Annotated in this window: 47 protein-coding genes and 2 pseudogenes; 25 read left to right on the forward strand and 24 right to left on the reverse strand. The window is 70.7% G+C overall.

From position 1 onward, the window contains the following. The 11 genes and pseudogenes from ACYVIP_RS30520 to ACYVIP_RS30570 form a co-directional block, all read right to left on the reverse strand. A pseudogene (locus ACYVIP_RS30520) lies at positions 1-273 on the reverse strand (HNH endonuclease); the annotation flags it as partial. 25 nt (positions 274-298) lie between these two features. Further along, a complete protein-coding gene (locus ACYVIP_RS30525) occupies positions 299-775 on the reverse strand; it encodes a DUF222 domain-containing protein (RefSeq protein WP_460402569.1) in 477 nt (158 codons plus the stop codon). Between the two features lie 141 nt (positions 776-916). After that, positions 917-2,086: an MFS transporter gene (locus ACYVIP_RS30530; protein WP_460402571.1), complete on the reverse strand. Its 1,170-nt coding sequence runs from the start codon at positions 2,084-2,086 to the stop codon at positions 917-919. After that, the gene (locus tag ACYVIP_RS30535; RefSeq protein WP_460402573.1) at positions 2,070-2,723 is read right to left on the reverse strand and encodes a UbiX family flavin prenyltransferase; all 654 of its coding nucleotides are present in this window, start codon (positions 2,721-2,723) and stop codon (positions 2,070-2,072) included. Before ACYVIP_RS30535 ends, ACYVIP_RS30530 begins: the two co-directional genes overlap by 17 nt. After that, complete coding sequence (locus tag ACYVIP_RS30540; RefSeq protein WP_460402575.1) at positions 2,720-3,487, reverse strand: IclR family transcriptional regulator; 768 nt, start codon at positions 3,485-3,487, stop codon at positions 2,720-2,722. Before ACYVIP_RS30540 ends, ACYVIP_RS30535 begins: the two co-directional genes overlap by 4 nt. A gap of 24 nt (positions 3,488-3,511) precedes the next feature. Continuing rightward, positions 3,512-4,951: a UbiD family decarboxylase gene (locus ACYVIP_RS30545; protein ID WP_460402577.1), complete on the reverse strand. Its 1,440-nt coding sequence runs from the start codon at positions 4,949-4,951 to the stop codon at positions 3,512-3,514. Then, positions 4,948-5,682 carry an alpha/beta fold hydrolase gene (locus ACYVIP_RS30550; RefSeq protein ID WP_460402579.1) on the reverse strand — a complete coding sequence of 245 codons (735 nt, stop codon included), beginning with the start codon at positions 5,680-5,682 and terminating at the stop codon, positions 4,948-4,950. The genes ACYVIP_RS30545 and ACYVIP_RS30550 overlap by 4 nt, the downstream gene beginning before the upstream one ends. Continuing rightward, positions 5,679-6,143 carry a (2Fe-2S)-binding protein gene (locus ACYVIP_RS30555; RefSeq protein ID WP_460402581.1) on the reverse strand — a complete coding sequence of 155 codons (465 nt, stop codon included), beginning with the start codon at positions 6,141-6,143 and terminating at the stop codon, positions 5,679-5,681. The genes ACYVIP_RS30550 and ACYVIP_RS30555 overlap by 4 nt, the downstream gene beginning before the upstream one ends. Continuing rightward, positions 6,140-8,443, reverse strand: a complete 2,304-nt coding sequence (locus tag ACYVIP_RS30560) for a xanthine dehydrogenase family protein molybdopterin-binding subunit (RefSeq protein ID WP_460402583.1) — start codon at positions 8,441-8,443, stop codon at positions 6,140-6,142. Before ACYVIP_RS30560 ends, ACYVIP_RS30555 begins: the two co-directional genes overlap by 4 nt. Next, complete coding sequence (locus ACYVIP_RS30565; RefSeq protein ID WP_460402585.1) at positions 8,436-9,263, reverse strand: FAD binding domain-containing protein; 828 nt, start codon at positions 9,261-9,263, stop codon at positions 8,436-8,438. Before ACYVIP_RS30565 ends, ACYVIP_RS30560 begins: the two co-directional genes overlap by 8 nt. Further along, a complete protein-coding gene (locus ACYVIP_RS30570) occupies positions 9,263-9,907 on the reverse strand; it encodes a CoxG family protein (protein WP_460402587.1) in 645 nt (214 codons plus the stop codon). Before ACYVIP_RS30570 ends, ACYVIP_RS30565 begins: the two co-directional genes overlap by 1 nt. Positions 9,908-10,079: 172 nt before the next feature. Here ACYVIP_RS30570 and ACYVIP_RS30575 point away from each other — a divergent pair, with 172 nt between their 5' ends. The 7 genes and pseudogenes from ACYVIP_RS30575 to ACYVIP_RS30605 form a co-directional block, all read left to right on the forward strand. Beyond that, positions 10,080-11,045 (forward strand): ABC transporter substrate-binding protein, encoded by a 966-nt coding sequence (locus ACYVIP_RS30575; protein WP_460402589.1) that lies wholly within the window; start codon positions 10,080-10,082, stop codon positions 11,043-11,045. A gap of 1 nt (position 11,046) precedes the next feature. Further along, complete coding sequence (locus tag ACYVIP_RS30580; protein ID WP_460402591.1) at positions 11,047-11,694, forward strand: isochorismatase family protein; 648 nt, start codon at positions 11,047-11,049, stop codon at positions 11,692-11,694. Beyond that, positions 11,694-12,479, forward strand: a complete 786-nt coding sequence (locus ACYVIP_RS30585) for an ABC transporter ATP-binding protein (protein ID WP_460402593.1) — start codon at positions 11,694-11,696, stop codon at positions 12,477-12,479. Before ACYVIP_RS30580 ends, ACYVIP_RS30585 begins: the two co-directional genes overlap by 1 nt. Then, positions 12,472-13,242 (forward strand): ABC transporter permease, encoded by a 771-nt coding sequence (locus ACYVIP_RS30590; RefSeq protein ID WP_460402595.1) that lies wholly within the window; start codon positions 12,472-12,474, stop codon positions 13,240-13,242. The genes ACYVIP_RS30585 and ACYVIP_RS30590 overlap by 8 nt, the downstream gene beginning before the upstream one ends. A 185-nt stretch (positions 13,243-13,427) precedes the next feature. Continuing rightward, positions 13,428-14,141: an ABC transporter permease gene (locus tag ACYVIP_RS30595; protein WP_460402597.1), complete on the forward strand. Its 714-nt coding sequence runs from the start codon at positions 13,428-13,430 to the stop codon at positions 14,139-14,141. Continuing rightward, on the forward strand, positions 14,142-15,455 hold the full coding sequence (locus ACYVIP_RS30600; RefSeq protein WP_460402599.1) for an MFS transporter: 1,314 nt from the start codon (positions 14,142-14,144) through the stop codon (positions 15,453-15,455). It begins immediately after the preceding gene. Positions 15,456-15,719: 264 nt separating this feature from the next. Further along, positions 15,720-15,893 (forward strand): annotated as a pseudogene (locus ACYVIP_RS30605) (sigma factor-like helix-turn-helix DNA-binding protein); the annotation flags it as partial. A 54-nt stretch (positions 15,894-15,947) separates the two neighbouring features. Here the strand turns inward: ACYVIP_RS30605 and ACYVIP_RS30610 are convergent. Together ACYVIP_RS30610 and ACYVIP_RS30615 are read right to left on the reverse strand one after the other, a co-directional pair. After that, a complete protein-coding gene (locus tag ACYVIP_RS30610) occupies positions 15,948-18,425 on the reverse strand; it encodes an ABC transporter permease (protein WP_460402601.1) in 2,478 nt (825 codons plus the stop codon). A gap of 208 nt (positions 18,426-18,633) precedes the next feature. Beyond that, on the reverse strand, positions 18,634-19,374 hold the full coding sequence (locus tag ACYVIP_RS30615; protein WP_460402603.1) for an ABC transporter ATP-binding protein: 741 nt from the start codon (positions 19,372-19,374) through the stop codon (positions 18,634-18,636). Positions 19,375-19,468: 94 nt separating this feature from the next. Here ACYVIP_RS30615 and ACYVIP_RS30620 point away from each other — a divergent pair, with 94 nt between their 5' ends. The 3 genes from ACYVIP_RS30620 to ACYVIP_RS30630 all read left to right on the forward strand — a co-directional run bounded on the left by ACYVIP_RS30620 (position 19,469) and on the right by ACYVIP_RS30630 (position 22,219). Next, entirely contained in the window at positions 19,469-20,644 is a 1,176-nt protein-coding gene (locus ACYVIP_RS30620; protein ID WP_460402605.1) for a sensor histidine kinase, read from the forward strand. Next, positions 20,632-21,282 (forward strand): response regulator, encoded by a 651-nt coding sequence (locus ACYVIP_RS30625; protein ID WP_460402607.1) that lies wholly within the window; start codon positions 20,632-20,634, stop codon positions 21,280-21,282. Before ACYVIP_RS30620 ends, ACYVIP_RS30625 begins: the two co-directional genes overlap by 13 nt. Positions 21,283-21,412: 130 nt before the next feature. Next, a complete protein-coding gene (locus tag ACYVIP_RS30630; RefSeq protein ID WP_460402609.1) occupies positions 21,413-22,219 on the forward strand; it encodes a class I SAM-dependent methyltransferase in 807 nt (268 codons plus the stop codon). Between the two features lie 47 nt (positions 22,220-22,266). Here ACYVIP_RS30630 and ACYVIP_RS30635 read toward each other — a convergent pair whose 3' ends face one another. Beyond that, positions 22,267-22,761: an SRPBCC family protein gene (locus tag ACYVIP_RS30635; protein WP_460402611.1), complete on the reverse strand. Its 495-nt coding sequence runs from the start codon at positions 22,759-22,761 to the stop codon at positions 22,267-22,269. Further along, positions 22,758-23,072 carry a metalloregulator ArsR/SmtB family transcription factor gene (locus ACYVIP_RS30640; RefSeq protein ID WP_460402613.1) on the reverse strand — a complete coding sequence of 105 codons (315 nt, stop codon included), beginning with the start codon at positions 23,070-23,072 and terminating at the stop codon, positions 22,758-22,760. Before ACYVIP_RS30640 ends, ACYVIP_RS30635 begins: the two co-directional genes overlap by 4 nt. A 113-nt stretch (positions 23,073-23,185) precedes the next feature. Between ACYVIP_RS30640 and ACYVIP_RS30645 the strand changes: the two genes are divergently transcribed. Next, positions 23,186-23,383, forward strand: a complete 198-nt coding sequence (locus ACYVIP_RS30645) for an antitoxin (RefSeq protein WP_460402615.1) — start codon at positions 23,186-23,188, stop codon at positions 23,381-23,383. A gap of 3 nt (positions 23,384-23,386) precedes the next feature. Here ACYVIP_RS30645 and ACYVIP_RS30650 read toward each other — a convergent pair whose 3' ends face one another. Continuing rightward, positions 23,387-23,827, reverse strand: coding sequence for a pyridoxamine 5'-phosphate oxidase family protein (locus tag ACYVIP_RS30650; RefSeq protein WP_460402617.1), 441 nt, complete (start codon positions 23,825-23,827; stop codon positions 23,387-23,389). A gap of 273 nt (positions 23,828-24,100) precedes the next feature. Here ACYVIP_RS30650 and ACYVIP_RS30655 point away from each other — a divergent pair, with 273 nt between their 5' ends. Together ACYVIP_RS30655 and ACYVIP_RS30660 are read left to right on the forward strand one after the other, a co-directional pair. Further along, complete coding sequence (locus tag ACYVIP_RS30655) at positions 24,101-25,489, forward strand: dicarboxylate/amino acid:cation symporter (protein WP_460402619.1); 1,389 nt, start codon at positions 24,101-24,103, stop codon at positions 25,487-25,489. Positions 25,490-25,556: 67 nt separating this feature from the next. Beyond that, positions 25,557-25,886: a plasmid stabilization protein gene (locus ACYVIP_RS30660; protein ID WP_460402621.1), complete on the forward strand. Its 330-nt coding sequence runs from the start codon at positions 25,557-25,559 to the stop codon at positions 25,884-25,886. A 116-nt stretch (positions 25,887-26,002) separates the two neighbouring features. Here ACYVIP_RS30660 and ACYVIP_RS30665 read toward each other — a convergent pair whose 3' ends face one another. After that, positions 26,003-26,296: an iron-sulfur cluster biosynthesis protein gene (locus ACYVIP_RS30665; RefSeq protein WP_460402623.1), complete on the reverse strand. Its 294-nt coding sequence runs from the start codon at positions 26,294-26,296 to the stop codon at positions 26,003-26,005. A gap of 154 nt (positions 26,297-26,450) precedes the next feature. Here ACYVIP_RS30665 and ACYVIP_RS30670 point away from each other — a divergent pair, with 154 nt between their 5' ends. Together ACYVIP_RS30670 and ACYVIP_RS30675 are read left to right on the forward strand one after the other, a co-directional pair. Continuing rightward, positions 26,451-26,879 carry an ATP-binding protein gene (locus ACYVIP_RS30670; RefSeq protein ID WP_460402625.1) on the forward strand — a complete coding sequence of 143 codons (429 nt, stop codon included), beginning with the start codon at positions 26,451-26,453 and terminating at the stop codon, positions 26,877-26,879. Then, positions 26,876-27,673 carry a SigB/SigF/SigG family RNA polymerase sigma factor gene (locus ACYVIP_RS30675; protein WP_460402627.1) on the forward strand — a complete coding sequence of 266 codons (798 nt, stop codon included), beginning with the start codon at positions 26,876-26,878 and terminating at the stop codon, positions 27,671-27,673. Before ACYVIP_RS30670 ends, ACYVIP_RS30675 begins: the two co-directional genes overlap by 4 nt. A gap of 313 nt (positions 27,674-27,986) precedes the next feature. Here the strand turns inward: ACYVIP_RS30675 and ku are convergent, their stop codons facing one another. Both ku and ACYVIP_RS30685 read right to left on the reverse strand, forming a co-directional pair. Continuing rightward, positions 27,987-28,868: a non-homologous end joining protein Ku gene (ku, locus tag ACYVIP_RS30680; RefSeq protein ID WP_460402629.1), complete on the reverse strand. Its 882-nt coding sequence runs from the start codon at positions 28,866-28,868 to the stop codon at positions 27,987-27,989. 70 nt (positions 28,869-28,938) lie between these two features. Continuing rightward, positions 28,939-29,196 carry a hypothetical protein gene (locus ACYVIP_RS30685; protein WP_460402631.1) on the reverse strand — a complete coding sequence of 86 codons (258 nt, stop codon included), beginning with the start codon at positions 29,194-29,196 and terminating at the stop codon, positions 28,939-28,941. 110 nt (positions 29,197-29,306) lie between these two features. On the opposite strand from ACYVIP_RS30685, the gene ACYVIP_RS30690 reads away from it, so the two are divergent. From ACYVIP_RS30690 to ACYVIP_RS30735, 10 genes are all read left to right on the forward strand, one after another. Then, positions 29,307-29,903, forward strand: a complete 597-nt coding sequence (locus ACYVIP_RS30690; protein WP_460402633.1) for a GNAT family N-acetyltransferase — start codon at positions 29,307-29,309, stop codon at positions 29,901-29,903. A gap of 10 nt (positions 29,904-29,913) precedes the next feature. Then, positions 29,914-30,936, forward strand: coding sequence for a LacI family DNA-binding transcriptional regulator (locus tag ACYVIP_RS30695; protein WP_460402635.1), 1,023 nt, complete (start codon positions 29,914-29,916; stop codon positions 30,934-30,936). Between the two features lie 178 nt (positions 30,937-31,114). Next, a complete protein-coding gene (locus tag ACYVIP_RS30700; RefSeq protein ID WP_460402637.1) occupies positions 31,115-32,491 on the forward strand; it encodes an ABC transporter substrate-binding protein in 1,377 nt (458 codons plus the stop codon). 73 nt (positions 32,492-32,564) lie between these two features. Continuing rightward, a complete protein-coding gene (locus ACYVIP_RS30705; RefSeq protein ID WP_460402659.1) occupies positions 32,565-33,491 on the forward strand; it encodes a carbohydrate ABC transporter permease in 927 nt (308 codons plus the stop codon). A 1-nt stretch (position 33,492) separates the two neighbouring features. Next, entirely contained in the window at positions 33,493-34,383 is an 891-nt protein-coding gene (locus tag ACYVIP_RS30710) for a carbohydrate ABC transporter permease (RefSeq protein WP_460402639.1), read from the forward strand. Between the two features lie 30 nt (positions 34,384-34,413). Then, complete coding sequence (locus tag ACYVIP_RS30715; protein ID WP_460402641.1) at positions 34,414-36,033, forward strand: glycoside hydrolase family 13 protein; 1,620 nt, start codon at positions 34,414-34,416, stop codon at positions 36,031-36,033. A gap of 61 nt (positions 36,034-36,094) precedes the next feature. After that, positions 36,095-36,523 carry an SRPBCC domain-containing protein gene (locus tag ACYVIP_RS30720; protein ID WP_460402643.1) on the forward strand — a complete coding sequence of 143 codons (429 nt, stop codon included), beginning with the start codon at positions 36,095-36,097 and terminating at the stop codon, positions 36,521-36,523. Further along, positions 36,513-36,854: a metalloregulator ArsR/SmtB family transcription factor gene (locus tag ACYVIP_RS30725; protein WP_460402645.1), complete on the forward strand. Its 342-nt coding sequence runs from the start codon at positions 36,513-36,515 to the stop codon at positions 36,852-36,854. Before ACYVIP_RS30720 ends, ACYVIP_RS30725 begins: the two co-directional genes overlap by 11 nt. Before the next feature lie 29 nt (positions 36,855-36,883). Then, the gene (locus ACYVIP_RS30730; RefSeq protein WP_460402647.1) at positions 36,884-37,609 is read left to right on the forward strand and encodes a DUF899 family protein; all 726 of its coding nucleotides are present in this window, start codon (positions 36,884-36,886) and stop codon (positions 37,607-37,609) included. Between the two features lie 104 nt (positions 37,610-37,713). Then, positions 37,714-38,664 (forward strand): LLM class F420-dependent oxidoreductase, encoded by a 951-nt coding sequence (locus ACYVIP_RS30735; RefSeq protein WP_460402649.1) that lies wholly within the window; start codon positions 37,714-37,716, stop codon positions 38,662-38,664. A 147-nt stretch (positions 38,665-38,811) separates the two neighbouring features. Here ACYVIP_RS30735 and ACYVIP_RS30740 read toward each other — a convergent pair whose 3' ends face one another. The 5 genes from ACYVIP_RS30740 to ACYVIP_RS30760 form a co-directional block, all read right to left on the reverse strand. Next, positions 38,812-40,311 carry a hypothetical protein gene (locus tag ACYVIP_RS30740; protein WP_460402651.1) on the reverse strand — a complete coding sequence of 500 codons (1,500 nt, stop codon included), beginning with the start codon at positions 40,309-40,311 and terminating at the stop codon, positions 38,812-38,814. Between the two features lie 116 nt (positions 40,312-40,427). Further along, a complete protein-coding gene (locus ACYVIP_RS30745; protein WP_460402653.1) occupies positions 40,428-41,390 on the reverse strand; it encodes a chitinase in 963 nt (320 codons plus the stop codon). 123 nt (positions 41,391-41,513) lie between these two features. Then, on the reverse strand, positions 41,514-43,214 hold the full coding sequence (gene gcl, locus ACYVIP_RS30750; protein ID WP_460402661.1) for a glyoxylate carboligase: 1,701 nt from the start codon (positions 43,212-43,214) through the stop codon (positions 41,514-41,516). 21 nt (positions 43,215-43,235) lie between these two features. Beyond that, positions 43,236-44,117, reverse strand: coding sequence for a 2-hydroxy-3-oxopropionate reductase (locus tag ACYVIP_RS30755; RefSeq protein WP_460402655.1), 882 nt, complete (start codon positions 44,115-44,117; stop codon positions 43,236-43,238). After that, on the reverse strand, positions 44,114-44,902 hold the full coding sequence (locus ACYVIP_RS30760) for a hydroxypyruvate isomerase family protein (RefSeq protein ID WP_460402657.1): 789 nt from the start codon (positions 44,900-44,902) through the stop codon (positions 44,114-44,116). Before ACYVIP_RS30760 ends, ACYVIP_RS30755 begins: the two co-directional genes overlap by 4 nt. Between the last annotated feature and the right edge of the window lie 101 nt (positions 44,903-45,003).

Raw genomic sequence — 45,003 nt, forward strand, 5'->3', positions numbered from 1 at the left:
TGGGTCAGTCAAGATCCGCCGCCACGTCGCGTCGGTCTGACCAGCGAGCACCAACGCCCGCCGCGCCGGCAGATCCCCATAACCAGCCAACTGAGCAGGCGCGGTAGAAACACCGAGAGCGGTAGCGGCGGACAGGGTGAGCTGCACCGTGACCTTCGCGTGTTCGAAATCCTTACCCGCCAACAAATCCAACGCCACATCCGCCCGCAACTGATCAAGCGTGCGGTCGCCCGCGGCGCCGGTCTCCTTCAGACGATGAGCGATCGCGTTCACCCGCTCATCAGCGAGATGAACACGATCAGCCGGNCACCCGCTGCTCATGCCGCCGCAAAATCGCCGCCGCATCAATGCGGCGGATCACCCTACCCAACAACCGATTCAACGACGCGGGTGCGAGATCCTCAACCTGAGGGACCACCTCCGCCTCGACAATGGCCGCGTCCTGATCAGACAGGACCGCGACCGCCTCCGCGACCCTGCCCGCCCGGTAACTATCGAACCGACCCTGCTTCACCGCCTCCAACGTCAACGGAAGACGAGTAACCAAGGTCACCGCCAGATCCAGCCGGCGTTGCGCGGCACGAAACGACATCCCCAACAACGCCGCCACCTCCAACGCAGCAAACCTCTCATCCGCGTTCGCGGCGAAGACAGCCAAGTGCTCCAAGGCGTGGCCCTCGGCCTGCCACGCCACCCGCTGCATTCCAAACGCCTTCGCCAGAGGCACCGCTTGCGCGACATCCCCTGGTGGCACCTCGAAGACAGGAGTGAACATGTGTTCGACTCTACCCTCGACCCGAACACTTGTCCTTGCCACAAAAGGGAATCACCTGATCGAGAACACCGTGACAGGACGTAAGGAAAGTCGCCCCGCTACGCGACCGGATCACCAGCGCCACCAACGCTGGGCGCTCGCTCAGTGGCCCCTGGTCGCATAACGGCGGCGGCCGATGGTGGCCACCACGGTCAGCGGCACGGCCACCACCAGCGTGCTCACGAACATCGGCTGGAAGCTGCCGGCGTCGACCAGCGGGCCGAACACCGCGGCACCGACCGCGCTGCCGGTGAACAACATGGTCGCGAACAACGACACCGCGGTGGCCCGCGACTCCGGCGCCATGTCGGTGGCCCAGGTCTGCAGCGTCGAGTGCATGAACGCCCAGCCGGCACCGAGCAGCACCGTGCCCGCCACCACCGGCGCGGCCGCGTGCGAGATCGTGAGCACCACGTAGGCCAGCACCGCGAGCGAGCCGCCGACCAGGATCAGCCACGCGGGCGCCAGCCTGCGTGTAGCCGACTTCACCACCCGCGCGAACACCAGCACCGCCGCGCCGTAGGCCGTGGTCAGCACGCCGGCCAGGGTCACCGACAATCCACTGGCGTGCAGCACCGCGGGGAAGAAGGTCAGCGGGCCGAGCAGCACCAGGCCCTCGGTGAGCGCCAGCGCCAGCACCAACAGCGCCGGCCGGTTCACCAGCACCGCCCGCAGCGAGGCCAGGATCGGCGGGCGATCACCGGTGCGCGCCGGCTCCGGCAGGCCGCGCATCACCACCGCCAGCACCGCCCCGGCCACCGCGGTCAGCGCGAAGGCCACCCGCCAGCTGGCGAAGTCGGCCAGCAGCCCGGCGCCGACGGTGGCCAGCGACATGCCGACCGCGGTGCTGGTCATCAGGTCGGTGAGCGGCGCCTGCCGGACCCGCACCGGCACGGTGTCCCCGATGTACACCAGCGCGCCGGGGATCGCCGCCGCGAAACACGCGCCGGTCAGCCCGCGCGCGACCACCAGCCAGCCGATCCCGGGCACCAGCGCCGAGGCCAGGCCGAACACCGCGGCCGCGGCCAGCGCGAGGCGCATGGTGCGTACCCGGCCGAGCCGGTCGGACACCATGGCCCAGCAGATCTGCGCGATGCCGTAGCACAGGAAGTACGCGGCGGCGGCCTGGCTGACCGCCTCGACCGAGCCGTCCAGCTCGGTGGCGATCACCACCAGCATCGGCGCGATCATCAACCGGTCGAAGGAGCTGGTGAACGCCGCCGCCCGCAACAGCCGCAGGGACCCGCCTGCGCCCTCAGTACTGGTCGACACGCTCCTCCAACTCCACATCGGACCGGGCCGCTCCCAAGGTACCCGCCCAGCGGAGATAGAGATCGTGTTCGACCTCACACAGGTCGAGCACCCGACCGGCCATGAAGTCCACCAGCGCGGCCACGTCGCGCGCCCCGGCGTAGAAGGCCGGGCTGGCCGGCATGATCACCGCGCCCTCGGCGGCCAGCGTCCGTAAGTTGTCCAATGTGGACAGTCGAAGCGGGGTCTCGCGCAGTACCACGACCAGCTTGCGTCGCTCCTTCAGCGTGACGTCGGCGGCCCGCTGCACGAGGTTGTGCGTCACGCCGGTGGCCACCGCGGCCACGGTGGCCGTGGTCGCCGGCGCGATGATCATCCCTTTGGTCCGGTACGAGCCGGACGACGGCCCGGCGGCGATGTCCCCGGCCGGCCAGTACCGCAGCGCCGAGACCTCCCGGCCGAGCCACGCCGACAGGTCCGCCTGCCAGTGCCGGTCGCGCACCGCCTGGCCGGTCTCGTCGAGCAGCGTCAGCCGCGCCGCCTGGCTGACCATCACGTCGACATCCTCGCCGGCGTCGATCAGCCCGCGCAGGATCGCCGCCGCGTAGGGCGTACCGCTCGCGCCGGTGACGCCGACCAGCCAGGGGCGCCGGGTCATGTCGGTCGCCGCCCGCCGGTCCGCGCGGTGATCCGGTCCGCGCACGCGCTGACCAGCGCGCCGATCCTGGCGGCGTTGTCCTCGTGCAGCTCGGTGAAGAACGCCAACGAGCACACCACCCGCACCACCTCCCCCTTACGGCCGAACACCGGTGCCGCGACCCCGCTCTGGGCCATGTCGTACTGCTGGATGCTGGTGGAGTACCCGCGTTCCCTGGTCACCGCCAACGCGTCGTGCAGCGCGTCCCGGTCCACAATGGTGTGTGGGGTGAACTGCTTGAGCCCCAACCGGTCCACCCACTCGTCGACCGCCGTCCTCGGCTGCCAGGCGTGGTAGGCCTGCATGATCGCCGGCGCGGAGAACGGGAAGCCCTCGCCGACGCCGACGGTCACCCGCACGCCGATCGAGCGCTCGGCCTTCGCGGTCACCACATAGCCGCCGGAGCCGTCCGGCGCGGCGAGGAACACCACGAACCCGAGCCTGCGGGCCAGCTCGTCGATCTCGTGCTGGGCGACGCTGGCGACCATGTCGTCGGTGACGCCGGTCAGCGTGAGCAGCTTGGGCCCCAGCATCCAGCCGGACCGCTCGCCGGTCGAGGTCACCCAGCCGGCGCGTTGCAGCGTGGCCAGGATGTTGTAGCAGGTGCTGCGGTTGAGCCCGAGCTCACTGACGAGATCCTTCGGCGCCACCGGTCGCGGCCACTCGGCCGCGAGGCGCTCCAGGATCCGTACCGCCGACGACACCGCCGGAACATCACCCGCCAAGGTCGTGCCCCCTTTGTCTGTAAGTCACGGCGCGAGCACCTCGGCCCACTTGTGCGCCACCGACTCTAGGTAGTCGGGGTCGCCCGTGGACACCTTGGGGAAGGTCGCCCGCCGGTCGAACGGCCGGCAGGCGTCGATCACCGCCCGGCTGTTGAACGGCGGCGCGCCTTCGACGAGCAACGGGTCGAGCTTGCTGCCCCAGGTGCCGGCGACCACGTCGATGTCGCCCGCCGGGTCGCAGCGGGTGCTCATCGCCCACACCACCTCGTCCAGGTCGGCCGCGTCGATGTCCTCGTCGACCACCACCACGAACCGGTTCATGTACGCCGCGGCCGGCAGTTGCGCGGTGAGGTGGCCGACCTGCCTCGCGTGTCCGGCGTAGCGCGGCTCGATGGACACCGCGATGAACAGCCGCCCGCCGCCCGACTCGTGCGCCCACGCCTTGCGCACCCCGGGCACGCCGGCGTTGACCAGCGCGTCCTCGATCATCGCGGACTTCATCACGGTCCGCATGTAGGAGTAGTCGTGCGGCGGTTTGCCGGGCGGGGCGCCGAGCAGGATGGGGTTGTCGCGGTGGTACATCCGGACGATCTCCATCGCGGGCGCCGGCCGGCGCCTGCCGGAGTAGTACCCGGTCCACTCGCCGAACGGGCCCTCGTCGCGCATCAGGTCGGGGCGCAGCCAGCCCTCGACGACCACCTCGGCCGCGGCCGGGATCGGCAGGCCGGTCTCGCCGGTGAGCACCGGCACCCGCTGGCCGAGGATCGCGCCCGAGTAGGCGAGTTCGGAGATCCCGGTTGGCACCTCGGTGCCGCCGGTGACCAGCAGCACGGGGTGGTGTCCGAAGGAGACGACGACCGGCGCCTTGCCGTGCCGCTCGAACCAGCGCTGGGTGTGCTGGGCGCCGTGTTTGCCGGGCACCGCGTTGATGGTGGCGCTGCGGCCGTCGTCGACGACCTCCATCCGGTAGCAGCCGCCGTTGATGTCGCCGGTCTCCGGGTCGGAGGTGATCACCAGGCACCCGGTGCCGATGTAGCGGCCGCCGTCGCCGGCATGCCAGCGCGGCACCGGTAGGTCGAGCAGGTTGACCTCGGGGCCCTCGATCACGTTGTCCAGCAACGGGGATCGGGTGACCACCTCGGGCGGGAAGTCGGCCGCGCCGGCCGCCCAGCGCGACGGCCGGCCGCGTAGGGCGGCGACCAGGCCGGCGTCGTCGAGGTCGTCGCCGAGACCGAGGGTGTGCCCGAGGCGGCGCGCGGAGCCGGTGCTGCCGGTGAGCACCCGGCCGGTCGGGTAGCCGTCGATCTCGCTGAAGAGCATGGCTTTCGGGTTGGGCCGTTGGTAGCTCAGCTCGGCGATCGCGCCCAGTTCGGTGTCCCAGTGCGCGCCGCGCACCTCGCGCAGCTCACCGAAACCGTCCACAGTGTCCAGCCAGGTACGCAGGCTGGCCTTCGGTTCGGTCATCGAGCCGCTCCCGCCAGGTGGCCGGCGACCAGGTCCAGTGCGCCGGGGGCCTCGAGGAGGCCGAAGTGCCGGGCGTTCGCGAGGACCTCGAGCCGGGCACCGGGAATGCCGTCGGCCAACGTCCGCGCCATCGCCGGCGGGGTGGCGTAGTCGTGCTCGCCGACCACCACGAGGGTCCGCGCGGTGATCGAGCCGAGCAGCGCCCGGCCGTCGAAGGCGCCGAGTGCGCGGCAGGCCTGGGCGTGCGCGCGGGAGTCGGTGGCTAGGAACAACTCCGACATCCGGCCGACCTCCGCGGGCGCGCGCAGGGCGAACTCCGGGGAGAACCAGCGGTCCACCTGGAACGCCAGCTGCTGTGCGCGTGGTTTGCCGGTGGCGTTGGCCGCGCGCTCGGCCCACGCGCTTTCCTTGTCCTGGCCGTAGTCCGCGGTCGTGTCGGCGAGTACCAGCCGGTGCACCAGGTCCGGGCGGGTGCCGGCCAGGGCGATGGCCACGCAGCCGCCCATCGACATGCCGGCCACCGCGACCGGGCCGTCGTCGAGGCGCTCGATCAGCTCGACGACGTCGCCTGCCAGGTCGCCAACGGTGAACGGTTCACCGTCCCAGGTGGACTTCCCATGGCCACGGGCGTCCACGGCCACCACGTTGACGTCGGGTTCGAGCCGCTCGGTGAGCGGGCGCCACAGCTCACCCGACATGGCCAGCGGATGCAGCAGCAGGACCGTGCTCATTTCGGCGACCTCCGTTCGGCGGCGGTGGCCACCGCCCGGCGGATCTCCGGGTAGGTGCCGCACCGGCAGATGTTGCCCTCCAGGTGGTCGGTGATGTCCTGTTCGGACGGTCGAGGGTTCTCCGCGAGCAGCTCGGTGGACATCAGCACGAACCCGGGAATGCAGTAGCCGCACTGCGCCGCGCCGCACTCGACGAACGAGGACACCACGTCGTCGTTCTCGTCGAGGCCCTCGGTGGTGGTGATCTGCGCACCGTCGTAGCGCCGGGCCAGCGCCAGGCAGCTGGACACGCTCGTGCCGCCGACCAGCACGGTGCACGCGCCACACGCGCCGACCCCGCAGCCCTCGCGGACGCTGGTCGTGCCGACCTGCTCGCGCAACGCGTCGAGCAGCAGGGTGTCGTCCTCGGCGACCACCCGGTGGTCGACGCCGTTGACGTTCAGTCTGATCCGGACGGTCAAGGCTTCTCCTCCAGCGCGGTGACGATCGACTCCGGGGTCAGCGGCAGGGTCGTCATGCGGACCCCGACCGCGTCCCGGACGGCGTTGGCGATGGCCGGGGCGATGCCCAGGATGCCGGTCTCGCCGACGCCCTTCGCGCCGAACGGACCGTCGTCGTGCGGGCTCTCCACGATGATCGGGGTCAGCTTGTCCGGCAGGTCCCTGATCGACGGCAGCTGGTAGTCGAGCAGGGTGCCGTTGATCAGCTGGCCCTGGTCGAGCACGAGCTGGTCGAACAGCGCGTGCCCGATGCCCATGATCGCCGCGCCGGACAGCTGTTGTTCCACCAGCGCCGGGTTGATCGCCCGGCCGACGTCGCCGGCGACCGCGAGGTGTTCGATGTGGACTCTGCCGGTGGCGGTGTCCACGGTGAGCTGGACGCCGACCGCGCCGGCGAACCAGTGCTCGGTGACCTTCGCCGACCGCCCGGTCTCCTTGTCATACGGCGACCAGGTGGTGGTGAAGTTGGCCTCGGCGGTCAGCGTCGCGCCACGCGCGCCGAAGTGGCCGTGCACCAGCTCGGCCACGCCGACCAGCTGGTCGCCGGCGCGCAGGCCGTCGACCGTCAGCTCCACTGTGGACGCCTCGACCCCGAAACGCTCGGCCGCGAGGCCGATCAGCTTGTCCCGCATGGCCTCGGCGACCCGACGGACCGCGTTGCCGGTGTGGTAGGTGGATCGGCTGCCGGCGGTGATCGTGTCGTAGGGGGTGGCGTCGGTGTCCGCGCGCACCACGTGCACCCGCTCGGAGTTCATCGCCAGCACGTCGGCGGCGATCTGCGCCATGATCGTGTCGCTGCCCTGTCCCATGTCGACGGTGCTGATCAGCAGCGTGGCCGACGCGTCCTGGTTGAACTGCAGCACGGCGTTGGAGATCGTCGGGGTCAGCACGGCCTTCACCCCGACCGCGACCCCGCGCCCGCGCCGCAGCCGCCCGCTCTCCCGCTCGACCGGGTCGAACCAGCCGATGGCGTTGGCCACCGCGTCCAGGCAGCCGACGAAGTCCGCGCTGTGCATCCGGGTGCCCATCGGCGCCTCGTCGCCCTCGCGCAGCAGGTGCCGGCGGCGGAACGCGTACGGGTCCTCGCCGAGCTGGTGGGCCAGCTCGTCGATCAGCGACTCGTGCGACCAGGTCACCTGGGGCACACCGAACCCGCGGAACGGCCCGGCGGATGGCTTGTTGGTGTACACGCACCGGGACCGCACATTGGCGTTCGCGATCCGGTAGGGCCCTGGCGCGACCATGCCGGACTTCGCGGTGATCCGCGGGCCGACGTCGGCGTAGGCGCCGGTGTCGTAGCGCACGTCGGCGATGGCCGAGACCAGGTTGCCCTCGGCGTCGGCGGTAAGACTCGAGGTGACCCCGGCGCCGTGCCTGGTGGTCAGCAGGAACGCCTCCTCGCGGGAGGCCACCAGCCGCACCCGGCGCCCGGTGGTCCAGGCCAGCGCGGCGGCCAGCGGCTCCAGCCGGTCGTACATCTTCGCGCCGAAGCTGCCACCGAGCGGCCGGGTGGTCACCCGGACCCTGGACAGCGGCAGGTCGAGCAGGTCGGCGATCGTCTGCCGCACATAGGAGGGTGTCTGCGTGGTGGACAGCATCTCCAACCGTCCACTGTCGACCCACGCGATCGTGCACGGCAGCTCGATCGGCACGTGGTGGGTCGGCGGCGCCCAGAACTCGCCGGTCACGGTGTGCGCGCCGGACTCCCTGGCGGCGTCGGCGTCCCCGTGGCGCAACGTGTAGGTGTAGTTGACGTTGGTGTCGCGCACCCCGCGCAGGTGCCGCAGGTCGCCGAACACCGACGACGGCCGCAGCTCGTCGTGCACGTAGGCCGAGCCGGTGAGCGCGTCGGCCAGGTCGTAGATCGGCGGCAGTTCCTCGTACTCGACCCACACCGCGTCGGTGGCCGCGCGCGCGGTGGCCAGGTCGGCGGCGAGCACCGCGGCCACCGGTTCCCCGACATAGCGCACCTTCTCGTGCGCCAGCGCGGGCTGGTCAGCGAACGCCGGCCCGGTCAGCAGCCGGTCGCCGAAGTGCTTGTACAGGTCGGCGCCGGTCAGTACCGAGTAGACACCGGGCATGGCGAGCGCGTCCTCGGTGTGCACCGCGCCGATCAGCGCGTGCGGCTGGGTACTGCGATGCACCGCGACGTGCGCGGCCGCGCCGACCGGCTGGTCGCCGACGTGCGCGATCAGCCCGCGCACCCGGCCGACGGTGTCGAACCGCGCCCGGCGACCGCCGACCCACCCCTGCTCAAGCATGCTGAAGGTCCTTCCACGCGCCACGAACCGCGTCCTCGACGGTCACCCTGGCCAGCCTGCGCTTGTAGGCCACCCCACCGCGCACGTCCGGGATCGGGTCCAGCTCCGGCTCGATCGCCGCCAGCGCCGCGTCCACCGCACCCTGGTCGTCGAGCCCGGCGACGTCGACCGGCACGTACCTCGGTGTCGGCGCGACCGCGCCGAGTCCGATGTGGATGGTCGAGCCGGTCACCAGCACCGCGGCCGACGCGCACGGCCAGTCGTTCTCCCCCAACGAGGAGTTCTTGACGAACCGGCCGGCACCGGCCGGCTGGGCGGGCACCCGGATCCCGGACACCAGCTCGTCTGGTTCGAGCGCGGTCTGCTGGAAGTCGACGAAGAACTCCCGGATCGGGATCTTTCTGGTCCCCCGCACGGAGGTCGCCAGCACGGTCGCGGCCAGCACCAGCAGCGCGGGCGGTGGGTCGAGCCGGTAGTCGCCGTGGGCGAGGTTGCCGCCGGCGCTCGCGGTGTTGCGCACCCTCGGGTTGGCGACCTGGTGGTAGGCCGCCGCGGCCAGCGGCGCGGTGGCGCGGACCGTCTGGTCGGTCTCCATCCGCCGCACGGTCACCATCGGCCCGACCAGCAGCCCGTCGGCGTCGGCGGTGATGTCGGCCAGTCCGGGGATCTCGGCCAGGTCGACGAAGTTGTCCGCGAACAGGATGCCCTGTTTGATCAGGATCTGGATGGCGGTGCCGCCACCGTAGACCATCGGGTTGTCCAGTGTGGACAGCAGGCCGGCGGCCTCGTCGAGGCTCGCCGGCCGGTGCAGGGTCGGCATCAGCGCCCCCGGCGCAGCACGGCGGTCAGCAACGCCACGACCGAGACGATGACCGCGGCGAGCGCGAGCCCTCTGGTGGTCGGGTCGGCGACCACGACGGCGTCCGTGCCGCGCGTCGGGGCCGCCGGGCTGGTGGTGGCGGCGGCCGGCACTGCGGGGCGGGCCTTCTTCGTCGCCGGCAGCTTCTCCGCCGGGGCGCCGCAGGCGATGGCCAGCGACCTGGCGAACTCCAGCTCCACCTCGCGGCTGCGCCGGCGGATGATCGGCTCGCCGAGGCGGCCGAGCTTGCCCCACAGGGCCATGTCCATCTCGTAGCCGATGACCGAGTCCTCGCCGTCCGGCCGGACCGCGAGCCGCGCGTCGATCTTGATCGAGCTGCCGAGCCTGCGGTCCTCGCCCCGGAGCACGGCGGTGACCTCCTTGGTCGCCGTGTCCTCGCTGATCGTCTGGATCGCGGCGGAGAACCCCGCGGCGAAGCGCACATGCGCGATCTCGTTCACCAGCGTGCCGCGATAGGTCTTCTCATCCACCCGTTCCAGTTCCTCGCAGCCGGGAATGCAGCCGCGCATGGTGTCCGGGTCGAAGAACAGCGAGAAGACCTTGTCGGGTGCCGCCGGCACGGAGAACTCGGACGCAAGTTTCATTGAGACCGCCATATGAGACGTGGAGTCCTGTCAGCGAGACACTAGGAGTGTCGTTTGCTGGTGTCAAGGACGCGCAGACAGGTCGCTACAGGCCTTGACGTCGCCGTTTACCAGAACTTAGCATCCGCCCCACAGGACAACGAGTGTCATATAGAGGACCAGGGAGTACCCCATGGCCATCACCACCCGTCTTCTGGCCGCCGCGGCGGCCGGCCTGATCGCGCTCACCGCGACGGCCTGCGGCGGTCAGGGCACCGCCGAGGACGATGGCGATCCTCGAACGCTGCGCATCGCGCACAACTCCAACGCGGCCGCGCTCCCCGTGCAGGTGGCCATGGCCGAGGGGATCTTCGAGAAGCACGATCTGGACGTCGAGTTCACCAAGGTGGAGAACATCGGCACGCTGCCCGGCACGCTCGGCCGCTCCTTCGACATCGCACTGTCCGTGCCGACGACGGTGATCTCCGCGGCACAGCAGGGCATTCCGGTCACCCAGGTGTCCGGCGCCACCATCGACGTCGAGGACAACCCGACGGGTTTCGTGATCGGCTCGAAGAAGTCCGGCATCACCGACATCAAGCAGCTCGCCGGCCGGACGCTCGGCGTGCTGACCGAGACCGGCACCACGCACGTGGCCACCAAGGCGTGGCTCAAGCAGGAGGGCGTCGACCCGGCCAGCGTGAAGATCGTCCAGGTGGACGGCCCGGCACAGGCCGACCAGCTCGCGGCCGGCCGGGTGGACGCGGTGGAGACCGTGATGCCCTTCGCCACCAGCGTGCTCGCCGACCCGAACGCGGTGAACCTTGGCGACCCCTACCTCAAGCTCGCGCCGGAGCTCTCGGCCATCCTGTGGATCTCCCGCCAGGACTGGGCATCGCAGAACGCCGAGGTGATCGCCGACTTCCGGGCCGCGCTGGACGAGGCGGCGGAGTTCGTCGCCGGCGACGACGCGCGGGCCCGCGCGGTGCTCAAGGACTACACCGGCCTGCCGGACGCGGCGATCAAGGCCGCGGTACTGCCGACCTACACCACCGAGGTGCGCGCCGAGGACCTGGAGATCTGGCTGGACGCGATGCGCGAGGCGGACGGGTTCACCGGGGACGTCGACCTGGACGCGCTCGTCGCGGCGCAGAGCTGACATGACGTCGGTGTGGGACGAGTTCGTCCCGGCCGGAGAGCTGGACCGGTTGCGCGCCAACGGGTTCGGCGGCCCGGTCGAGCTCGGTGAGCGGCCGTGCCTGCTGGTGGTCGACGTGACGCTGTCGTTCATCGACACCGCCTACCCGACCGGGTGCGGGCAGATGGGCTGGGATCGCCTGCCGGCGATCGTGTCGTTGCTGGAAACAGCGCGGGCGAACGGGATTCCCCGGGTACTCACCGCGGGCTCGCCGCTGGACGCGGTGTTCGTCGGCGGCGCGGTGAAGCTCAGCCAGGACCCGGACACCGCCCGGCTGGTGCACGACGCACCGTTCCCGCCGGAGCTGACCCCGCGCGCCGACGAGTACGTGGTGCACAAGGCCAAGGCGAGCGCGTTCTTCGGCACCCCGCTGCTGACCTACCTGACCGCCAACCGGATCGACTCGCTGATCGTGGCCGGGACCACCACCTCCGGCTGTGTGCGGGCCACCGTCGTGGACGCGGCCTCCCACGGCTACCGGGTACTGGTCGCCGAGGACGCCTGCTTCGACCGGTCGGCGTTCGCGCACGCCGCGAACCTGTTCGACATCGAGCTCAAGTACGGGTCCGTTGTGGACACCCGCCGGGCGACCGAACTGATGGGAACCTGATGACTCCGACGATCCAGTGCACTGATCTCTCGGTCACGCTGCCCGGTGCCTCCGGTGCGGTGGACATCCTGCGCGGGGTGAGCCTGGCGGTCGACAGGGCCGAGTTCGTGTCGATCCTCGGCACCTCCGGCTCCGGCAAGACCACGCTGCTGCGGGTGCTCGGCGGGCTGCTCACGGCCACCGGCGGCGAGGTTCGCTGCGACGACACGGTGATCGACGGCCCGCCGGCCGGCGTGGTGACCGTGTTCCAGGACTACGCGCACTCGCTGCTGCCGTGGCGGACCGTGCGGCGCAACGTCGCGCTGGGCATCGAGGCCACGCTCGCGAAGTCCGAACGCGACGATCGGGTGGACGAGGCGCTGACCATGGTCGGCCTGCTCGAACGCGCCGACGAGTACCCGTGGCGGCTGTCGGGCGGTATGCAGCAGCGGGTGCAGATCGCCAGGGCGCTGGCCACCCGGCCAAGGGTGCTGCTGATGGACGAGCCGTTCGGCGCGCTGGACGCGATGACCAAGGCGTCGCTGCAGGACCAGCTCCAGCAGGTGCAGGAGCTGACCGGGACCACGATCGTGTTCGTCACCCACGATGTCGAGGAGGCGGTGTACCTGTCCGACCGGCTGGTGGTGCTGGCTGGCAGCCCGGCGAACATCGGGCTGTCGTTGGACATCCCGCTGCCCCGGCCGCGACACCAGATCACCACCAAGGAGCGCGCCGACTACCTCGGTCTGCGGCACCGGGTCTACGAGGCGCTCGGGCACACGGTGGGTGAACCGGCCCATGGCTAGCCGGATCAACATCGTTGGCGCGGCGGTGTTCGTGCTGGCGATCGGGTTGTGGGAGCTGCTGGTCCGTACGTCCATTCTGGACTTCGCGTACCTGCCGCCGCCGACCGTGGTCGCCACCGGCCTCGGTGAGCTGTTCTCCTCCGGTGAGCTGGCCGAGGCGCTTGGCCACACGCTGTTCGCCGCGCTGACCGGCTGGGCGCTCGCCGGCCTGGTCGGGGTGGCCGCCGGCTCGGTACTGGGGTTGGTCCGTCCGGTGTGGATGTACTCGATGGCGAGCCTGGAGGCGTTGCGGGCACTGCCGATCGTCGCGTTCGTGCCGGTGGCCGTGCTGCTGTTCGGGTTCTCCGTGCAGACCGAGATCATGGTGGCGTTCTACGCCGCGCTGTGGCCGATCCTGCTGAACACGATCAGCGGCATGCGCACCGAGCCCCGGCTGCTCGAGTCGGGCGCGGTACTGCGGCTGTCCCGCGCGGCCGTGCTGTGGAAGATCCGGCTCCCCGGCGCCACCGCGATGATCGTGGTCGGCCTCCGCCTTGGCCTGTCGGTGTCCCTGGTGCTCACCCTGGTCGCCGAGATGGTCGGCAACCCGGCCGGCTTGGGCTTCCTGCTGGTGGAGAAGGGCCAGGCACTGCAACCGGGCCAGATGTTCGCGGCGGTCTTCGTGATCGGGGTGACCGGCATCGTCCTCAACGGACTCGTCATGGGTGCGGCCAGGTTCGCCTTCCGCGGCCAACTAGCCGCCGCCGGAGAGGTGACAACGTGAGTCACGGGTCAACCCCAGAATCAAAGTCACCCCAGGAACTCCCCAACCGCACCTCAGGGGAACGTGAAGCAACCCAGCCACAAGTACGCCCCCAACCCCCACCCACCACCCCCAACGCAACCAACACAAAGAAGCGCGGGGAGGCGGACCGCCGCGCTGGCACTCCGATTCGTGGTCTGCTGCCGTTGGTCCTGCTGCTGGTGGTCTGGGAGCTGGCCGGCGACCCGACCTCGCCGTACTTCCCGCCGCCGTCCACCTGGATCGACGGCGTACAGCCGCTGATCGACGCCGACAAGCTTCTGCCGGCGATCGGCGAGACGTCCCTGACATTCCTGTTGGGACTGTTCGCCGCCACCGTGCTCGGCGCGGTGGTCGGCACGCTCGTCGGCGCGAGCCGCCCGGTCGACCGGGCGCTGTCCCCCAGCCTGGAGTTCCTGCGCGCGTTGCCGGCGGCCTCGCTGGTGCCGGTGGCCGCGCTGGTGCTCGGCTACACGGCCGAGATGAAGCTGGTCGTGGTGGTGTTGCCGGCGACCTGGCCGATCCTGCTGACCTGCCGCACGGCCAGGCGAACGCTGAGCCCGGTACTGCTGGACACCCCGCGTACCCTCGGACTGTCCACATGGCACCGGATGACCAAGATCCTGACCCCGGCGTTGACCCCCGCGGTGCTGCTCGGCGTGCGGGTCGCGGCGCCGCTGGCGCTGATCATCACCCTCCTGGTGGAGATCGTCACCAGAATCGACGGCCTTGGCGCCGCGCTCGGCGCCGCACAGGCGAACTTCCTGTCCGCACAGGTGTACGGGCTGCTCACGATCGCCGGCGTGTTGGGGTTCCTGGTGAACTGGATCGTCACCCGCGCCGAGACCGCGGTCAGCCGCCGAATGCGAGGGACGGCCTAGATGAGCGAGACCGAGACGGGACAACCGTGGTACCGGTCGCTTGACCGGACGAAGTGGCGGGCGCTGATCGCCGCGAACCTCGGCTGGCTGTTCGACGGGTTCGAGACCTACGCGCTGATCCTCACCGCCGGGGTCGCCCTGCGCCAGCTCCACCCGGAGGCGGTCGCCGACCTGCCGTTCTACATCGGACTGACGATCGCCATGACCCTGCTCGGCTGGGGTTTCGGCGGGATCATCGGCGGCGTGGTCGCCGACTACCTCGGTCGCCGCAAGGTGCTGCTGATCTCGATCACGCTGTACTCGCTGTTCACCGGTCTGTCGGCGTTCGCCTGGAACTGGGAGTCGTTCCTGGTGCTGCGGCTGCTGACCGGGATCACGCTGGGCTCCGAATGGGGCACCGGTACGTCATTGGTGGCCGAGATGTGGCCGGCGCACGCCCGTGCGAAGGCCGCCGGGCTGATGCAGTGCGGCCTCGGGCTCGGCTTCTTCCTCGCGTCGGCGGCCTGGCACTTCATCGCGCCGCTCGGGGAGAACTCGTGGCGGTACATGTTCCTGCTCGGGGTGCTGCCGGCGCTGTTCGCGCTCTGGCTGCGCCGCAGCGTGCCCGAGTCGGACAAGTGGACCAAGGTGGCCGCCCGCCGGGATGCGCTGCGGTCCCAGGCCGAGCTGACCGAGGAGGAACGCACCTACACCAAGTTCACCCTGCGCCAGATCCTGGCCGACCCGAAGCTGCGCAGGCTGACCATCCTCGGCTCGATCATGTCGACGGTGACCACGCTGGCCTGGTGGGGCATCTCGACCTGGGTGCCGGCCTACGTCGGCAGCCGGGCCGCGGCAGAGGGGCACACCGCGGAGAGCTACGCCTCGACCGCCGGCATGATCTACAACGCCGGCGCGATCGCCGGGTACATCGCCCTCGGTTTCGCCGCCGACCGGTTCGGCCGCAAGGCGACGGTGTTCACCTACTTCGCGGCGTCGCTGGTGATGACCCCGGTGCTGTTCCTGTGGACCTCGGACCTGACGCTGGTGTTGTTGCTGTGCGCGGTGAACGGGTTCTTCACCCTCGGCCAGTACACCTGGATGCCGGTGTGGCTGCCGGAGTTCTACCCCACCCATCTGCGCGCCAGCGGCGCGGCGTTCGTGTTCAACGCCGCGCGGTTCATCGCGTTCCTCGGCCCGCTGCTTGCCGGCTCGATCATCGCCGCGCTCGGCGGCTACGGCACCGCGGCCACGGTCGTCGGCCTGGTCTACGTGGTGGGCATGTTCGTGGTCCCGTTCTGCCCGGAGACCCGAGGCAAGCAACTGCCGGACTAGGCCGTGTTTCAGAGCCGTGGCCAGCGGGATGTTGTGTGTGTCGGCCTGTTCGGCCAGCACCGCGCTGGGCCATTCGGCGCAAATCCGCGACAGTGCCGTCATGGGGGCCGATCGGGCCCGTTCCTCCCCCGCAAGGTCGTCACCTGGCGAGAGGAACGGGCGATGATGGCCAACGAGTGCGGAGACCCCGACAGACCGCGTACCCCTGGGCTGCTACCCCCGCACCCCGAGCGCGGAGATCGACCGCCTGCTGACCCGGCCGCGCTACTCGACGCGCTGACCCCGCGACAGCGGGAGATCATCCGACTGCGCGTGGTGGTCGGGCTCTCCGCCCAGGAGACCGCAGAGCGCCTCGGCATGGCGCCGGCCGCCGTGCGCCTGGCGCAACACCGCGCCCTCAACCACCTCCGCGCCGCGGTCGGCCAACTCCCCGGCTGACCGCGGCCCACCGCCGGACGTCGAGCATCGAGTTCGACGTCCGGCGGGTGGGGGTCACTCGCGTTCGCTGATCGCCTCGACCGGGCGGGTGCGCAGCGCGACCCTGGTCGGGATGCCGACCGCGAGCAGGCCGAGCAGCGCGGTGGTGCCGATGACGGCCAGGTAGATCAGCGGCGGCGCGGACGGGACCGGCGACTCGGTGAGGCCGATGCTCACCCCGATCAGTGGCGGCACGGCCGTCACCGTGCCGACCACCACGGCGATCGCGACCACCAGCAGCGCCTCGATCCGCATCATCCGCACCACCTGGGTCCGCTTCGTGCCGACCAGCCGCAGCAGCGCGAACTCCCGTCCCCTGGCCGCGGTCGCCATCACCAGCGTGTTCACCACGGCGATCGCCAGGTAGCCGAGGATCACGAACAGCGCGATCAGGTTCGTCCACGACTCGGTGGCCCGTTGATCCTCACCGGCGGCCGCCAGTTCCTCGCGGTCCACCACGCTCACCCCGGGAAAGGGGCCGATCGACAGCGGCGCGTCCGAGCTCACCAGCAGGGAGTGGTCCAGCCGCGAGGTCGTGTGCTCGGCCAACAGGTCGTGCGGCAGCGTCACCTCACCGAAGCCGAGGCCCCGGCCGTAGGTCGCCACCACCTCCGCGCGCAGCGCGGCACCGTCCCCCAACCGCATGTCCACTGTGGAGCCGACGTCGACGCCGAGGGTCTCGGCCGCGTTCTCGCTCAACGCGACGGTGTCGCCGGTCAGCCGGTTGAGGTCCCCCGAGCGCGGATCGAGGTCCAGGGTCTTCGCCAACCCCTCCGGCGAGATCCCCTGCGCGGCGAAGGAGCTGACCTCCTGCCCGTTGGGCACGAACACCTGGCTGCGCACCACCGGGGTGACCGCGTCGACCCCGTCTGCCGCCCGCACCACCCCGGTCACCGCGGGCGCCACGCCCGACGGCCCGGTCACCACGTAGTCCGCGACCACCCCGGAGTCGGCCTGTTCGGCCGCCGCGGCCGCGATCGTGGTCTGGGTGAAGATCTGCACCGACGCCATGGTGATCGCCAGCACCAGCGGCGCGACCACGCCGGCCAGCCGCCGGGTGTTGGTCGCCACGCTCGCGGTCGCCAGGTGCCCGCCGACCGGCGACATCGAGCGCAGCAGCGGCCCGGCCACGCGCACCGCCACGGCGATCACCGCCGGCCCGCACAGCAGGATCGCGATCACGCCGAACAACGCGGAGCTCGCCGCGCCGGCGACCGCGATCTCGCCCGGCAGGAACAGCGGCAGCACCGAGCCACCGAGCCACAGCACCGCACACACCCACGCCGCGATCACCCGCCACCTCGGCAGGCCCGCCGGCTCGACGGCCACCTCGCGCAGCGCCGACACCGGGTCGATCCTGGCTGCCCGGCGCGCGGCGAACCAGCCGGCAAGGCGCGCGGTGCCGACCATCAGCACAATCGCGGCCACCGCGGGGAACGGGCTGAGCGCGAGCCCGAAGTCGGCCGGCAGCAACCCGATCTCGGCGAACGCCGAGCGCAGCAGGAACGCCACCCCGATCCCCGGCCCGGCGCCGAGCACCGAGGCGATCCCGGCCACCCACAGGATCTCCGCGCCGAGCATGCGGTGGATCTGGCGTGGGGTGGCGGCCACCGCCCGCAGCAGCGCGAGCTCCCGCTGCCGCTGCTGGATCGCGAGCCCGAGGGTGCCGGCCACCACCAGCATCGCGATCATCAGCGCGCTGCCGGCGAACGCCAGCGTCAGCACGACCAGCTGCGAGCGAACCGCGCCGACGTCGAGGAACTCGACGTCTCCCCGGTCGTCCTCGACGTAGGTCAGCACGTCCAACTCGGGCAGTGCGGCGGTGATCCGCGCGGCCAGCTCCTCCGGGTCCACAGTGGACATAACGCCGATCACGTCGACCTGGTCCGGGCGCCCGGACAGCTCGCGCGCCCGCTCGTCGGTGAAGAACAGCGCCGGCTGCCTTCCGGTGTCCACACCAGACGGTGGGTCCGCGATGCCGGCCACGACGTAGTTCGTCGGCAGGCCGCCGATGGCCACCGGCAACGAGTCCCCGACACTCAGACCGGCCTGCTCGGCCAACGTGCGGTCGACGACCACCTCGGTGGCCGAGTCCGGCGCCGCCCCGTCACCGACCGACAGCGGGGTCAGTGCCGAGGAGCTCCAGCCGAACCCCCGCGCGCCGGGCACGTTCTCCACGGTGAGCGACACCGAGGTCTCGCCGATCGCCCGGTCCACCCCCGGCACGTCGGCGACCATGGCCACCGCGTCGGCGGGTAGCGGCACCCGTTCGGCGAAGGGCAGGTCGAGGTCCTCCACGACCGGCAACGCCTGCTGCCCGCCGACCACGACCGGTGCCCCGACATAGCGCTGCGGCGCGACCCCGGACCGCAACCCCGACTCGAACAGCACGCCGAGCGCGGTGAGCAGGGTCGAGGCGCACAGCACCGCGACGAACACCGCGACGAAACTGCCTACCCGGTACCGGATGGCCGCCAGCGTCAGCTCCCTCACCGCTCCCCCAACCCAGTCAGCAGCGCCGAGAAACCCGACACCGCAACGAACCGGACAGCCGAAGGCGTCAACTCAACCGCGCCGACACGCACAGCACCGCGACTCCCCATGCGGTGCCGGACAGCCGAAGGCGTCAACTCAACCGCATCGACACGCACAGCACCGCGACTCCCCATGCGATCCCCGACGGCCGTCAGCCTCAGCTTCCTCACCACTCCCCCAGCCCGGTCATGCGCTCGGCGACCGCCGCCGCGGTCGGCGCCTCGAGCGACCCGGCGAGCTGGCCGTCGGCGAGGAACACCACGCGGTCGGCGAAGGACGCGGCCGCCGGATCGTGGGTCACCATCAACACGGTCTGCCCGGTGCTGCGCACGACCGTACGCAGCAGCTCGAGCACCTGCCGGCCGGTCCTGGTGTCCAGCGCGCCGGTCGGCTCGTCGGCGAACACCACGTCCGGGCGGGTGATCAGTGCCCGCGCGATCGCCACCCGCTGCTGCTGGCCGCCGGACAGCTCGGCCGGCCGGTGGGCCAGCCGGTCGGCCAGGCCCACGGTGGTCACCACGTGCTCCAGCCAGCCTGGCTCGGGTGTCCCGGCGCCGAGCAGCAGCGGCAGCTCGATGTTCTGCCGCACGGTCAGCGACGGAACCAGGTTGTAGGCCTGGAACACGAACCCGACCCGGGAGCGGCGGACCTCGGTCAGCTCCCGCTCCCGCATCCCGGTCAGGTCGAGGTCGCCGAGGCGCACCACCCCCGAGGTCGGCCGGTCAAGGCCGGCCGCACAGTGCAGGAACGTGCTCTTGCCGGAGCCCGACGGGCCCATGATCGCGGTGAACGTCCCCCGGGACAGCGAGATGGTGACCCCACCGAGCGCGGTGACCGCGCCGGGACCCGCTCCGTACACTTTGGCCACGTCGGTCAGGGAGACCGCGGCCGTCGTCGTCATGGTCATGGGCAAACCCTAGGAACGCCGGCGGCCGCGGACGATCCCGGTGGGTACCCGGTTCGGGGTATAGCCAGCACCACCCTGCGGCATGCTGGGGCACATGCGCAGACGGCTCGAACTGACGTGGCTCGCGGTCCGCCACCTCGCGCCGGGCACCGCTACCGGCTTCGTGTCGCTCATGCTGCTGCCGATCGCCGCGATGGCCACCGCGGTGGCGCTGGTCACCCCACGGCACGGCCTACCTGGCGCCTACCAGCTGCGCGGCCTGGCCGACCGGGAACGCCGCCGGCTCGACGCGCCGGTCCCGGCCACCGCCGAGCCGGTGCTGCCCGACCCGGTCGTGCGCCGCGATCTCGCGTGGTACGCCTGGCAGGCGGTGGCCAGCACCCTCACGGGCATCCTGGCCATCAGCCTGCCGCTGGCCGCGATCGGCGCGCTGCTCGTGCCGGCGTACTGGTGGCTGCTGCCGGCCGACGACCCGGTCGCCTCGCCGTATCCGGTCACCTCGTGGGCCATCGCGGCCACCATGCCGCTGATGGCGCTGGCCTACCTGGCGCTGGCGATGCTCGTGCTGCCGCCAGCGGCCCGCTGGCACGCCACGACCGCGCGCACCCTGCTGGCCGTGCCGGCCAACGTCCAGCTGACACAACGGGTCGCCGAGCTGACCGCCAGCCGGGCCGCCGCGCTGGAGGCACACGGCGCCGAGCTGCGCCGCATCGAACGCGACCTGCACGACGGCACGCAGAACAAGCTGGTGGCCGTGGCCATGCACCTCGGCATCGTCGAGCGCGCGCTGCGCCGCGACCCGGCCGACGCGCTGCCGCTGGTGCTGCGCGCGCAGGACGCGGCCACCGACGCGCTGTCAGGCCTGCGGGACGTGGTGCGCTCCATCTATCCGCCGGTGCTGGCCGAACGCGGCCTGGACGGGGCGATCAACGGGCTGATCGCCCGCTGCCCGGTCACCTGCGCGCTCACCACGATCGGCCCGCTGCGGGCGCCGGCGGCGGTGGAGTCGGCGGCCTACTTCGTGGTGGCCGAGGCGTTGACCAACATCGCCAAACACAGTGGCGCCACCCGCGCGTCGGTGACCCTGACCAGGGAGCGGAACCTGACGATCGAGATCACCGACGACGGGCACGGCGGGGCGGACGAGACCCTCGGCACCGGGCTGGCCGGCATCCGCCGCCGGGTGGCCGCGTTCGACGGGCGGACCGAGGTGTCCAGCCCGGTCGGTGGCCCTACGCTGCTGCGGGTGGAGCTGCCATGCGGGTCGTGATCGCCGAGGACGACGCGCTGCTGCGGGAGGGCCTGGTGCTGCTGTTGCGCAGCGAGGGGGTCGAGGTCCTCGCCGCGGTCGACAACGCCGACGCGCTGTTGGCCGCGCTGGCGCGGGAGCGGCCCGACGCCGCCGTGCTGGACGTGCGCCTGCCGCCGACGTTCACCGACGAGGGCCTGCGGGCCGCGGTCGAGGCCCGGCGCCGACTGCCCGGCCTGCCGATCCTGGTGCTGTCGGCCTATGTCGAGGACAGCTACGCCGGTGACCTGCTGGCCGGTGGCGCCGAGGGCATCGGCTACCTGCTCAAGGAGCGGGTCGGCAAGGTGGCGACGTTCCTGGACGCGCTGCACCGGGTGGTCGGCGGCGGCACCGTGCTCGACCCGGAGGTGGTCTCCCAGCTGATGGTCCGCCGCCGCGCGGACGACCCGATGCGCGCGCTCACGCCACGCGAGCGCGAGGTGCTCGGCCTGATGGCCGAGGGGCACGCCAACCCCGCCATCGCCGAGCTGCTGGTGGTCACCGAAACCGCGGTGAGCAAGCACATCCGCAACATCTTCGCCAAGCTGGGCCTACCCCCCGGCGACTCGGGACACCGCCGAGTCCTCGCCGTACTCACCTACCTCCAGGAGCGCCCATGACTGCGAAGGCACCTCAGCCAAGCGCGCCTCAGGGGAACGTGACGCAACCTGGCCACCGGCACGTGCCCAAATCGAACTTTCCGTTCCCCGGCGCAACCAACACAACTAATTCCGGGGAGGCGGACCAGCCATGACCCGCCCGCCTGACTGGTCCGGTGTCGACGGCACCTACTGGGCCGACCACGACGAGCGCTACGACACCGTGCTCGCCCCGCTGACCCGGCACCTGCTGGCGGCGGCGGACATCCAGCCGACGGACCGGATCCTGGACGTCGGCTGTGGGTGCGGCAACACCACCCGGCAGGCCGGGCGGGCGGCCCCGCGCGGCGGCGTCCTCGGCGTCGACCTTTCCCCGCCCATGCTCGCCAAGGCCCGCCAACGCACCGAGGAAGCCGGCGTGCCCAACGTCAGCTACCAGCTGGCCAACGCCCAGACCCACGAGTTCGACCCCGTCGACGTGGTGATCAGCCAACTGGGCGTGATGTTCTTCGACGACCCGGTGGCGGCCTTCACCAACCTGCGCCGCACCGGCGGCCGGCTGGTCTTCGTCTGCTGGCAGGCCCTGGAGCTCAACGAGAACCGCGTGCTGAAAGCCGCCGCCATGAGCCCGCACGTCGACGTCCCGACCCTGTCCCCGGGAACCGGTGCGGCCTCCCTGGCCGACCCCGCCAGGATCGACAAGATCCTCACCGCCGCCGGCTACACCGACATCACCGTCACCAGCCTCAACGAACCCCTGCTGATCGGCCGCACGGTAGCGGAGGCCCTGGACATGGAACTGAGCCAACCCACCACGGCCGAGGCCCTCGCCAACGCCGGCCCCACCGCCACCCAACAGGCCACCGAGCACCTCCGCGCCGCCTACACCGCCCGCGCCACCCCCACCGGCGTCCACCTCAACTCCGCCACCTGGCTGACCACGGCCACCGCCACCTGAGCCCACCCACCCGCGAGTCCAACGCTCCCGACACGCGAGCCTGCCCACTACGTGGTGACCGACTCCAGGTCGCGCGCCAACCGCGGCACACAGTGCCGGCCCACCCCGTCGAATCCACCACTCCCGCCCACTACGTGGTAACCGACTCCAGGTCGCGGGCGAGCCGGGGCAACACAGTGCCGGCCCACCCCGTCGACATGTTTCCGGTAGGCCGAGGCGTGTCGCGGGTCGTCCAGGTCGAAACCCCTGTGCTCCAGGAAAAGCCGGGTCCCGGTGCCCTCCGCCACCACCCGCCAGGTCAACGTCCACCCCATCGTGTCCTCGGCGAACGTGTAGCTCAGCCGCTCCCCCGGCGCCACCTCCGTCACCGTGCACGGCACCTCACCCCACCCCGGCATCGCCAACGTGAACCGGTGGCCGACGACCGGCGCGATGTCACCCGCGGCCCACCAGCGCGCCAGCCGGTCGGGCTCGGTCAGCGACCGCCACACCACCGCCAGCGGCTTGGCCAGGAACTGGTCGACCATGATGGTCCTGCTCACTCGGACTCCTCTTCCAGAACCTCGGACAGTGTGCGCAACCGGTCACGCCAGTAGCGCTCGAACGGATGAAGCCAGTCACTGACAGCGACGAGCGGTTCAGCGGTCAGGTGATAGTGCCGCTCCCGCCCCCGAACCTCCTCGCGCACCAGCTCGGCCTGCCGCAGGACCCGCAGATGCTCGGACACAGCCGGTCTGCTCAGCGCAAACCGGTCCGCGAGCGCACCGGCGGTCATCGACCCGGCACACAGCAGCTCCAGCAGCCGCCGCCGGACCGGGTTGGCCATGGCGGTGAACAGCAGATCGTCAGGCATGACTCAACGTTATGTCGGAGATCTCCGACATGTCAAGGATCTCCGACATGTTGGCTTGGGGAACCCTACGATGGGGTATTCCGTTGACCGAGCGAGAGAGAAAGGACGGGCCCATGCCTAGCTTCAAGAAGCTGACCGCCCTGGCCGGCACCGCCGCGGCCGCCCGCAGTTACCTCCGCAAGAACCCGGACAAGGTCAACAAGATGGCCACCAGGGCCGGCGCGTTCGTGGACAAGCGCACCAAGGGCAAGTACCACCACCAGATCGACAACGCCCTGCTCAAGGTGCGCAACGCCACCAGGCCGCGCTAGCCGTCACGGGGTGACGGTCACCCGCATGTCGATGTCCGCCGCCGGTTCCAGGATCGAGTACTCGGTGACCACCGCACGATAGAGGCGCAACCGCGCGTTCCCGGAGATTCGCTCCGGCCCCCAGGTCGCGCGACCCCGGCGCACCGAGACCCTGGAGAAGACCTCGATCCCCGTCGGCGACTCGGCGGCGGTCGCCGACATGTACACCGCCTCGGCATCGCGCGGCTCCACCGTCGGGTCGTACACCACCATCGCGATCTCCCGGCGGGCCGCGATGTTGCGGGAATGCCGCGCTTCCGGCGCGGAGACCCAGTAGAACTCCCGATAGTTTTCCTGCGCGAACCACACCGGCGACACCCACGGCACGCCCGCCGCGTCCGCGGTCGCCAGTACGACGAAGGTGTTGCCGTCGAGAATCCGCCGGACGATCTCGTCTCTTCGCATGCCGGGAATCCTATGGACCACCCCTGGTCCTTTTCTGGTGCCGCAACAGTTCGACGCTGAACCCCGACGCCGAACCCCACTGCCCACAGTGGATTCACTGTTCCACTACGGTGATCGTCTCCTCCTGGCGACGACACTGGCCCCTCCTGGACCGCGAAACCAGCCGCGCGCAAGCCCCCGTCCACCTGTTGGGACGAGGAAGAACGCGCGCGACCATGCTGTTTTCGCGCGTTGGCGGTCCCAAGCGGGATCCCTGTCGTCCAAGGAGCCGGAATGTCCACATCGGAGTCCACAACGGAGTCCCCACGATCACGGCGCACCACGTTCTTCGGCCTCGCGGTGCTCGCCGGGCTGGTGCTCGGCGCGCTGCTCGGCTTCGTCGCGAAGCAGGCCGAGGTGTCGTGGTTGGCCACCACGCTGGGCCGCATCGGCGAGATCTTCGTCAGCCTGGTTCAGTTCACCGTCATCCCGCTGGTGTTCACCGCGATCGTCGTCGGCATCACCAGCCTGCGCCACCTCGGCGGGCCGAAGGTCGCGGCCAGGCTCGGCGGCCGGACCCTGCTGTGGTTCGCCGTCACGTCGCTGATCGCGGTCGTCATCGGCATCGTGATCGGCGCGGTCGGCAACCTGGGCACCGGCGTGACGGTCACCCCGTCCGAGGACGCCGTGGCCAACATCGCCGAGCGCACCCAGGGCGACTGGTGGTCGTTCATCCAGAGCATCGTGCCGACCAACGTGTTCAGCGCGTTCGCCGAGGGCGAGATCCTCCAGGTGGTGTTCCTCGCGCTGCTCGTCGGCGCCGCCGCGTACGCGCTCGGCGGCCGGGCGGAGACCTTCGTCAGTTTCAACCGCGCCGCGTTCGGCATCATCCAGAAGGTGCTCGGCTGGATCATCTGGCTGGCCCCGCTCGGTGTGCTCGGCCTGCTCGGCAACGCGTTCGCCAGCTACGGCAACGAGTTCTTCGCCCCGCTGATCTCGCTCATCGTCGCGGTGTACGTCGGCTGCGCGCTCGTGCTGTTCGTGGTCTACCCGATCCTGCTGCGCACGGTCGGCAAGGTCAGCCCGGTGACGTTCTTCCGCAAGTCGTGGACCGCACTGCAGTTCGCGTTCGTCTCGCAGTCCTCCGGCGCGACGCTGCCGCTGTCCCAACAGGCCGCAGTGAGCCTCGGCGTGCCGCGCGGCTACGCGAGCTTCGCCGTGCCGCTGGGCACGACGACCAAAATGGACGGTTGCGCCGCGGTGTTCCCGGCCATAACGGCGATCTTCATCGCCAACATGTTCAACATCGCACTCGGGTTCGGTGACTACCTGCTGATCGCGCTGGTCGCGGTGTTCGGCTCGCTCGCGACCGCCGGCACCACCGGCTGGTTCACCATGCTCACGCTGACCCTGGCGGCGGTGAACCTGCCGGCCGAGGTGATCGCCACCGGCGTGGCGATCGTGTTCGCCATCAACCCGATCCTCGACATGATGCGCACCGCGACCAACGTCGCCGGCCAGATCGCGGTGCCGGTGCTGGTCGCCCGCTCCACCGGCATCCTCGACGAGGACGCGCTGCACGCGCCGGTCGGCTCCCCGGTGCCCGACGACCTCGCGCGCGGCGACGATCGCGACGACGAGCAGACCACTGTGGCGGGTAAGGAGCACACGCCCGTCGCCTGAGTCGCATGATCCGTTGACCGGCTGGGTACCCGTTGGCGCGACATCATCCGCGGAAAGGACGGACGATATGCCCCAGGCATGGAACGACAAGCGGGAACGCCAGTACGAGCACGTCAAGGACAGCGCCCGCGACCGTGGTGCGGGTACCAAGCGGGCAAAGGAGATCGCCGCGCGCACGGTGAACAAGAACCGCGCCCAGTCCGGCGAGTCCCGCACGGCGAGCCGGACGTCAGTGCGGGACGTCTCGCCGCAGCATCGTGGCGGCAAGCGTTCGGGGAACCGGCAGGGGCCGGGCGGGCCGACCAGGGACCAGCTGTACAACGAGGCCAGGAAGAAGGACATCCGTGGCCGTTCGAAGATGACCAAGAAACAGCTGGCGAAGGCCCTCGGCCGGTGACCCGCCCGGCCTGACCGACGAACCGAACCTGACGCGCCTCAGGTGAGGTTGGACTCAGCCTCGCTCGAGAACAGCGAAGTTCAGCTGCCCGTCGACTGAACCCGACACACCTCGGCTCAGCCTCGCTCGAGAACGGCGAAGTTCAGCTGCCCGTCGGCGTCGGGTTGCACGTCGAGCACCTTGTCCGACAGGAAGTCGGCCGCCTGCTCCTCGAGGAACACGTTCGCCCCGGCCTCCGCGGTGACCACCTGGTCCCCGGCGGTCGGGGCGGGCGCCACACTGAGGGCGAGCGCGGCCGACGAGTCGGTCTCGGTGCGCATGGAGAACCGCACCCCACCCTGCTCGCGCACGCCACTCTGTTCGGCCAGCGCCGTGATCGCCTCGGCTGCCGCTTCCGTCACCGCCAACATATTGGGCTCCTTCCTTCGACGGCGTTGCCCGTCCCACCGTAGGCGGGTCCGTCCGGCGGCGCCGATCCTGGCCGACTAACGTGGGTCGCGGAAACGGCGAATTCGCCGGTCACAGGCAGGTTTTCGGACAGCGGATTGTGGGTAGAAGAACGCCATGAGCGTAGGAAGCGGGGCCGGCCGGTCGGATGAGATCGAGTTGCGGATTGGAGCCGAGCTCACGAACCTGCCGATCATCCGGTCCCTGGCCGCGAGCATCGCCATGCGCGCCGACTACGACCTGGACTCGATAGCCGACCTCAAGCTCGCGGTGGACGAGGCCTGCTCCACGCTCATCACCAGGGCCGCCGTGGACGCGACGTTGCAGTGTGGGTTCACTGTCTCCAAGGATGAGATCCGTTTCCAGGTGACGATCAGCTCGGCCAGCGACCAGGTCCCCAGCAGCGACTCGTTCGGCTGGCGGGTGCTCACCACGCTCACCGACCAGGCGCGCAGTTGGGTGGAGCACAACGGGCAGGGCGGTGGGCGGCCCGAACACCTGGTCCACATCGAGCTGGCCAAACGTCGGGCGGAAGGTCGGGCGTGACCGGCACGCAGAGTTCCGAGCGCGGCAACGACACCGGCTACGAGCACCTCACCCCGCTGTTCACCGAGATGGCGAAGCTGGACCAGGGTGATCCTCGGCGCGGGCAGTTGCGCAACGAGCTGGTGACCGGGCATCTGCCGCTGGCCGAGCACATCGCGGCGCGGTTCAGCAACCGCGGGGTGCCTCGGGAGGACCTCGTCCAGGTGGCGACGCTGGGGTTGATCAACGCGGTCGACCGGTTCCAGCCGGAGCGGGGCACGGACTTCCTGTCCTTCGCGGTGCCGACCGTGATGGGTGAGGTGCGCCGGCATTTCCGGGACGCCAGCTGGTCGATGCACGTGCCGAGGCGGCTCAAGGAGCTGAACCTGGCGATCAACGCGGCCAGCGCCGAGCTGTCCCAACGGCTAGGCCGGGCGCCGACGCCGTCGGAGCTGGCCAAGCACCTGTCGCTGAGCCAGGAGCAGGTGTACGAGGGGCTGGAGGCGGGCAACGCCTACCACTCCATGTCGCTGGACGAGGCGCTGTCGCCGAACGCGGACTCCGACTCGCTCGGGGAGACGTTGGGCGAGCACGACTCCGCGCTGACCGGTGTCGAGGACTACGAGTCGTTGCGGCCGTTGATCGAGCGGTTGCCGGAGCGGGAGCGGCAGATCCTGACGCTGCGGTTCTTCCGGCACATGACGCAGACCCAGATCGCCGAGCGGATCGGGATCTCGCAGATGCACGTGTCGCGGCTGCTGGCCCGCACGCTGGAGAACCTGCGGCAGGGCCTGCTGACCGACGACCAAGAGTAGGTCCGGGAGCAGGTCCCGGCGTTCCTGAGAGCCTGTCGGTGCCCGCCGGTAACGTGGTGACCGGGGGCCGGAGGCCACCCACCCCCGGCCAACGCCGGCGCGAACGGCAGCTGAGCCCTCGGTGCAGCCGGCTGCTGCCACCCAGGCCGCCTCCGGCCGGACCGACAATGACGCGGTCGGCCGCAAGTCGTGACTGGCGGAGCCGCGCGGCGGAGACCCACGCCTTCGAGAAGAACCGGCCCGTCAGCCGGCGCCAGACGGTCGGTGCGGACCACCCGCACCGACCCGCCTGGCCGCTCAGCCCGACTCGCTGTCAGCGCCTGGTCGACGTCCTGGTCCGGCGCCGCGCGGCTCGCCCGGCGTCGGTCCGCGCCTTCGCCGCGCGCGCCGCCGCGGCCCGCGCGTTCGTCACCGCGTCCGCCTCCCGGTCCTCCTTCTCCGCGAGGTTCGTCCGCAGCGCCGACAACAGGTCCGACGCGCGCTCCTCCTGCTTGGCCGCCGTCGGCCGGACCAGCTCGTCGCCCTCGATCTTGGCCAGCACCAGCTCGGCCAGGGCCTCGCGGTATCGATCGGTGTACCTCGCGGGGCTGAACTGCTCACTCAGCGCGTCGATCAGCGCCACCGCCTCGGCCAGCTCGTCGTCGGCGAGCTGGATGTCCTGGTGCAGGAACGGGAACTCCGGCGCGCGGATCTCGTCCGGCCAGAGCATCGTCTCCAGCACGATCACCTGGTCGCGGATCCGCAACACCCCCAACGACTCCCGCTGACGCAGCGCGACCTTCACGATCGCCACCCGGCCGGACTGCTGCAGCGCCTCGGAGAACAGCACGTACGGCTTGGTCCCCACCGACTCCGGCTCGAGGTGGTAGCTGCGGGCGAAGTAGATCGGGTCGATCTCGCTCAGCGGCGCGAACGCCTGCACCTCGATCGACTTCGACGTGGACAGCGGTAACCGCGCGAGGTCGTCGTCGGTGAGCACTACGGTCTCGCCGCCGGGCAGCACGTAGCCCCGCGCCACCTCGGCGCCCTCCACCACCTCCCCGTCGACCTCGCAGATCTTGCGGTGCCGGATGCGGCCGCCGTCGCTGGCGTGCACCTGGTGCAGACCCGTCGTCTGCTCCTCCGTCGCGCCGTAGGCGCGTACCGGGATGCTCGCCGCGCCGATCATGATCGTGCCGTTCCAGACGCTACGCATGGGTTCCTCCCGTTGGCGACCTACCCATTTTATCGCATAGATGCCCAGGTAGAAGGCGCAAACGGGTGATTTATTCGAACAGTTGTGCACTCTCCGCGAGAGCCTCGGCGGCATGGCCGGCCGCACTCGACGCGGCCTGCAGGACATCGGCCAACGGGCCGGTCTGGTAGTCGGCCAACCGGGACAGCGTGGCCGCGATGTGCCGCTGTCCGGAAACCAGCTGGGCGAGCACCTGAGCGAGGTCGTCCGGCGGCATGGCGGCGGCCAGCTCGGCGGCGCACGACTCCAGATGGGAGGTCAACACCGACGCCGGGAGGATCACCGCCACGGCAGGCATGCTGCCACCGGGACAGGCGCCGGACCCGGCCGACACACCGCCCCGCGCGGGAAAAAAAACCGGTCAACAGAACGCCGGTCGCCCTGTCAGGATCACCATCCATGGACGCCTTCCTGGAGACCGAACGCCTGCTGCTGCGCCGGTTCACCGAGGCCGACGCCGAGCTCATCGTCGAGCTCGACAGCGACCCGGAGGTGATGCGCTACCTCACCGGCGGCGTGCCAACCCCACGCGAGCGGGTGGTGGCCACGGTGCTGCCGACCATGATCGAGGACTACACGCGCACCCCTGGGCTCGGCGCGTTCGCGGCGTTCACCAGGTCCGCCGAGTTCTCCGCCGAATTCATCGGGTGGTTCATGCTCGTGCGCGACGACAACCACCCGCCGGACGAGGCCGAGATCGGCTACCGGCTCCGGCGGGCGGCCTGGGGCAACGGCTATGCCACCGAGGGCGGCGCGGCGCTGCTGCGCTACGGCTTCGAGGTCGCCGGCCTGCGGCGGATCTTCGCCGACACGATGGCGGTGAACACCCGCTCCCGCCGGGTCATGGACAAGCTCGGCCTGCGCTACGAGAGCACCTACTTCGCGCCGTACGCGCCGATCCCCGGCTCCGAGCACGGCGAGGTCGTGTACGGGCTCGACCGCGCCGCGTGGGCCGACACCGCAAGCCAACGCAAGAACTTGCACGGGTTGTCGTAGAGTTGCGGTCATGGCGCAACGACGGCTGTCCGAAGTGGCCCAGAAGGTGGGTGTCAGCGAGGCGACGGTGAGCCGGGTGCTCAACGGCAAGCCCGGCGTGTCCGAGGCGACCCGCCAGGCCGTGCTCACCGCGCTGGACGTGCTCGGCTACGAGCGGCCGACCCAGCTGCGCGGCGAGCGCGCCCGGCTGGTCGGCCTGGTGCTGCCCGAGCTGCAGAACCCGATCTTCCCCGCGCTGGCCGACGTCGTCGGCAGCGCGCTGGCCCAGCAGGGGTTCACGCCGGTGCTGTGCACGTGCACCGGCGGGGTGTCCGAACCGGACTATGTCGAGCTGTTGCTCGCCCAGCAGGTGTCCGGGGTGGTCTTCGCCGGCGGCAGCCACGCCGAGGCGGACGCCTCCCACGAGCACCACTACCAGCTCGCCCGCCGCAAGCTGCCGGTCGTGCTGGTCAACGCGTCGATCGAGCTCGACTACCCGGTGGTGTCCTGCGATGACGCGGTGGCCATCGAGCAGGCGTTCGGGCACCTGGTCGCGCTCGGGCACGAGCGGATCGGGTTGGTGCTCGGCCCTCGTGACCATCTTCCGTCGCAGCGCAAACTGGTCGCGTTCAAGCAGTGCGTCGAGCGGGCCGGGCTGTCGATCGACGAGCGCGCCGTCGGGCACACGATGTTCTCCGTGGAGGGTGGCCAGGCGGTCGGCACCCGGCTAGTGCAGACCGGCATCACCGGGCTCATCTGCGCGAGCGACCCGCTGGCGCTTGGCGTGATCCGGGCGGTGCGCCGGCTCGGGCTCAACACCCCCGACGACGTCTCGGTCATCGGCTACGACGACTCCGCGTTCATGACCTGCACCGATCCGCCGCTGACCACGGTGCGCCAGCCCATCGAGGCCATGGGCCGGGCGGCGGTCGACCTGCTGGTGAACCAGATCGCGGGCATCGAGGTGTCCATGGAGGAGCTGCTGTTCGAGCCGGAGCTGGTGGTCCGCGCGTCCGCGGCGCCGGCGAGGGCCCGTCGCCCCAGCATGGCCTGACGCAAGCGCCCCAAAGCCCCGGCTCGTCGAGCCGGGGCTTTGTCATGTCCGGAGCGGGGCGACCGGAGTCGGGTTTTTTCGTTGTTGTTGTCAGAGTCTTGCGGGTTTGTGTGATGGGGATCTATGGTGTGGCTCACAGATTTTCGTCCGGTCCCCCACCAGCAAGGTTGTCCAGACAATGAGCACAGCTACTCAGCGCAGAGCACTGGCCATGGTGCTGGCGGCGGGTCTCGCCCTGACGGCCACCGCCTGCGGCAGCGGCGAGGACGACGGCGGCGCGTCCGCCGACGGCCAGGTCACCATCACGGTCAACGGCCAGCCGGCCAAGACCCAACCCTTCGAACGGAAGGTCTTCGACGAGGACGTCGCCGCGTTCGAGGAGGCCCACCCCGACATCGACATCGAGCCCCGCGAGGGCTTCATGGACCCGAAGACGTTCGCCGCCAAGCTGGCCGGCGGCCAGCTCGAGGACGTGTTCTACGTCTACCTCACCGACCCGGCCAACCTCATCGCCCGCCGCCAGGCCGCCGACATCAGCGACTACGTCAAGGATGTCCCGCACTACGAGGAGATCCAGCCGGAGCTGCGCGAGATCTTCACCGACGACGGCAGGATCTACGGCCTGCCGACGGCGAACTACTCGATGGGCCTGCTGTACAACAGGGAGCTCTTCACCAGGGCCGGCCTCGACCCGGACTCCCCACCGTCCACATGGGACGAGGTGCGGGCGGCGGCGCGGAAGATCACCGCGCTCGGCGGCAACGCCCAGGGCCTGGCCGAGCTGTCGCGCAACAACCAGGGCGGCTGGCACTTCACCACCTGGATGTACTCGGTCGGCGGGCAGATCGCCAAGCAGGACGGCGACACGTGGGTCGCGGACTTCAACAACGACAAGGGCCGTGAGGTCGCCGAGACGCTGCACGCCATGCGCTGGCAGGACAACACGCTCGGCGAGAAGCAGCTGCTGCAGTTCGAGGACGCGCAGCGGATGTTCGGCGCGGGCAACCTCGGCATGTTCGTCGGCGCACCGGACAACATCCCGCCGCTGGTCAACCAGTTCAAGGGCGACTACGCCAACATCGGCCTCGGGCCGCTGCCCGGCGGGCAGGGCACGCTGATCGGCGGCGAGGGCTACATGCTCAACCCCAAGGCGACGCCGGAGAAGATCCGCGCCGGGCTGACCTGGTTGCAGTGGAAGTACCTCAACCCGGACCGCATGGAGCAGACGCTCAAGAGCTACGCCGAGCAGGACCAGCCGGTCGGCCTGCCGACCGGCCCGCCAAGCGCGGCCGCCGACGTGTGGACCGGTGAGCTCCAGGACCAGCAGAAGGCGCTGCGGGAGAAGTACGCGACCGTGCCGGTGGAGAACTACCAGGCCTTCATCGACGGTCTGACCGAGCTGAAGAAGAACATCGAGCCGCCCAACGCCCAGCAGGTCTACGCCGCGCTGGACAACGTGATGCAGGGCGTGCTGACCGACCGCGACGCCGACATCGACACGCTGTTGGCCGACGCGGAGGACAAGGTCAACCAGGCGCTCGCGCAGGTTCGCTGAGCCGATCCGGCCGGGGCGGGCCACCCCCGTCCCGGCCGGATCCCCCACCCCGGAGTGCTCGATGTCCACCACCATGCTCGCGCCAGCCAGTCAGAGCCCCCCACGCCAGCCGCCGGCCGCGGCCACCGGCCGGCTCCGCCGCAAGGTTCTCGACAACCTCACCGCGTACGGGTTCCTCTGCGCGGCGCTCGTGGTGTTCGCGCTGTTCTCCTGGTACCCGATCGTGCGCGGGGTGCTGCTGAGCTTCCAGCAGGTCAACTTCATCACCGACCCGGTCTGGGTCGGCTGGCAGAACTTCGAGACCCTCTTCGCCGACCCGCTGTTCCTGGTCGCCTGGCGCAACACGCTGCTGTTCACCGGGCTGGCGCTGGTCATCGGGTTCGCGATGCCGTTCGCGGTGGCCGTGGTGCTCAACGAGCTGCGGCACGCCAAGCCGTTCTTCCGGGTGGTGGTCTACCTCCCGGTCATGCTGCCGCCGGTGGTCGTCGCGATCCTCTGGAAGTGGTTCTACGACCCGGGTCCCGGCCTGTTCAACAGCGGGCTGCGGCTGTTCGGGCTGCCGGAACTGTCCTGGCTGGACAGTACGGACACCTCGATGCTGTCACTGGTCATCGTGGCCACCTGGGCGTCGATGGGCTCGGCCACGCTGATCTACCTCGCCGCGCTGGCGACCATCCCCGGGGAGCTGTACGAGGCGGCCGAGCTGGACGGGGCGAACGTGTGGCAACGGCTGCGGCACGTGACGATCCCGCAGACCCGGTTCGTGCTGCTCATCATGATGCTGATGCAGATCGTGGCCACCATGCAGGTGTTCACCGAGCCCTACATCATGACCGGCGGCGGGCCGGAGGACTCCACGGTCACCGTGCTCCTGCTGCTGTACCGCTACGCGTTCGTCTACAACGACTTCGGCACGGCGAGCGCGATGAGCCTGCTGCTGTTCGTGGTCCTCGGCGCGTTCTCCGCGCTGTACCTGCGGCTCACCAGGACCAGGAGCTGACATGACAGTCCACAAGGAACGTCCGACGAGGACACTGCTGTCGCCGTGGACCTTCGACCGGCCGGCCGGCCGGATCGGCTACTGGCTGGTGTTCGCGCTGGTGTTCGTGCTGTTCACCGCCGCGTTCGTCACCCCGCTGCTGTGGATGCTGCTTGGCGCGATGAAGTCCGCGCCGGAGCTGGCCAAGATGCCGCCGACCGTGCTGCCCGACCAGGTCCACCTCGGCACCTACCGCGAGGCCTGGGACTTCATGGAGCTGGCCGGGTACTTCCGCAACACGGTGGTCATCGCCGCCGGTGCCTGGCTGATCCAGCTCGCGGTGTGCGTGCCGGCGGCCTACGCGCTGTCCAGGCTCCGCCCGGTGCTCGGCAAGTGGGTGCTGGCGCTGATGCTGGCCACGCTGATGCTGCCGGCCTCCGCGCTGCTGGTGCCGACCTACCTGACGATCACCGACGTGCCGGTGCTCGACGTCAACCTGATCAACTCGCCGGCCGCGATCTGGCTGCCGGCGGCGGCGAACGCGTTCAACATCTACCTGTTGAAGCGGTTCTTCGACCAGATTCCCAGCGAACTGCTCGACGCCGCGCGGATCGACGGCGCCGGGAACATCACCACGATGGTGCGGATCGTGCTGCCGCTGTCCCGGCCGATCCTCGCGGTGGTCTCGATCTTCGCGATCGTGGCGGCGTGGAAGGACTTCATCTGGCCGCTCCTGGTGCTACAGGACCCCGGCATCCAGACCCTGAGCGTGGCGCTGGAGCGCTTCGAGGAGGACACCCCGATCAACCTGATGCTCGCCGGCCTGGTGCTGGCCAGTATCCCGATGGTCGCGGCGTTCCTGATCTTCCAGCGGCAGATCCTTGCCGGTCTCACAGCAGGCAGCTTCCGGTGACGGAGCGACCGAACAACAAGGGGTGATTTCGTGGCACAGTCGGATTGGTGGCGCGGCGCGGCGATCTACCAGGTCTACGTCCGCAGCTTCGCCGACGGCGATGGCGACGGCACCGGCGACCTGGCCGGCGTCCGCACGAAACTGCCGTACCTGGCGGAACTGGGCATCGACGCGATCTGGTTCAACCCCTGGTATCCGTCCCCCATGGACGATGGCGGCTACGACGTGGCCGACTACCGCGACATCGAGCCGGCGTTCGGCACGCTCGCCGAGGCGGAGAAGCTCATCGAGGAGGCGCACAACCTCGGCCTGAAGATCATCATCGACATCGTGCCGAACCACTGCTCCGACGTGCACCCGTGGTTCGCCGCCGCACTCGCCGCCGGCCCGGGATCGGTTGAGCGGCAAAGGTTCTGGTTCCGTGCTGGCCGGGGCGAGCACGGCGAGCTGCCGCCGAACAACTGGGGGTCCCGCTTCGGCGGCCCGGCCTGGACGCGGGTCACCGAGCCGGACGGCACGCCGGGCGAGTGGTTCCTGCACCTGTACTCCTCGCGCCAGCCCGACCTGAACTGGACCAACCCCGAGGTCACCGAGGAGTTCGACGACATCACGCGGTTCTGGTTCAACCGCGGCGTCGACGGCTTCCGCATCGACGTGGCCGACGGCCTGGTCAAGGCGGACGGCCTGCCCGACGTGACCGACGACCAGGGCCAGCTGCCGTACTCCGATCTGGACGGGGTGCACGAGATCTACCGTCGCTGGCGGCGGATCGCCGACGGCTACCCGGACAAGCGGGTGTTCGTCGGCGAGATGTGGCTGCCCGACCCGGTGCGCTTCGCCATGTACCTGCGCCCCGACGAGCTGCACTCGGCGTTCAACTTCGACTTCCTGTCCTGCCCGTGGGACGCCGAGCGGCTGCGCGCGGTGATCACCGCGACGACCGCGGCACACGCCCCGGTGAACGCGCCGACGACCTGGGTGCTGTCCAACCACGACGTCACCCGGCACGTCACCCGCTACGGCCGCGCCGACACGTCGTTCTCCTTCGCCGACCGCCAACACCGCGCGCCGACCGACCCGGTGCTCGGCACCCGGCGGGCGCGCGCGGCCGCGCTGCTCACCATGGCCCTGCCCGGCGCGGTCTACGTGTACCAGGGCGAGGAGCTCGGGCTGTCCGAAGTGGAGGATCTGCCGGACGAGGTACGCCAGGACCCGGTCTTCGCCCGCACCGCGGGCCACGACATCGGCCGCGACGGGTGCCGGGTGCCGGTGCCGTGGTCGGGTGCGCGGCCGCCGTACGGCTTCAGCGGCAACGGCGCGGCGCCGTGGCTGCCGCAGCCGGCGGACTGGGCGGCGTTCACCGTGCAGCACCAGACCGACGACCCCGACTCGATGCTGGAGCTGTACCGGCGGGCGCTGCGGTTGCGCGGCGAGCATCCCGCGCTCGGGGACGGCGCGATGAGTTGGCTCACCGGGCTGCCGGACGGGGTGCTCGGCTTCGACCGGGGACAGGGGTTCGCCTGTGTGGTGAACCTGTCGCCGGCGCCGGTCGCGCTGCCGGCGCACGAGGAGGTGCTGCTGTCCAGCCAACCCCTTGACGGCACGCACCTGCCCCCGGACACGACTGTCTGGCTGAGCGCGCGTCATTGACGCAACCAGTCGATTGCCATAGTGTGGCAACCAGTCAGTTGCCACACTATGGAGGTTGGTCATGGCGTTTCCCGATCGCATCGAACGCACCGTGGAGCTCGCGCACCCGCCGGGCAGGGTGTGGTCCGCGCTGACCACCGCCGAGGGCCTTGGCACCTGGTTCGGCACCGAGGCCACCATCGACCTGCGGCCCGGCGGCGCGGCACGCGTGATCTGGCCCGACGGGTCCCAGAACCTTCGGGTGGAGCGGGTGGAGGAGCCGACGGTGTTCGGCTTCACCTGGCAGATCTACGGGCTGTCCGACGACGACCCGCGCCGCACCTATGTCGAGTTCACCCTGGCGCCCTTCGGTGCCGGCACCCGGCTGACCGTGGTCGAGACCGGTTTCGCCCAACTGCCGGACGACGAGTTCCACCAGGCGTTCGACGGCAACGTCAAGGGCTGGGCGCAGGAACTGGGCGAGCTGGTCGACTACCTTGATGCCGCCTGACCTCGAGACGACCGCGGAACAGGTCGCGGAACAGGTCTTCGTCGCGCTGGCCGATCCGACCCGCCGGGCCGTGCTCGCCGCGCTGGCCGCCGGGGGTCCGGCGACGGTCACCGAACTGGCCGACCGGCTGCCGATCACCCGCCAGGCGATCGCCAAACATCTGGCACTGCTGGCCGACGCCGGCCTGGTGACGGCCGAACCCGGGGAGCGGCGCCGGGTGCGCTACCGGCTGCGCTCCGCCCCGATGCGGGTCGCACAACAGTTCCTGGCCGCGCTGGCGCGCGACTGGGACGGCCAGCTCGACGCGTTGGCCGCCCATCTAGACCGCTGAGTCCACCCACCGACACCTGGAGGCGATCCATGAAGGACAACGCGGCAACACCGGCGGTGGTCGACCGGACCACCTGGCAGACCGAACTGGACGCGCTGCGCGTGCGGGAGAAGGCGCACACCCGTGCGGGCGACGCCATCGCGGCCGCGCGGCGGCGCCTGCCGATGACCGAGGTCGACGGCACCGTCACGCTGACCGGGGCGAACGGACCGGTGACGCTGCTCGACGTGTTCGACGGCCGGCGACAGCTCATCGCCTACTACCACATGTGGCACACCGGCCAGCCCGCCGCCGACCAGTGCGAGGGCTGCACGTTCTTCAACGGGCAGGTCCGGGAACTGTCCTATCTACACTCCCGCGACGTCACCTACGCGACGTTGTGCCAGGGCCCCTACGACGAGAGCGCCCGCTACCGGGACTTCATGGGCTGGGACGTCCCGTGGTACTCCGCGCGGGACTCCCTGGACGCGCTGCTGGGTGTCCCGCAACGGTCGATGTCACCGCTCGTGTGCTACCTGCGCGACGGCGACCGGGTGTTCGAGACCTACTGGACCACCGGTCGCGGCCTGGAGCCGATGTCGCCCGCCTCCGGCCTGGTGGACCTGACCCGGTACGGCCGGCAGGAGACCTGGGAGGACTCGCCCGCCGGCTGGCCCCGGCAATGGCACGCCGACGGCAACCAGTGGCGCACCGACGGCCGCCCGACCAGCCAACGGTCCCGGCTCGACGCCGGACGCCCCGACGACCTCAGCTGAGCGGAAGACCAGGACGACCCGTCCACAGTGGTCATCACCTGGCGTGCTGGCGGTCGGTCGAGCACACTCGCCACCGTCGTTCGGTTGGTCTCGGAGGTGTAGTGGTGGAGCTGAGTGTGGTCGCGGCCGCGCGGGAGGACGGGCGGCCGGTCGAGGAGGCCGTGCGGTCGGCGGTGCTCGCGGATCGGTTGGGATATCGGGAGGTCTGGCTCGGTGAGGGGCCGACCTGGGACTCGTTCGTCCTCGCCACCGCCGTCGGGCTCGCCACCGAGCGGATCGGGCTCACCGCCGGGCCGGTGCCGGTCTCCGTGCGCGATCCGGCGACCATCGTGCGTGGCGCGGCCGGGGCCGAGGCGGTCACCGGCCGGCCGGTCGGCGTCGCGCTCGGCACGTCCAGTGTCCGGGTGGTCGAGGGGGTGCACGGGCGGCCGAGGGCCACCCCCGTCCGCGACCTGCTTTCGGCGGCCATGGCGTTCGCCGCCCACCGGCGCGGCGAGTGGTTCGGCGCCACCGACGACCACGGCTTCGCCGCCAGGATGCCGCCGGCCACCGGTCGGCTGACGGTCGCGGCCTTCGGTCCCAAGGCGATCGACATCGCCGCCAGGTACGCCGATCGCATGCTGCTCGACCTCGTCACGGTCGACCAGGTGCGTGAGCTGCGCGCCACGCTCGACCTGGCGGCTCGCCGGCATGACCGTCCCGCGCCGACACTCGCCGCCTGGCTGCCGGCCGCGGTCGACCCGGACGCGGCCGCCGACGCCCAGCTTCGGCGCGCGATCGTCGGCTACTTTCCCGTGCGCGGCTACCGCGAGGTGTTCCTCCGCGCCGGGTTCGGTGCCGCGATCGGGCTCGCCGAGAGCGGTGCCGAGCCGGCCGACGTGCTCGCCGCCCTGCCGGCCGACGCCGCGCGCACCGTCGGCCTGGTCGGCGACGTCGACGCCATCCGCGCACGGATGGCCGACTACGCCGCCGCCGGCCTGGACGAGATCGCGCTCCTCCCCGCCACCGCCGGCGACCCGGCCGGCGAACGCACCCTCACCGCGCTGGCGCAGTGAAGGAGCCCTTCACTGCGGTCAGTGCAGCGAAGGAGCCCTTCACTGCGGTCAGTGCAGCGAAGGGACCCTTCACTGCGGTCAGTGCAGCGAAGGGACCCTTCACTGCGGTCAGTGCAGCGAAGGAGCCCTTCGCTGCGGTCAGTGCAGTCACAGGCCCAGCTGCCAGCGGATGCTGCGGCGGCTGTTCTCGGGGTACTGGATCAGGGAGCGGCCGGCTGACTCCGGGGAGTCCGGCAGCGGTCCGTGCACGTGCGGCAGCCGCTCCACCGGCGTCCTGGCCAGCACCACGTGGAGGAACCCGATCGTGCGGGTCACGATCTGGTCGACGAACACCCCGGGATCGGCGTAGTGCCCGCCGTCGTGCACCTGGTGCACGCCCCACGCCTCGGCGCTGCCGAAGTAGGTGAACAACGCGGCCACCTCGGTCGCGCTCGACGCCGGCAGGGTGAACAGGATGCCTGGCCGCTCCCCGGGATCCGCGCCGAGCAGACCGTCCAGTTCGGACGCGTGGATGGAGTCCCGCAGCGCGGCCAGACCGCGCACCAGCGCGCAGCCAGGACTGCGCTCAGCGGCCAGCACCGCCAGGTTCTTGTCCTTCTCCCGCACCTTCTTCACCCAGTCCGGCCGCTGCCAGCCCGCCTGGGACAGCTGGCGCTCCCCCAGGTCCAGCACCAGATGCGCCACCCGCGCGGCCACCTCGACCGCGGAGGTCAGCAACAGCAACACGTCGTCGAGCGCGGAGAGCACCGCCGCCCTGGTGTCACCGGTCTTCGCCCGGTTGATCACCTGGTGCAGCTGGTCGCGCGCCTCGAGTGCCCTGGCGACCCGCTGGACCAGCGCCCCGGCCAGCTCACCGAACCTGGCGTCGCCGGAGGCCGCGGTCTGCTGGCGGCAGGCCGCCGACCACCGCCACACCGCGGGCATCAACTCCATCGCGCCGACCGCGAAGTACCCGCCCCTTGGCATCGGGTAGTGCGCCTCGCGGTCACGGATCGCCGCGTACACCCCCTGCGAGCGCAGGTACAGCCCGACGACCGCGAGTGCCTCCATGACCGGCAACACCTTCGTCCGCGACGAGCGCCCGCGTGCAAGGTACAGGTACGGCCGGTCGGTCACGAAGATGTCGGCGTCCATGCCGAGCGCCACCTGCAGGGCGAGCGCGTCGGCCGCCCGCTTGGCCGCGGCGATCGGCGGCGCCAGGTCCTGATAGGCCACCGCCTCCTCCCCCGCCCCCCGGCGGCGGTCGAGGTAGGCGGCCGCCCGGACCGGCCTTCGGTTGGCACAGAACACGATCCCGCGACTGTCCGGCCGCCGGCCGTCCGGCGGATCGACGGTCACCCACCCCTCGTAGGCGCGACCGCCGTCGGTCAGCTCGTAGCACTTCGTGCCCGGCGGCGGGCCGTTGTCCGCGTAGCGGAAGGACGTCACGTACTCGTGCGTGAGCAACCCGGTGAGCACCTCCTCCGGGGACAGCGCCGCCGACTCCCGTGGTACCTGGTGGAGTTCGCCGTCGATCATCACCCGCAGTCTGCGCAGCGGCGCCCTCGGCGCGAACGGCGACTCATCGGTGTTGTGCGGGTCAGGATCCTGCGGCCACTCGATGTGTGCGCTGAGCATGCCGTGGTGCTGCCCGAGTCGTGGGATCAACTGTGCGCTCGCTTCATCCCAAGGTGCTGCCCGAACCAGAGATCGAACATGCTACTGGAGCACACAAAACAGGGGTGGCCCGCACACCAGGCCACCCCTGTCGATCGGGTCAGGGGCTAGAAGCCCGCGGTGATTCGGGTGAACTCCCAGTCCGGCTGGTCGATCCCGCTGCAGGTGGAGGTCACGCCGCCGCCGGGGCAGCCGCGGTCCCGGTTCACCGCCCAGAACGCCAACCGGCCGAGACCGTTGCCCGACGCCCACTCGGTGATCTGGCGCCAGGTGTCCACCGAGGTCAGCTCCTGCTGGTCGGACAGTCCGTTCATGCCGGAGATGCCCATGTGTCCGTATGCCTGCGCATCGGTCCACCCGAAGGTCGACTTGAGCTTGTCCCGCAGGCCGTCCGCGGCGCGCGTGGTGTCCCCGAGGATGTCCGAGCTGCCGAAGTCGAACGGCATGATGGTGAACACGTCGATGTTCGCGCCCAGCGCGGACGCCTGGTCGATCAGCCGGTTGCCGTAGAAGTTCGGGCCGCTGGTCGTGGTGCCGAAGGTGACGATGGTCTGGATGCCGGGGTTGTTCTCCTTGACGATCTTCAGCGCGTTCAGGATCCGGTCCTGGACGGCCTCGTTCTCGAACTCGTCGGTGTTCTCGATGTCGATGTCGATCGCGCTGAGGTCATAGGCGTCGATGACCTCCTGGTAGGCGCCGGCGAGCGACGCGGCGTCCGGACAGTTCGGCCCGAGCTTGTTGCCGCTCCAGCCGCCGAAGGAGGGCACGATGTCGCCGCCGGCCGCCCGGATCTCGGCGATCCGCTGCTCGTCGACGCCGCCGAGCAGCGGCCGCGAGGAGTCCCAGGCGGGACTGCAGCCGCCGCCGGAGAGCACGAAGGCCATCGTGAACGACCGGATCCCGGTGGCACTCATGACCTCCGCCGGCGCGGGCGGATCGCCCCAGCCGAGGAAGAGGTAGGGCGCGGCGGGCGAGACGGCGACCGGTGCCGGTGCCGCCGTCGCGCCGCCCCCTGGCGTCATCATGGCCGCCACGGCGGCGGCCGCCAACAAGGCGAGTGACTTGCGCATGTACGTACTCCCAACGTCGACAGTGCGTGGGCCCCGACCTACGCCACGTGCGAGTGTGGTCTAGACCACACGGCCGGTCAAGGTCTGGACCACTACTCCCGACTTTCGTTGGGTGCCGTCCGCTCAGTCGGCCGCCGGGGTCAACTCGGGGAGGGGCTCGAACTCCTTGATCTCGTCGATGGAAACCGGGCCCATGGCGGCGTTCGCCTCACGCTCGACCATGATCTCGACCAGCACCGGCAGCGAGGCGGCCGCCGACTCGGCCGACGCCCAGGCCAGCGCGTCGCGGATCTCGCCGGGGTGCTCGACCCGGCGCGCCGGACAGCCGAAGGCCGCCATCAGCGCGACATGGTCGATACCGCCCTCGCCGTAGTGCAGGTCGACGGCGAAGTTCATCTCGTAGGGCAGCTCCGCCTGCCGGATCAGCCCGAGATACTCGTTGTTCACCATGACGATCACGAACGGGATCCGGTACTGGGCGGCGACCGCGATCTCCTCCATCAGGAACTGGAACGAGTAGTCCCCCGCCACCGCGACCACCTGCCGCTCGGGGAAGGCGCACTTGACGCCCATCGCCGCCGGGATCTCCCAGCCGAGCGGCCCCGCCTGCCCGCAGACCAGGTACCTGCGCGGCAGGAAGGTGTGCTGGAACTGGCCGGACCAGATCTGGTAGAGCCCGATCGCGGTGACGAACGTGGTGTCCTGCCCGAAGAACTCGTTGAGCTCCCGGTACACCCTCGGCGGCTTGATCGGCACGTCGTCGAAGTCGTCCCGGCGCCCCAACGACGTCCGCAGCGAGGCCACCCGCGCCGGCCACGCCGGCGGACGCGGCGGCGCCGACAGCGACCTGGCGCACGCGCCCAACGCGGCCAGGGTCGGCCGCGCGTGCCCGACCACCCCGAGATCGGGCTCGAACACCTTGCCCAGCTGGGTCGGCTCGATGTCCACATGGATGAAACGCCGGCCCTTGGTGTACACGGACAGGTCGCCGGTGTGCCGGTCGCCGAACCGCGCGCCGACCGCCAACACCAGGTCGCTCTCCAGGAAAGCCTGGTTGCCCCAACGGGTCTGGGTCTGCAACCCGGCCATGCCGGCGAACAGCTCGTGGTCCTCCGGGAACGCGCCCTTGCCCATCAACGTGACCTGCACGGGGATGTTCAGCGTCGTGGCCAGCTCCAGCAGCTCGGCCGTCGCCTCGGCGATGATCACGCCGCCACCGGCCAGGATCAGCGGCCGGTCGGCCGACAGCAACATGTCCACCGCCGCACGCACCCTGGCGGTCGACGGCTCGGGCACCGCCACCGGCAGCGGCTCGTCGATCGCCGGGTCGTAGTTGCACATCCCGCGCTGCACGTCCAGCGGCAGGTCGATCAGCACCGGCCCCGGCCGGCCGGAGCGGGCGATCCGGAACGCCTCGCGGAACACCCACGGCGCCTGGCCCGGTTCCTTGAGCTGGACCGCCCACTTGGTGACCGGCTTGGCGATCTCGACGATGTCGACCGCCTGGAACGCCTCCTGGTGCAGCTTGGCCTTGGGCGCCTGGCCGGTGATGCACACCATCGGGATGGAGTCGGCCAGCGCGGTGTACAGGCCGGTGATCATGTTGGTGCCGGCAGGGCCGGAGGTGCCGATGCACACCCCGACCTTGCCGGTGGCTCGGGACCAGCCGTCCGCGGCGTGCGTGCCGCCTTCCTCGTGCCGCACGGTGAGGTGCCTGATACCCGAGGTCCGCAACGCCGCGTACAGCGGCAGGATCGCCGCGCCCGGGATGCCGAACACCGTGTCCACGCCCTCGGACTCCATCACCGCGACCGCGGCCTCCATGCACGGAATGCTCTTCACGCCTCAGTCCCCTTTGCCGGAAAGGTTCTCCGCGACCATGAGCAGAGCGGAGTGGTCGAGTTGGCCAAGTCCCCGCGCCCGCGCGGACGCGATCAGCTGCGCGACGAGTGCGCCGACCGGCAGGGCCACCTCGGCCTCCCGCGCGGCATCGAGCACGATGCCCATGTCCTTGTGGTGCAGGTCGATCCGGAAGCCGGGGGCGAACCGCCTGGCCACCATGGACTCCCGCTTGAGCTCCAGGATCCGGCTGCCGGCCAGCCCGCCGGCGAGCACGTCCAGCCCGACCGCGGCGTCCAGTCCAGACGACTCCAGCAGCACGATCGCCTCGGCCACCAACGCGTAGGTGCCGCCGACCACCAACTGGTTGGCCGCCTTCACCGTCTGCCCGGCGCCGTGCGGTCCGACGTGGACGATCGTCCCGCCGAGCGGGGCGAACACCGGTGCCGCGGCGTCGAAGTCCTCCTTGTCGCCACCGACCATGATGGACAGCACGCCGTCGATGGCGCCCTGTTCCCCGCCGGAGACCGGGGCGTCGAGCGCCCGCACGCCCTTCTCCCTGGCCCGTTCCGCGATCCGGCGCGCGGTCTGCGGCCGGATCGAGGACATGTCGAGGTAGCGCAGCCCCGGCCTGGCCGAGTCGAGCACGCCGCCCTCGCCGAGGGTGACCGCCTCGACCTGCGGATGGTTGGGCAGCATGGTGATCACCACATCGGCGTCCTCGGTCGCCTGCGTGATGCCGGTGGCCACCGTGCCGCCCTCGGCGGCCAGCCGCTCCCTGGACGCGGCCACCACGTCGTAGCCGATGACGTCAAAACCAGCACGCAGCAGGTTCGACGCCATCGGGCCGCCCATGATGCCGAGCCCGATGAACCCGACGGTCGTCATGCCCGTTCCTCCAACCAGGTGAAGCTGTCCGCGCTCGGCCCGACGGGCCGGTACTCCAGGCCGACATACCCGTCGTACGGGCTGGCGGCCAGTAGGCCGAACACCTCGGCCCAGTCGATCTCCCCGGTGCCGGGTTGGCCGCGGCCGGGAGAGTCGGCGATCTGCACGTGCCCGAACCGGCCGGCGTTACCGGTGATCAGCGCCGCCGGGTCCTCGCCCATCCGGTGCAGGTGGTAGAGGTCGGCGAGAAACGCCGTGCCGGGTACCTGGTCGACCACCTCGAGCGCGGCTTTCGAGGTGGTGAGCGGGTAGCGGGGGTTCTCGTGAGCGTTGATCGCCTCGATCACCACCGTCGCGCCGATCTGGCTGGCCGCAGTCACCGCCAGGGCCAGGTTCACGAGCGCGAGTTCGTGATCGGTGTCCTCGGATGTGTTGCCGTACAGGGCGTTGAGCACGGTGCAGCCCATGCGCCCGGCGAAGCCGACGGCCACGTCGATGTTGTCGCGGAACCGTTCGCTGGTGGATCGCGCCGACAGCAGGCCACGGTCGCCGGCCGCCATGTCGCCGGCGTCGAAGTTGAGCCCGACCAGGCGGACCCCGGCGTCGTCGATGGCGCGGGCCAGCGCGTCCAGCTCGGCGTCGGCCGGTTCCGGGCCGGGGAAGGGCCACCACAGCTCGACCGCGTCGAACCCACACGCCGCGGCCGCCGCCGGCCGCTCCAGCAGGGGCAGTTCGGTGAACAGGATGGACAGGTTGACGTCGAAACGCAGGTCTTTCGGGGTCACAGTGGACACTCCAAACAGGACTTCAGGCGACTGGCTGGACCAGGCTGGCGCGGGCGAGTTCTGCGGTTTCCGACGGGGTCTTGCCGACCCTGACCCCCGCC

The organism is Actinophytocola sediminis (genome assembly GCF_054779715.1).

Bases quoted from the DNA above. Each gene is read 5' to 3' on its own strand.
- ACYVIP_RS30630 (WP_460402609.1), top strand. From the start codon at position 21,413: ATGACCCGCCCGCCTGACTGGTCCGGTGTCGACGGCACCTACTGGGCC.
- ACYVIP_RS30655 (WP_460402619.1), top strand. From the start codon at position 24,101: ATGTCCACATCGGAGTCCACAACGGAGTCCCCACGATCACGGCGCACC.
- ACYVIP_RS30730 (WP_460402647.1), top strand. From the start codon at position 36,884: ATGAAGGACAACGCGGCAACACCGGCGGTGGTCGACCGGACCACCTGG.
- ACYVIP_RS30570 (WP_460402587.1), bottom strand. From the start codon at position 9,907: ATGAAACTTGCGTCCGAGTTCTCCGTGCCGGCGGCACCCGACAAGGTC.
- ACYVIP_RS30670 (WP_460402625.1), top strand. From the start codon at position 26,451: ATGAGCGTAGGAAGCGGGGCCGGCCGGTCGGATGAGATCGAGTTGCGG.
- ACYVIP_RS30590 (WP_460402595.1), top strand. From the start codon at position 12,472: ATGGCTAGCCGGATCAACATCGTTGGCGCGGCGGTGTTCGTGCTGGCG.
- ACYVIP_RS30645 (WP_460402615.1), top strand. From the start codon at position 23,186: ATGCCTAGCTTCAAGAAGCTGACCGCCCTGGCCGGCACCGCCGCGGCC.
- ACYVIP_RS30580 (WP_460402591.1), top strand. From the start codon at position 11,047: ATGACGTCGGTGTGGGACGAGTTCGTCCCGGCCGGAGAGCTGGACCGG.
- ACYVIP_RS30705 (WP_460402659.1), top strand. From the start codon at position 32,565: ATGCTCGCGCCAGCCAGTCAGAGCCCCCCACGCCAGCCGCCGGCCGCG.
- ACYVIP_RS30620 (WP_460402605.1), top strand. From the start codon at position 19,469: ATGCGCAGACGGCTCGAACTGACGTGGCTCGCGGTCCGCCACCTCGCG.
- ACYVIP_RS30650 (WP_460402617.1), bottom strand. From the start codon at position 23,827: ATGCGAAGAGACGAGATCGTCCGGCGGATTCTCGACGGCAACACCTTC.
- ACYVIP_RS30535 (WP_460402573.1), bottom strand. From the start codon at position 2,723: ATGACCCGGCGCCCCTGGCTGGTCGGCGTCACCGGCGCGAGCGGTACG.
- ACYVIP_RS30625 (WP_460402607.1), top strand. From the start codon at position 20,632: ATGCGGGTCGTGATCGCCGAGGACGACGCGCTGCTGCGGGAGGGCCTG.
- ACYVIP_RS30665 (WP_460402623.1), bottom strand. From the start codon at position 26,296: ATGTTGGCGGTGACGGAAGCGGCAGCCGAGGCGATCACGGCGCTGGCC.
- ACYVIP_RS30690 (WP_460402633.1), top strand. From the start codon at position 29,307: ATGGACGCCTTCCTGGAGACCGAACGCCTGCTGCTGCGCCGGTTCACC.
- ACYVIP_RS30560 (WP_460402583.1), bottom strand. From the start codon at position 8,443: ATGCTTGAGCAGGGGTGGGTCGGCGGTCGCCGGGCGCGGTTCGACACC.
- ku (WP_460402629.1), bottom strand. From the start codon at position 28,868: ATGCGTAGCGTCTGGAACGGCACGATCATGATCGGCGCGGCGAGCATC.
- ACYVIP_RS30640 (WP_460402613.1), bottom strand. From the start codon at position 23,072: ATGCCTGACGATCTGCTGTTCACCGCCATGGCCAACCCGGTCCGGCGG.
- ACYVIP_RS30565 (WP_460402585.1), bottom strand. From the start codon at position 9,263: ATGCCGACCCTGCACCGGCCGGCGAGCCTCGACGAGGCCGCCGGCCTG.
- ACYVIP_RS30545 (WP_460402577.1), bottom strand. From the start codon at position 4,951: ATGACCGAACCGAAGGCCAGCCTGCGTACCTGGCTGGACACTGTGGAC.
- ACYVIP_RS30585 (WP_460402593.1), top strand. From the start codon at position 11,694: ATGACTCCGACGATCCAGTGCACTGATCTCTCGGTCACGCTGCCCGGT.
- ACYVIP_RS30700 (WP_460402637.1), top strand. From the start codon at position 31,115: ATGAGCACAGCTACTCAGCGCAGAGCACTGGCCATGGTGCTGGCGGCG.
- ACYVIP_RS30695 (WP_460402635.1), top strand. From the start codon at position 29,914: ATGGCGCAACGACGGCTGTCCGAAGTGGCCCAGAAGGTGGGTGTCAGC.
- ACYVIP_RS30575 (WP_460402589.1), top strand. From the start codon at position 10,080: ATGGCCATCACCACCCGTCTTCTGGCCGCCGCGGCGGCCGGCCTGATC.
- ACYVIP_RS30660 (WP_460402621.1), top strand. From the start codon at position 25,557: ATGCCCCAGGCATGGAACGACAAGCGGGAACGCCAGTACGAGCACGTC.
- ACYVIP_RS30550 (WP_460402579.1), bottom strand. From the start codon at position 5,682: ATGAGCACGGTCCTGCTGCTGCATCCGCTGGCCATGTCGGGTGAGCTG.
- gcl (WP_460402661.1), bottom strand. From the start codon at position 43,214: ATGGAGGCCGCGGTCGCGGTGATGGAGTCCGAGGGCGTGGACACGGTG.
- ACYVIP_RS30615 (WP_460402603.1), bottom strand. From the start codon at position 19,374: ATGACCATGACGACGACGGCCGCGGTCTCCCTGACCGACGTGGCCAAA.
- ACYVIP_RS30600 (WP_460402599.1), top strand. From the start codon at position 14,142: ATGAGCGAGACCGAGACGGGACAACCGTGGTACCGGTCGCTTGACCGG.
- ACYVIP_RS30710 (WP_460402639.1), top strand. From the start codon at position 33,493: ATGACAGTCCACAAGGAACGTCCGACGAGGACACTGCTGTCGCCGTGG.
- ACYVIP_RS30745 (WP_460402653.1), bottom strand. From the start codon at position 41,390: ATGCGCAAGTCACTCGCCTTGTTGGCGGCCGCCGCCGTGGCGGCCATG.
- ACYVIP_RS30720 (WP_460402643.1), top strand. From the start codon at position 36,095: ATGGCGTTTCCCGATCGCATCGAACGCACCGTGGAGCTCGCGCACCCG.
- ACYVIP_RS30755 (WP_460402655.1), bottom strand. From the start codon at position 44,117: ATGACGACCGTCGGGTTCATCGGGCTCGGCATCATGGGCGGCCCGATG.
- ACYVIP_RS30725 (WP_460402645.1), top strand. From the start codon at position 36,513: ATGCCGCCTGACCTCGAGACGACCGCGGAACAGGTCGCGGAACAGGTC.